Source organism: Winogradskyella sp., assembly GCF_045105575.1.
In the GTDB taxonomy this organism is placed as follows: Bacteria; Bacteroidota; Bacteroidia; order Flavobacteriales; family Flavobacteriaceae; genus Winogradskyella.
Genome location: NZ_JBGCDQ010000036.1, coordinates 57,672 through 115,342 on the forward strand (window position 1 = coordinate 57,672; position 57,671 = coordinate 115,342).

Sequence of the window (57,671 nt, forward strand, 5' to 3'; positions counted from 1 at the left end):
CGGTAAGGTCTATACATTTGGTGATAAAATAGAAACAAGTTATGGCGGATTTGTGCTTGTTCCTGAGGTTGGACTGCATGCTCCAAACATAGGAAGTAACTATAAACTAACTATAAGTCCTGTTACTAGTTTAGTTAATAGCTATACTTCAAAAGTCAAAATCTCAACTGAAAAAGGATCTAGTGTTATTAAACTAGAACTAGAGGAAAGTGTTGCTCAAAAAGCTGTAGACTATTTAGATCAACTCATTTTAGAATATAATAAGGATGTATTATTAGATAAGGAAGAGGTGATTAAAGTTACCTCAGATTTTATTAATAATAGACTTCAAAAAGTTTCTGAGGAACTAGAAAATGTTGATTACACTGCCGAGCAATTGCAAAAAAAGAATAACCTAACCGCTCTAAGCTCACAAGACAACATTAATTTACAAAGCGGACAACAATTACAGGCTCAAATTTCGGCGACAACAAATAATATTCAATTGGCAACTTTTATAGAAGACGAGTTGAATAGAAAAGATAGAACTAGTGATATGCTCCCTTCAGAAATCGGGATTGGAGATGGCAACACCACTCAAGTAATTAAAACTCATAACGATCTCGTTGCGCAACGCGATTATTTATTACGAAATTCTACAAAAAAAAATCCTATAGTTGTTCAACTAAATAATCAAATTGCCGAGGTTAAACAAAGTCTACAGAGTTCCATAAATAGTATCAAGGAAACCTCGCAACTTACACTCAACAATTTAAACAGAGAAAATGCTAGAATACGAGGACAACTCTATCAAGCGCCTACAAAAGCTAGACAGTTTACAGACATAAAAAGACAGCAAGGTATCAAAGAATCATTGTATTTATATTTACTACAAAAGAAAGAAGAATCAGCTATTAGCTTGGGAATGTATTCGCCTATAGCAAAGATTGTTGACAATGCACATTCATCATACAAACCTGTAGCACCCAACGTTGTAATAACATATATGGCAGCGTTAATTCTAGGATTAATGTTTCCTATAGGGTTTATATATGTTGTAGATTTACTTAATACTAAACTCTATAGAAAAGAGGACTTAGTTAATCTTTTAAACATTCCTTATTTAGGAGACATTCCAAAAGGTAACAAACGTCAAAAATTAGTCAAGAAAGTTGATTATTCTCCCAAAGCAGAAGCGTTTAGAATTGTAAAGTCCAATATTGATTTTATGTTGAGAAACGTTAAAGGACGCTCTAAAAAAATATTTATTACATCCACAATTCCACAAGAAGGAAAGTCACACACTAGTAGTAACTTAGCAACTTCAATTGCCTTTTCAGGTAAATCTGTTCTTTTAATTGAAACTGATATTCGAGTACCTAAACTGTTGGAGTATTTAAATTTAATAGACCAACCTAAACAAGGACTTTCAGACTATTTAGCAGACAAGTCTATTAAGCCTCAGGATGTGGTTATAAAGCACAAAGAGAATGAATTTTTAGACATTATTCATTCTGGTACTATTCCTCCAAATCCATCGGAGTTGTTAATGAGTGAACGTGTTCTAGACCTGTTTGATTATTTTGATTCTAAATACGATTATATTATTGCAGATACTTCTGCTGTTGGTATTGTTAGTGACACCTTACTTATTTCTCATCTAGCCGATATCTTTGTTTATGTAGTAAGTGTAGATAATATTGACAAGCGCTTACTGAAGCATGTTGCGGAACCTTTGTATAAACAAGAGAGATTACCTAAATTAACGATGCTACTTAACGGAATTAAATTAGGCAATAAAGGCTATGGTGGTTATGGCTACGGTTATGGTTACGGAAATAATCCCAACAAGAAAAAGAAATGGTATAGCTTTTTTTCAAAAAACAAGTAAACTTCAAAAAATATTATTTATGAAAACCTTAATGTTTCATAGTGTTGGATGTGAAAATGAAGATTGGTATAGAAGATGGCTTTCTATTTCAATAGAGCATTTTGAAAATTTCTGCAAACATTTAGTTAATAATAACTATCAAACTGTATTTCTAGATTCTTGGGTTGAAGATCCAAATGCTAAAAAGAATGTAGCACTTACTTTTGACGATGGGTACTTAGATAACTTAGTGTATGCTTATCCTATACTAAAAAAACATGGTCTTAAAGGCATTATCTTTATCAATCCAGAATTTGTTCAAGAAGGTACTGAAATTAGACCAAGCTTGGAAGATGTATGGAATAATAAAATTGATAAATCCAAACTAACTAAACTTGGGTTTTTGAATTGGGCAGAGCTTGATTTTTTACAAAAATCAGGTGTATTTGATATCCAATCTCATAGCATGAGTCATAACTTTTATTTCCACTCTAATAAAATTGTAGATATCTATACAGGTCAACCAAAATATAATTGGTTACCTTGGCTATCACAGCCTAAAAGAAAACCCTATTATATAAATGAAGATCAATCTAAGTTTGTTAAAACAGGCTTCCCTATTTTTGAATTTGATAGAGCTCTAAGAGTTCGTAGATACATTCCTAATGAAAAATTTATTGAATATTCAATTAATGAATATTCTAAAGTCGGAGATAAAATCAATAAAAAAGAGTTTATCAATAGGTTAAATAATAAACTCAATGAAATGCCAGGACAAATTGAGTCAGAAAAAGACATGCGCGATCGCTATATTTATGACTTGTCTGAAAGCAAAAGAATTATTGAAGAAAAGCTTAATAAGCCTGCAGATTTTATTTGTTGGCCAGGTGGAGGATTTAATCAAATTAGTGTTGATGTAGCTAAAGAGGGCGGTTATGTTGCAATGACTGCATCAGCAAATAAAGTAAAATCACTAAATATAAATGGTATTGGTATTATAAGTAGAAATGCAATGACGTCTTTTATACAAACGCCTTCTAGAGATCATTACATAAAAAATTCTCAATTCTTAGTTACTTTATTCAAGTTTCATGAAGGGGACACCATTAATAAATATAAATATCGATTCAGAAAATTACTTCTTTTAATTCGCGATAAAATTTCTTAGCCATAGATATAATTCATTTTTTAGAATATCTGCATTATTCATTTTTGTTACAATAGATGATACAGCTCTAAGTTGTCAATATCTCGACTAAATACCTAACAAAATAATGAGGAACTAAAAATCATAACTTACGTCGTTTGCGCTCTGACTTTATTAGTGTGAGTTCTCGGCTCGTCTGTCCGGAAACCGAAGTATTTTCCTCTGCCCTTCTAATTAAATAAGGCATCACATCTTTAACAGGACCGAATGGAATATATTTAGCTACATTATAACCTTGAGCAGCCAAATTAAAGCTAATATGGTCGCTCATGCCATATAATTGACCAAACCAGATATTGTTGTCGTCTTTAGAAATATCATGAGTTTCCATTAGCTCCATAGCTAAATAACAACTTTCCTCGTTATGCGTACCGATAAATAAAGACATTTTATCCAGGTGAGCCAACATGTAACTCAAAGCCTCATTAAAATTATCGTCAGTGACTTTTTTACTTTCACAAATTGGTGACTCGTAACCTTTGGCTAAAGCACGCTCGCGCTCCTTTTCCATGTAGGCACCTCTTACAATCTTCATTCCTATTTTAAAATTTCCTTCAATAGCACGTTGGTGCAAATTTTTTAAATAATCTACCCGATCCCAACGGTATAGCTGTAAGGTATTATAAACTATGGTAGCGTCTTTATTATAACGACGCATCATTTCCTCTACTAAATCATCAGCTGCATCTTGCATCCAACTTTCCTCGCCATCAATTAAGACTTCAACATCTTTTGCTTTAGCTAATTTACAAACCGCATCAAATCGTCCTACAATCCTCTCCCATTCTGCAGTTTCTTCATCGGTTAAATCGATACCTGCTGTCTTTTTTTGATAAAGTAAAAAACGTCCAAAACCAGTTGGTTTAAACACCACAATTGGCATCGCCTCTCTTTCATCGCAGAAGTCAATAATTTTTAAAATTTTCTCTAGAGCGTTATCAAATTGATTTTCTTCTGCTTTACCTTCAACCGAATAATCTAAAACAGAGCTCACGCGCTTAGTAAATAATTTATCAATAACTGGTAAACAATCATCTTCATTTACACCACCACAAAAATGATCGAAAACAGTAGAGCGTATCAATCCTTCTACAGGTAAGTTGGCTTTTAAAGCAAAATTTGTAGCCGCTGTGCCAATGCGAACCAAAGGCTGCGAAGAAATCATTTTAAATAAAAAATAGGCACGTTCTAGTTCTGAATCAGACTTTAATGTAAAAGCCGTACCTGTGTTCTCAAATAGTGAGCGATCAATCATTAGCTAAGTATATAAATGCAAAGATATTTATTAATAGGTTTACTTTTTTTCTAAAAAGGAAGTATTTTCACAACTCTAACTTAGGCAATTTCTTTTATGAATTCTATTTCAACGAAAAACGCAACGGTTTTCTTTAATAATGAGGTATATACCGCGTTAAACACGTATATAAAAACATCCAAACCGTCTACTATTTTTATTCTGGTAGATACCAATACTCACGATTATTGCTTACCAAAATTCTTAGAACGTTTAGAATCTGAAGATATCGTTATTGAAGTTATGGAAATGCCAAATGGAGAAGAACACAAAAGTATCGATATTTGCTCAGGTGTTTGGGAAGCCTTATCTGAATATAACGCAGACCGAAAAAGTCTCATGATTAATTTAGGTGGTGGTGTTGTTACAGATTTAGGAGGTTTTGTAGCAAGCACATACATGAGAGGTATAACTTATATCAACATTCCGACTTCCTTATTAGCCATGGTTGATGCTTCTGTTGGCGGAAAAACAGGAGTAGATTTGGGAACTTTAAAAAATCAGGTCGGAGTTATCAACGAAGGTAAAATGGTTGGTGTAGACACGTCTTTTTTAGATACTTTACCTCAAAATGAAATGGTTTCTGGCTTTGCAGAAATGCTAAAACACGGTTTAATATATGACAAAGACTATTGGCACACCTTAACCCATTTAGAAAAATTAGACCTCTCAGATTTAGATCAATTAATTTACGATTCTATAATTATAAAAAATACAGTAGTGACATCCGATCCTACAGAACAAGGCTTAAGAAAAATACTAAATTTCGGTCATACCTTAGGTCATGCTCTAGAAAGTTACTTCCTAGAGAATGCTGATAAAACCCCTTTACTTCATGGTGAAGCTATTGCCATAGGCATGATTTTAGAAAGCTATTTATCGACAAAAGTTTGTGGATTATCTCTTGAAGATTTAGAGGATATTACAACAGGTATCTTAAAAACGTTTTCTAAAGTTGACATCACCAAACAAGACCAAAATAGCATCATCGACTTGTTAAAGTATGATAAAAAGAACAGCCACGGAGTTGTGAAATTTGTATTGCTTGAAGCTATTGGTCAACCAAAAATAGATTGTGTGGTTAGTAATGATTTTATTTTAGAAGCTTTTGAGTATTATGCTGGTTAATAGAAATTGTAATACTTAATAAAATAAATAAGTAAGGTACTCTTATCTCTTTTCAGTCAAATCAATAAATTAAAGAATGCTAACATCATTATTAATAACATAGCACCAGTGATATAGTCCTTTAATTTAAATTCAGTTATTGCTTTTCTTAAAATAGTAAGTCCATAAAAAAGCAAAATAAACAAACCTAAAAATGAGATCATCCATATCAATTGCCTTACTGGTATTTGGTTATCAATTTTCAAGGGATAGACACAATAATGAACCAAAAAGTATATAAAAATGAAAACAGAAATAGTATATCCAAATATGATTCCTATTTTACTGTTCTTGATAAGCCCAATAGTTGCTATAATAGAATAAATTGAAATTAAAATAACACCTTTCCATCTCCAAACCACCTCTAATAAATTCATTTTTCCACCAGCCCAGCCGATACCAAAAACACTCGGTCTTACCAAATATATTGAACTAAGTAAAGCACTTATCCCAATTAAAATAAAAAATATAATTAAAATTAGCTTGACTATTCGGTTTTTGGATGTCATTTAAAATTTAATGTGTAAAAAGAGACAAATGCTAATTTCATAAATTAAAGATAACGCTCTTGTATCACCTCATTATGATGATTCTCATGACCCACAATGATATAACCTAATGCTCTTACAGAAAATGGTGAACCACTCGCCTCTCCTATTTCCAATAGCGTCTCCGCACCAAAACTACTAAACAAGGCTATTGTAGCTTGCCTTACTGCCTTATACTCTTCTAAAAGACTTTCTAAAGTTCGCGTAGATGCAAAACCGTATGGAACATAGTCGTCTTGCTCAAAACCAAGCATTGGTGTTTTATCTTTCCGTGCAATACGCAAAGCTCTGTAGGCAAAAATACGCTCAGTATCAATCATATGAAGCAAAATATCTTGTATCGTCCATTTTCCAGCAGCATAAGCGTAATGCTGTTTTTCTGTTGGAATTTCAGAATAGAATGCCATCACAATCTCTAAGTTCTGTTTTAAAGCTTCAACAATGTCTGATGTTGAAATGGCTTTATCGATATAAGCCTTATAATAAGGATGGTATTCGTTGGAATTTAATAGATCTGAATTCATGAAAATAGCGTTTATTAAAAAAGCCCTTCATCATTGTAACAAAGGGCTTTTGTGACTATAAATTGTGCAATTACAATTCGTTAAAAATGGTATGCATTAAACGTTTTTTGTCGTTAAGGCTTTCTTCTAACGAAATCATAGTTTCCGTTCTGTAAACCCCTTCAATATCATCTAAAAGAAAAATAATTTCCTTGGCATGCATGGTATCTTTTGCTCTAATTTTACAGAAAATATTAAACTTTCCGGTTGTAATATGTGCAACTGTTACGTAAGGAATATCATAAATACGCTCTAAAACAAATTTAGTTTGTGACGTATTTTGAAGATAAACACCGACATAAGCGATAAATGAATAATCTAATTTTTGATAGTCTAAGGTTAATGATGAACCCTTAATAATACCTGCTTCTTCCATCTTCTTAACACGCACATGAACAGTCCCAGCAGAAATCAATAACTTTTTTGCAATATCTGTAAATGGAATACGTGTGTTGTCGATAAGCATATCGAGTATTTGGTGATCAACTTCGTCTAGTTTAAACTTTGCCATAAATCGTGTTTTTATTAACGTAAATTCAAAAATAAAACATTTACACTAAGAATTATGCTTAAATATTGAATAATTTCAAGGTTTTAATGAGATTCTTTCATTATTTAGCAGTGCGAAAACGATTTCGCTATCTATAGTTAACATCAAATTTTCTACAGGTTCTAACAACATACCTTTAGCATCAATTTCTTTATGACCAAACTTAGAAATCTGTTTCGAAATTTCTTTAATCTTGGGTATAAAATCTAAATTTTCACCCTTTAATACTTCATTATATTGAACACCAATATCTACAAGCTCTAAATCAGATGGACTGCGTTTTACATTTCTAATAATAACATCATAAAAACACTTATCATTTTCAGGAATACCAAAGTAATCCTTATAATCTTCTAACTCAAAACCTTTAGCAATAACGCTGAGCCCTTTAAGAATAGCTGTAAACATAAAACGTCGCACCTCTTCCCTATCATAATCATTTGCATAATGACCAGCCTCATATAGTAAAGTCGGTACACCAAAACTCTGAAAAGTATCTCCAACACAATTCAAATTAAAACTATCATCGTATCGTCCTGTACTATCAGGCAGTTCGGTTTGTAATAAATCATTTACTTTGGCTATAATTGCCATAGCTGCCTTTCTATTTGATGTTTGGGAACGCTCTTTATCTTGCGAAGGAGATAAAAACGATAAGGTCGCAATATTATTTGTAAGTCCAGCACTAAAAATGGTGCGTTGTCCATGAAGGTTAAAACAATAGTCTGGTTGAAAGTCGTCATAAATCTGTCGCAGAATTTGGCTTTCTGGCTGACTCAAATCTTGTGCATCTCTATTTAAATCGACAAGATTGGCATTGAGACGTGTGTATTTTTGCGCACCATCAGGATTTAATATCGGAATCACGACTAAAGTACAGCGGTCTAAAATATAATTTGCTTCTTCATTTTTAGAATCAAACAAATTAAATATATCAAAAAGCGCTTTGGTCGATGTCGATTCGTTACCATGCATTTGCGACCAAAGTAATATTTTGATGGATCCATGTCCAAATTTCAAACTATAAATTGGTCGTTCTTCTACAGAATAACCAAGCACTGAAATATGAGATTTCGGTAATTTTTCTAAACACTTTTCAATATGACTATTGGTAATATAACGACCGTGTAATTCGGATGTTTTTACCGATAAAAAAACGCTATTCATAAACTCTAAATCCATATGCTTTTTTTAGTGGTTACAAATGTAATCATTTGATTTTTTACATTTGTAAACAGCAGAATTCATCACATTTGTTACAATGTTAAACATGGATACCCAGAAAAAATAGATTTTATGATATGGGATTTACAGATAATTCAATACGAATATAAAAATTTAAATAAAATACTTATTATCAATATTTTAAATTAAAAAATCAAACTATTAGTTTAATATATGTTTAAATAAAACAAAGCTCATAATAGATTCAACACAGAATTGTGCTACATTTGTAACACTAAAGCACCAAATTTTAAGTTTACAATGATAAACTCTGTTGATTTTACAAAGCGCCTTCAAAAAGTGATTGATTTTCACAATGAAACAGCCTCTAGTTTTGCAGAAAAAATTGGAGTACAACGCTCTAGTATTTCGCATATTTTAAGTGGCAGAAACAAGCCAAGTTTAGATTTTGTAATGAAGGTACTCCACTCCTATCCTGAGGTGGAATTGTATTGGCTTATGAATGGCAAAGGTCAATTTCCGAATGATGCAAAAATTTCCAAATCTCCAAATTCTAATATTGAAAAGAAAATTCAAAAATCTCAAATTCCGAAGCCGAGCGCCATATTGGATTCTGCTTTAGATACGATGTCTGATTCTGAAATCGAAAAAATCGTCATCTTTTACAAAAACGGTACTTTTAAAAGTTATAAGCCTTAATAATTATTAGGCTATGTATTATCTTTGCAAAAAAGATTGATATGAAGGTATGTCTTGCATTACTCGGCTTATTATTGCTCACAAGTTGCTACACGGTTGAGCGTAATTGTTCAGATTTTAAAACTGGAACTTTTGAATTTACCTATCAATTAGATGGTGTTGAGCAAACCTCACGTTTTAAACGCACTGAAAACTATAATATCGATTATAATGAAGGTAAGGCAGATTCTTCCTCACTGCGTTGGATCAATGATTGTGAGTTTGTACTGAAAAAATTACACCCTACGACCAATGGTGAAAAAGATGCCATTCATATCAAAATATTGTCAACCACAGAAGATTCTTATCTATTTGAATATAAATTAGCAGCAAAACGCCCTAACAAACCTACAAATACAGAAAAAGGGATTGCGGTAAGAGTGATGAAGCAGCAAATATAATCAGCAGTTCCATTATTGCATTTAAAATTACAACCTAGTTGCTCAGCAAAAGATACTTGTTGCTTTATAAAACAACTAAAAATTACGGGTTTAAAAACAAGTAACAGTTAGCTTCTAATAGGTTCAAAACAAAGTCACCTGACCCTTATCATCAATATCTAAACCATCCTCATCGCCCGAATTACTTTCGTCTTTAGACGGTATTGCATCGTCCGTTTTAGTCTTAGTTTCAGAATCTGAAATCTCAACAGCCTCTTCATCGACCACCTCTATTTCATCTGCATGCACTTCCTCAGGCGCTTCATAAGGCAAAGATTCTAATAAGCTAACTTGATTAATTTTATCCTTAGTCAACTGATTGCCTTGAGCTGTAATTCCTTTTATTGCAATAAACGCTTCAAGATCAACTTCCATATTAGGCTGACGATCTTTACCACGTTCTTTAGTGAATTCTACATCTGCCATTGGTCGCCAATCGGTAGATACAATCTCTAATTGCGAACCTGAATGATCTGATATAAATGTTTCCTCTTTACCTTCTTGCTCTATTAAAAAACGTTTTACGTAGTAGCGTTCTTTTTCTCCATCATAATAAATAGCAGAAATAGGTTTTTTAGGAATCCATTTTTCTAACACAATCATGTCATTATCAAAATGCGCGGTTAACTCTGGGATGATGGTTTTCACTATTCCAGATTGGGTGATCACCAACAAACGATCTTCACCTCTAAACTCTCCTATTAACTCACCTCTTTCGTCAACATTTAAGCGTTGAACGGTATCATCAAACCAAATTTTACGTGGTTTAAGCGTCGATACTCCTTTTTCTTTAAGCTCCACACGTTTAATCGCGTGTTTAGTGACACGATTTCCTTTAGATGTTCTACCTTTAATCAAAACATCGGCAAAGTCTAAATCCCACTTCATTTTCTTAATACTTCCTACTTGGCGTAATAAAATAGTTACCACTTCGGCTTCACCATTCGGATTTGCAGAGAAATACCAAAGCGCTGAGCCTTTACTGCCGTTGGTTAAATCGTATTCCCGATCTCTAGTCATACTCGTCACAGCGAATCGTTTCACGTAAGACGGACCACCTTTACCATCACGATAAATCAGATTATAAATGGTACGCTTATCTTTTTTCTTAAATACAGCGACGTGAATGATATTCTTACCTATAAAGGTTTTAGAATCCACTTTAGTGACCATCATTTTTCCATCATTTGTAAACACAATGATATCGTCAATATCACTACAATCGCAAACGTATTCATCACGCTTTAATGCGGTTCCTATAAATCCTTCTTCTCTATTCACATAGAGTTTTGTGTTACGGATAATCACTTTTGTAGCATCTACATCATCAAATATTCTGATTTCTGTTTTACGCTCCTTACCTTCTCCGTATTCTTTCTTTAATCTTTCGAAATACGCTATGGCATAATCGATTAGGTTAGCTAAGTGATGTTTTACTTCAGCGATTTGATCTTCTAAAGCATCAATTTTTTGTTGTGCTTTATCGATATCAAATTTAGAAATACGCTTAATTCTAATTTCAGTTAAACGCGTAATATCTTCAACCGTAATTGCACGTTTTAAATGTTTAATATGTGGCTGCAGTCCTTTGTCGATGGCATTAATAACACCATCCCAAGTTTCTTCTTCTTCAATATCGCGATAGATGCGCTTTTCAATAAAAATGCGTTCTAAAGAGGCAAAATGCCATTGTTCTTGAAACTCGCCTAAGCGGATCTCTAACTCGCTCTTTAAAAGCTGAACCGTATTATCTGTAGAACGACGTAACATTTCCGTAACACCAACAAAATAAGGCTTGTTGTCTTCAATAACACAACCTAGTGGCGAAATGGACGTTTCGCAATTTGTAAATGCATAAAGTGCATCGATGGTTTTATCTGGTGATAAGCCTGAAGGTAAATGAATTAAAATTTCAACATTTGCTGCTGTATTATCTTCAATTTTCTTAATCTTAATTTTCCCCTTATCATTCGCTTTAAGGATGGAATCTATAAGTGACGACGTTGTAGTACCAAACGGAATTTCAGTAATGACCAAGCTATTTTTATCACGTTGCGAAATCAAGGCTCTTACACGTACTTTTCCTCCTCGTAATCCATCATTATAATTGGTGAAATCTGCAATACCAGCCGTTGGGAAATCTGGTAAAATGGTAAATCGTTTGCCTTTAAGGTGCTTAATAGAAGCATCTATAAGTTCAATAAAATTATGTGGTAATATTTTAGTCGATAAACCTACTGCAATCCCTTCACCTCCTTGTGCTAACAATAAAGGAAACATCACAGGAAGGTTGATTGGTTCTTTTCTACGACCATCATAAGAGGCTTGCCATTCTGTGATTTTGGGATTATAGACCACATCAAGCGCAAACTTAGATAAACGTGCTTCAATATAACGCGAGGCTGCAGCACGATCTCCTGTAAGTATATTTCCCCAGTTTCCTTGGGTATCAATCAGCAAATCTTTCTGTCCGATTTGCACCATGGCATCTGCGATACTCGCATCACCATGTGGATGGTATTGCATGGTATGTCCAACAATATTAGCTACTTTATTGTAACGACCATCATCTAAATCTTTCATAGAGTGCATAATACGTCGCTGCACAGGTTTAAAACCATCTTCAATCGCAGGTACAGCACGCTCTAAGATTACATAAGATGCGTAATCTAAAAACCATTCTTTATACATACCAGTAACCTTAACAATCGTTTCTTGGTTACCGCTATCTTCATTTAACAACTCTTCATGTTCTTCTGACATCTATCCCTTCTTTAAGCTTTATGTTTTCTTTTAGAATCTTTCTTAGTGACTGCTTCACATACTTTAGTTTTTTTCGCCTTAAAAGTGTAATGTTGAAACGTTCTTTTCTTATCGATTTATTTTTACTTTGTACAGCAACCACCAACGTTCGGTAGATGTAATAATTATGAATTTTAAAACCTACCAACTGATCTTTGGAAATCTCTAATTGATCTTCCCTATAGTTAAGAAATTGCGTTAAAATTAATCCACTATTGGTAATCACCAATTTTGAACCATCACTATCGTATTCAAAATAGCGTGCTATAAAGTGCACAATTACAAAAGCGACGAGTAAACCAATGATAACAAACAATGAACTTCCTTCAAAAATATGAAATGAATTAAACACCGTTGCCAACATCACTGCTAAAACCACGAGTAAAAAATAAATAGAAATAATGGTATTTTTTACGTTTCTGTTATCTGTTCTCATAAAGCTTCTTCAACAACATCAAGTTCAACTTTAAGATTGTCAATAATAAATTCTTGACGTGTTGGTGTGTTTTTTCCCATGTAAAACGATAATAAATCTTCAATAGACATGTCCTTATCTAACATTACAGGATCTAAACGAATGTCTTCACCAATAAAATGCACAAACTCATCTGGCGAAATTTCACCCAAACCTTTAAATCGGGTAATTTCTGGTTTTGGCTTTAGTTTTTCCATCGCATTGCGTCGTTCTTCTTCGGAATAACAATAAATCGTTTCCTTTTTATTTCTTACTCTAAACAAAGGCGTCTGTAAAATATATAAATGGCCTTCTTTGATGACTTCTGGAAAGAATTGCAGAAAGAAGGTGATCAGTAACAACCGAATATGCATACCATCAACATCGGCATCCGTAGCAATCACCACATTATTATATCTTAAATCTTCGAGCGATTCTTCAATATTTAAAGCCGCTTGTAGTAAATTGAATTCTTCATTCTCATACACAATCTTCTTACTTAAACCATAACAGTTTAAAGGTTTTCCTTTCAAACTAAAAACCGCTTGTGTATTGACATCACGTGATTTTGTAATGCTTCCTGAAGCTGAATCTCCCTCTGTAATAAACAAAGTCGTTTCGAGATTCCGTTCGTTTTTAGTATCTCCAAAGTGCACACGACAATCGCGTAATTTTTTATTGTGAAGACTGGCTTTTTTTGCTCTGTCTTTCGCTAATTTTCTAATGCCTGACAATTCTTTTCGCTCGCGCTCAGCTTGCAAAATTTTACGTTGAATTTTCTCAGCGGTATCCGGATTCTTATGTAAAAAATTATCTAAATATTTCTTTACAAAATCATTAATATACGTTCTCACCGTTGGCAACTCGCCTCCCATATCTGTAGAACCTAATTTGGTTTTGGTCTGACTCTCAAAAACAGGCTCCATCACTTTTATAGCAATGGCAGTAACTACAGACTTTCTAATATCTGAAGCTTCGTAACTTTTGCCATAAAACTCTCTAACCGTTTTAACGATAGATTCTCTGTAAGCCGCTAAATGTGTTCCACCTTGGGTAGTGTTTTGTCCATTTACAAACGAATGGTATTCTTCGCTATATTGGGTTTTACTGTGTGTAATCGCAATTTCGATATCATCACCTTTAAGATGAATGATAGGATACAGCATATCGGATTCATTAATATTTTCCGATAATAAATCCTTTAAGCCGTTTTCACTAAAGTATTTTTCACCATTAAAAACAATGGTTAATCCTGGATTTAAATACACATAGTTTTTAAGCATCTTAACGATATACTCGTTTCTATACTTGTATTTTTTGAAGATGATTTCATCTGGAATAAAACTCACCTTGGTCCCTTTTCTACGAGACGTATCGTCTAATAAATCTTGATTGGTAAGGTTTCCTTGTTCAAATTCTGCCGAAGCCGATCTGCCATCCCTGGTCGATTCTACTCTAAAATAAGAGGATAATGCGTTTACTGCCTTGGTACCAACACCATTTAAACCAACGGATTTTTTAAAGGCTTTAGAATCGTACTTTCCACCAGTATTCATCTTAGACACCACGTCCACCACTTTTCCTAACGGAATACCACGACCGTAATCTCTAACTATAACACGTTCGCCTTGTATAGAAATCTCAATGGTTTTGCCAGCTCCCATCACATACTCATCGATAGAGTTGTCTAAAACTTCTTTGAGTAGAATGTAAATACCATCATCTGGCGACGAGCCATCACCTAATTTTCCGATATACATACCTGGTCGCATTCGGATGTGTTCTTTCCAATCGAGTGAGCGTATGTTATCTTCGGTATAATTAGACTGTTCAGCCATAAGACTTGTAAAAAATTTTAGATGAAAGGTAAATATAAGACTATAGCTTAAAATATGAAATATCGTTGGACTAAAGTAATTAACAAGTTATGAGAATGGTTGAAGTTGAATGCGAAGACGAAGTTGAAGATGAAGATGAAGACGAAGATGAAGTTGAAATCGAAGATGAAGTTGAATGCGACGATAAAGTTGAAATCGAAGTTGGATGGTTTGATGCTGATTTTACTGATTTTCTATAATGTGTAATTTCAATAAATCCAAAAGCTATTGCAAAAACTAAAAACTCTTTACCGTAAAACCAAAGGTTAAGAAGGTATCTTCTTCTTGTTGATTTTGAATGACGATACTCTCAAACGCATGGCGATAATTGATTTTAAAACTCAAATACTTCCAAATCGGAAATTCAACACCAACATCTGCCTGCCAACGGTAATTATTACTTTCAGCTAAAGACGGTTGAAAATAGGTTTCATGCGTTAAAACCATTTTTTTCTTGAAGAGATTGTACTTACCGTTCAACCAAATGGTACCTCTTAGAGTACTAATATGATCTTGCCCATTATAATCGGTTACATTAAATACACTCCGACCAAACTGGGTTTCTTCATATTCAAACGTTAATGATACTTTTAGCCAATGCGTTTTTTCATTCAAAACCTTATACGTCGCACCAGCACCAAATAAATAACGCACATCAATTTCTCTTCTAAAATTGGTGCTTACAAAACCTAAAACTTGTGGGTAAAAGCGTTTTTCTGGATTGAAATACAGAAAGTTAAGACTCAAAAAATCAGCATCAGCTTTAATGTTACCAAACTCTTGATAGATGTAGGAATTTGTATTTTTAAAAACCCATTTTTCAAAAGGCCTGACACTAAAGTCGGTACGTCCTCTTAAAATTAAGGTTTCCACATTGCCATCTTGCCAAAACCCAGTAAACGAAAGACTTCCTTTAACTTTAAGCGAATCACTTTCATTAATCTGAGCCGACATAAACATCGGAATAATTAAGAAGAAAACTACTATTTTTCTCATCTCTTTTTGATTTAAGATGAACAATTAATTCAAATAACCAAATGGAACAGAATACGTCTTGGCTCTAAGCTCTATTTGGTCTTTTAGTCTATTATTAAGCATTAAGTAAAAATAGGTTTCGACTGCGCTCAACCAGACAAACAGCTAAAGACCAAAGGCTAACAGCCAACAACCAACAGCCAACAACCAACAGCTAACAGTCAACAGTCAACAGTCAACAGTCAATCTAAACATTAAACAAGAAATGCATCACATCACCATCTTTAACCACGTAATTCTTTCCTTCTACACGCATTTTACCAGCTTCTTTTACTTTGGCTTCGCTACCATACTCTACATAATCATTGTAGGCAATCACTTCTGCTCTAATAAAGCCTTTTTCAAAATCAGTATGAATCACTCCTGCGGCTTGTGGTCCTGTGGCACCAATAGTCACCGTCCATGCTCTAACTTCTTTCACTCCTGCTGTGAAATACGTTTGTTGGTTTAATAACTTGTAGGCAGAACGAATTAATTTTGCAGAACCTGGCTCTTCTAAACCAATATCTGCTAAGAACATTTGGCGTTCTTCGTAGTCGTCTAACTCGTTAATATCTGCTTCTGTACCAACCGCTAAGACTAACACTTCTGCGTTTTCGTCTTTAACAGCTTCTTTTACTTGTTCTACGTAAGCGTTACCAGAGGTTGCCGCACCTTCATCTACATTACACACATACATTACAGGCTTATCCGTAATAAATTGTGATGGCTTTACGTAATCTTCGTAGTCTTCTTCAGAAAATTCTAAAGCTCTAACGGAAATACCAGCTTCTAAGTTTTCTTTTATTTTATTGAGTACTGCTTCTTCTTTCTGCGCTTCTTTATTGCCTGTTTTGGCAGCACGCTTTACTTTCTCTAGTTTCTTTTCAGCCGTTTCTAAATCCTTGAGCTGCAATTCCATATCAATGGTTTCTTTGTCTCTTATCGGATTGATATTACCATCAACGTGAATAATATTAGGATCATCAAAACAACGCAACACATGCAGAATCGCATCCGTTTCTCTAATGTTGGCTAAGAACTGATTGCCTAAACCTTCACCTTTAGAAGCTCCTTTTACCAAACCTGCAATATCAACGATTTCTACCGTTGCTGGCACTACTTTTTCAGGAACGACTAATGCTTCTAGTTTTGCTAATCTTGGATCTGGTACATTCACCACACCAATATTAGGTTCTATGGTACAAAACGGAAAGTTGGCACTTTGCGCTTTGGCATTAGATAAACAGTTAAATAAGGTTGATTTTCCTACGTTTGGTAATCCTACGATGCCTGCTTTCATTGCGTATATTTATTTGGTGGTTTCCGTAACAACAGAAATCTCTTTTTTGCGAGTGCAAATGTAGTTAATTCGTGGAATAGTTGAATTAAAAGTTTTGGGAATAATTAATATTGGGAAATTGAGTTCGCTTAATGATCTCTGATAAAAAATTGTTTTAATGTTTTTTATCAAGTGTTAAGCGAAGTTAACCGTTCTAAACCACAATCTCAATACGTAACTTTACGTATTTTAAGTAAAAAAGCCCAAGCCAAAGACTCAGGGTTTTAAATAAACAATTATCATTTAGTAATAGTTTTATGCTTGTATTACATTCTTAAACGTCGGGTGATTTTCTGTAATACTGCCCATTCCTTTTTTATTCACTTTAAAAGTAACATCTTTAGTTGTGGTAAATAATAGCACAGATAAAAAATGAGTTTTTAAATGCGATTTTATAATAGGTAAGGCTTCTTCTAAGGTGAGCTCCTCTTCTATATCTTCGGTTTCCCTGAGTCTAAAACTATATTTAAGCATTACCGTAAAGCCATCTTCGGCATAGATTGGTCTTAAAAATATATTTTTTAATTCGGGTTTACCTATGGTTTTTGCCATCGTTAGTTTTGCAAACGTGCCAGCAGCAATACTTGCTTTAACTTGCTCCCAGAACTCCATAAAAACATCTTGATAGGTCATACGCTTAAAATAAATAGGGCTAATATTACTAAATTTTGAGTTAAGCGCTTTACTAAAACTATTTTTTATGATGTTGTTAAAAAAATACGTCTCATGATTTAAACCAAGGTTTTTGTTTACTTATGTTGAATAAAAATATAATGCCTGTTTATAACCCTTACAGATTTATTGTTTTATGATTTTGTAAACCTTAAAGACATTAGTCCTCTCATCTACTAACCTTATAAAATAAAGTCCTTGTGGCAAGGTTGACACATTTATGACTTCTGTTTCTGTCGTTGGGTTGATGGTTTTACGAACCCTTCCTAAAATATCTACTATTTTAATCTGATTTAGATTTAAATTACCTTTAATTATTAATTCATTTATAACCGGATTTGGAAACACTTGAATTACAGCGGTATTAACATCATCGATACTCAACGCGACTGAAGGATCAAAGAAACCGAAATCGACAGAGTTGTTACCTGCAGGATCATAATTAAAATTACAATCAAAAGGGTCTCCGTCGTTTAAAGGTTCACCATCTGTAGTTAACGTTAGAATGCCAGACATAATATCTGTAAAGGGCTCTCCAAAACCATTATTATCACCATCAACATCGTTATTAGCGTTTGCAACAAAACCATTTGTTGATACAAAACCATGTAAAGGTTCGCCAAGTTCCCAATTATCGACACTCCAAACAAAAAGGAGATAATTACCAGGTGTTAAACCTGAAAACTGATAATAACCGTCGCTATCTGTAACTTCCACTCCGCTAAATACATCCGGATTTCCATCACCATCAGGATCACTCCATAATACAACGGACACACCTGCAATACCAGGTTCGTCAGGATCGTTAATGCCATCTCTATTGAGATCATTCCAAACACGGTTTCCAATAGACACCACTCCTGGAATAACTAAATTTTCTCCACAGTCTTGATAACAAAAAGCCATTTCATTAATAGATTTAATCATCTCATCTCCCATTGATTTTCCAATATTTAAGAAGGTGAGCGCATTATTATTAAAATGAAATATACCATCGTACGGAGACACTGAAGTATCGCGATAAAATGGTTTAGTATCTACAAAACCTACATGACCACCATAGGTGTCATCATCACAGCCCACACTTTCTTGGGCTACAGAAATTACATTTTGAATACCTTGCACCCAAGGATCATTACTAAGCGTATAACCTCCATGCCCAGAACTTGCAATAACAAATGGAAGTTCGGCAACTCCAAGATCATTTCTCACATCATTGACGAGGTGATTTAAATTACTTTCATATTCATTTAAAAATCCTGTATTATCACCATCATTCCAACCTTGAAACCATGCAAAACCAGATAATTCGAAATCTGTTATGCCAATAGCTGGAAACTCTGTACTTAAATTTTGAGTCACATCTTGCACAATTTGAATCATTTGATTGTAGAATGCTCCTGTTGTTCCACCAGCGGAAGGCGGACGAAAATCTTCTGCCAAAGTCGTGCCTCCCCAAGCTGTTTTAATAATTACGATAGGATCATCGTAAAATTTGTCGAGTTGGTGTGCAAACATTAATTCGGGACCAAAAGCATTAGAATTTGCGCCTTGACCAACCGTAACGCTTTCTTTAATGGTGCCTTCATCGCCTTCATAATATAAATAGACATTGTTTAAGGTATTCCAGTTGTCAGCTAATCCAACGTCCGACCAATCACCATTTACGTCATTTTGAATGACATCAATTAAATCTCCTGGATCATTTTCTGGATCAACAACCGCTCCTTGTCCTTGCATATTTGACTGTCCAGCTAAAATAAAAACCCTCACTTTAGGCGGTGTTTGCTGCTGTCGCGTTACAATTGGCACATACCCAATCTCTAAACCAGCAGGTGGATCAATAATGATTTTAGGGTCTAGAGTTGCTAAGTTTCCGACAGTTGGTGGCGCCAAATAGTCGTCTGTATGGCTCCAATTAGAATGAATTAACTCTACTCTAGCTTGCATAGCCGCACGCATAGGTTCAGGAAGATTAGCATGAATAACAGCAGGCTGATCTATAAACCGATACCAATAATAGGTTACTGCAGTGCCATCGCCTAAATCTGCTGTAAAAGGACCTGCCGTTGGACCAGGACTTTGCCACGGACCACTTGGGTCTTGAAATAGACAATCTGGTTCCATTGGTGTGAGGTACGGGATTTCACTTCTTGGAGTGGTTGGTACATTGGTGGTTAATAGATTGGTTGAAGTTGGCACTGCTGCTTCATCAATTGGACGCCATTTGTTGTCTGTATCTAACCTAAAATATTCTGGTAAAGTAAAAATGCCATTACTTTTTTCAACGATATTGAGATCAAACTCAAAGCCCATGACATCATTAGACTGTTGTACGTTTTCTATATAAGTTAAATCAATTTCATGATTTAAATCATCTGGTGCAACTTGCGAAATTTCACCAATCATTGCACCACCATTATCAACAAAATCGAGATTTAAGATACCTGTTGAATTAATTCCTGGTTGCACGGCTGCACCACCACTAAACCAAGCATTCATATCATTCCATAAAGCATTTTGAGAATATGCCGTTACTCGATTAATAACAAAAGAATTATTACTTCCGCTTTCAGGAAACTGTATTCTTTCAATTTTAGCGAAATGATTACCACTAGCATCTGTAGAAATTATTGCAGGAAAATCGGCTTGCTCAACACCCAAACCCACGTTTGGATCTGAAGGTCTGGTATCAAAATACAAGCCTTCTAGCGATGGATTTTGCAATACGGGTTTTGTCCAGAATGTCGGTAAGAAAAAATTTATTGGTCCTTTAAAATTAGTAGCGTTCATAAATAAGGTCCAACATTGATTGCCTGTTGCTATAGTTACTCCAGCGGTTTCAGTCATCGGATCGGTAATTGGTAAAGGAGTGTAGCCGTAACCTAATAATTCACCGCTTAATCCTTGTGCCATATTTAAACCATCTGGAGCCCACAATAATCGGTTTGATAATTGCGCCACACCATATTTTCCTCCTGGTGTGCTCCAATCGCGTTGTCCGTTGGGTAACATGTCACTTTGCCCTGCTCCTGTTCCGTTTGCCCAAGCAAAGAAATTATGAGAGACACCACCCATTATAAATTTTGGCGTTTCTGTAGCAAATCTAGTATCGCCCCACCAACCTAATCCACCTTCTATTGTAGTATAGAAATCTGATGGTTCTGTACCTGTTCGTTGTGTGGTTAGCCAAGAACTTCCAAGCCCTGTTTGAAAATTAGATGCGCCTGGATAGTTTTTAAATATTGGCCAAGCTGCACTGTACATTGTAAAACCTGATCCAAAACTCGTGTCTGTAACGTTTTCTGTATTTATCCATGCAAAGCCTGTTCGTCTTGCTTCAACGATTTGCGCATCTACCGTGTAAAATAAGGTTGCAAAAACTAGAGTAGACGCTCTGACACGTAACGTTAGACCTAAAAAGAAGTCTCCAATAAAATTATTACGAATAGGATTTTTAGATAAACTAGTGTGATTTTTGTAATTCATAATAATTGTATTTACAGCGATTACAGGTAAGTTTAAATTTAAAAATAAGATTAAAGTTTCTTTCCCTTTATATATACAACACTTATAAAGTAAAATACCCTCAAAATTAAAGAGGTTTTTTTAGATAATATGAAGCTTTACCTACTAAAGCACATTATTTAAGACGTTTACAGGTAGGATAACCACCAACAGATAGTACATTTAGCTCTCTATTTTACAACAGAAATTTTAAGTATTTTGTTAACTTTATAAGCAAAAGAGAACCTCTAAAATTATTTTTGCTAGCGAACCTATTTAAGGGAAGGTTAGGGAATAAAAATTACATAAAAAACACCATCGTTTATTCCAATATCAAATACAATAGTTATCATTAAAACTATTAAACTATTTTCGCTTAATATTCATTTACGAACGTTCTAAAAGCTTCTTAGATACTTTATAAGTGGCACCATAAACAAGGCCGTCTTGGCGTTTCTTAAAATCGAAAAATGCTTTGGTGTACCATTTGGCATCTGTCGCTTTCTTTTTGTAAGCCTCATGGCTAGCCACATCAAACGACTCACCTTCTGCGTAGGCATTCATAGTATATAAACCAATACCAAGGTGTTGTGTACGTTTTAAAACGGTTTCAAAATCTGTTTCAGAAAAACAATGTGTTATTTCGGTATCAAAGCCGTCATTTAAATTTTCTAAATTGTTGAATACATGTAGTTCTAAAAATTCAGCTTGTGTCATAGTTTGATCTAATTATTCTAAGTGTAAAAAAAAATCCTAAGCCAAAGACTAAGGATTTTTATTTATTAATTCTTAGTTATAAATTGTCTAGTGTCCTTCTGGATGCATAAAACGTTGTTTACCTAATAATTCTTCTTCCGTTTCTACCACATTATCATCTGGTACGCAGCAGTCTACAGGGCAAACTGCAGCACATTGTGGTTCTTCATGGAAGCCCATACATTCTGTACATTTGTCTGGAGAGATGTAGTAAACTTCGTCACTTATAGGTTCTTGTGTTTCGTCTGAATCAACTTCCTTTCCGTTTGGAAGTACCACTTTTCCTTTTAAGCTTGTACCATCAGAATAGCGCCAATCATCAGCACCTTCGTAAATAGCAGTATTTGGACATTCTGGCTCACAAGCTCCACAATTAATACATTCGTCTGTGATGATAATTGCCATAGTTATATATTCTTTTTCTTTTGTAATCTGTTTGTTTATAATTTTCTAAAGGTCAGATTGAATTTTCAAAATTTAATTCATTATAAACACAAACCTTTTGTTGCTCATTTCGTTTATGTAAATTTGCACGTGCAAAAATAAAGCCAAAACATCGCATAACCAAACTCTTTATGGATTTACAACAAAGAATTAACGCTTTCGAAAAATTAGGGCGATTCTTAGGTCAATTTCAACAAAATGGAATCGTTAAAAACGAGACGATTGAAGCAAATGATTTATTTTTTGATGGCTTTAAGCACCAACTGAAATTAGCCCAAGAATACAATGGCTGGTTTACAAATGAAAACGTAATTTTTAGTTTAGAGAATTGGTCTAAAGCACTGACTCATAAAAACATGACCCAATGGTTAGGCAAGTATCGCTTTAATACTAAAAATCCGCAAACGGTTGCTATTATTATGGCAGGAAATATTCCGTTGGTTGGCTTTCATGATTTTTTGTGCGTGCTTATGTCTGGACATAAGGTATTGGTAAAACAATCGTCTAACGATAAACACTTGTTACCCTTTTTAGCCAAATATTTGGAAGTTGTTGAACCTGATTTTAAAGGCAAAATTGCATTTACCGAGGAAAAGCTCGACCATTTTGATGCGGTTATTGCCACAGGAAGCGATAATACAGCGCGTTATTTTGAGTACTACTTTAAAAATAAACCGTCTATTATAAGAAAGAACCGGAATTCGGTTGCCATTTTAACTGGTAATGAAACCAAAGACCAACTCGAAGCCTTATCTGATGATATCTTTAGATATTACGGTTTAGGCTGCCGCAATGTGTCTAAATTCTTTGTGCCTAAAGCTTATAATTTCGATAATTTCTTTGGTGCCATGTACAAATGGCATCCTATTATCAATCAATCGAAATACGCTAATAACTACGATTATAACAAGGCGGTGTATTTAATGAGCGAATTTGATATGCTGGAAAATGGTTTTCTAATGATAAAAGAAGATGAAAGCTACGCCTCGCCTATTGCCACTTTGTTTTATGAGTCTTACGACAGTACTGAAAACTTGCAGAAAAAAATAGCGACTGATGCTCAGCGTATTCAATGTGTCGTGGCAGATGGATTTACAGCGCGTGAAATTCCATTCGGACAGACTCAAAATCCGAATCTTTGGGATTATGCAGACGACGTCGATACTATTGAGTTTTTGTTAGAAATTTGAAGAAAATTTTATGGAATTCACAATTAATTATACGTTATAAATTAGCACCTTTGTAATGCTTAAAAATTGACATAAATTTTCGATAAATCGTAAATAAAAATAATAATTCGGGATTAGTTTAAAAGATCCTGAACTAAATTCAGGATGAAATGAAAAAACATAATTTTAGTGCAGGCCCTTGTATCTTACCTAAATCAGTAATGGAACAAGCTGCTGCTGCAGTTTTAGACTTTGATGATGGCTTATCGCTTTTAGAAATTTCGCATCGTAGCAAACCTTTTGTGGATGTAATGGAAAACGCAAGATCTTTAGCATTAGAATTGTTAGGTCTTGAAGGTAAAGGTTACAAAGCTTTGTTTCTACAAGGTGGTGCAAGTACGCAGTTCTTAATGGTTGCTTTAAATTTACTAGAAAAAAGAGCAGGTTATTTAAACACAGGAACTTGGTCTGACAAAGCGATTAAAGAAGCTAGAATTTATGACGATGTTTACGAAGTAGGCTCTTCTAAAGCGGCAAACTTCAATTACATTCCTAAAGGTTATGATATTCCTGAGGATTACGATTATTTTCACTGCACTTCTAACAATACCATTTTTGGAACACAGATGAAAAGTTTTCCAAACTCACCAGTACCAATGGTCTGTGACATGAGTAGTGATATTTTTTCACGTCAGTTAGATTTTTCAAAATTCGATTTAATTTATGCTGGTGCTCAAAAAAATATGGGTCCTGCAGGCACAACATTGGTCGTTGTAAAAGAGGATATCTTAGGAAAAGTATCGCGTAAAATTCCGTCAATGATGGATTATAAAGTACATATCAGTAAAGGCAGTATGTTTAATACACCTCCTGTATTTCCTGTTTATGTGTGCATGTTAACCTTGCAGTGGTTAAAAGATTTAGGTGGTATTGCAGCCATTGAGAAGGAAAACCAAAAGAAAGCGGATTTTATTTATTCTGAAATTGATTTGAATCCTTTATTTAAAGGCTACTCAGTAAAAGAAGACCGTTCTACTATGAATGCGACCTTTACTTTAGAAAATGAAAACCTAAAGGAAACTTTTGAAGCCATGGTAAAAGAAGCTGGCATCAATGGTTTAAATGGCCATAGAAGTGTTGGTGGTTATAGAGCATCTATGTATAATGCCTTGTCCCTAGATAGCGTAAAAGCGTTAGTGGAAATAATGAGTGACTTAGAGAGTAAGGCTTAATATAGTAAGCAGTTTTCAGTCACAGTATACAGTTGCTCACTTAAAAGCAATGAATAAATATTAAAAAATAAGTTACTATTCGATGTTACTCAACTTTGAATTTTCAACTTTAAATTTTGAATCGAAATATGAAAGTATTAGCAAACGACGGAGTATCACAAAGCGGAATTAACGCCTTAGAAGCTGCTGGTTACGAAGTGATCACAACAACAGTTGCTCAAGAGCAATTAGAAAACTACATTAATAAAAACGAGATTGCAGTTTTATTGGTAAGAAGTGCAACAACCGTAAGAAAAAATTTAATTGACAACTGCCCTAGCCTAAAGATTATTGGTCGTGGTGGTGTTGGTATGGATAATATTGATGTGGTTTATGCACGCGAAAAAGGCTTACATGTCATTAATACTCCTGCGGCTTCATCACAATCTGTAGCAGAATTAGTGTTTGGTCATTTCTATGGCTTAGCGCGTTTTTTGCATAACTCAAATCGTGATATGCCTTTAGAAGGTGATTCTAAATTTAAAAATTTAAAGAAAGCCTACGCAAAAGGCATAGAACTCAAAGGTAAAACCTTAGGTGTCTTTGGTTTTGGACGTATTGGACAAGCGACAGCAAAAGTAGCGATTGGTGCAGGAATGAAAGTGGTTGCCTTCGACCCTTTTTTAGAAAAAGCAAATTTAGAACTCGATTTCTTTGATGGCCAAAACGTAAATTTTGAAATTACTACCATTTCAAAGGAAGAGGTTTTGAAGCAAGCCGATTTTTTAACATTACATGTCCCTGCTCAAAAAGAGTATGTTATTGATGAAAAAGAATTCGCACAAATGAAAGATGGAGTCATCATTGCCAATGTAGCACGTGGTGGTGTGGTAAATGAAATCGCTTTGGTAAAAGCTATTGAAAGCGGAAAAGTTGCAGGTGCAGCATTAGATGTTTTTGAGAAAGAACCACAACCCGAAATTCAATTACTTATGAATCCTGCCTTATCCTTAACACCGCATACTGGTGGAGCTACCAAGGAAGCACAAGACAGAATTGGTACGGAATTAGCCGAACAAATTATTAGCATTTTAGGGTAAAACCGAAAAATGTGACCAAATCAAATAAAGTGAGTCCTACTAACGTGGGACTTTTTTTTGTACCTTTCAATAAGATAATAACATATACATTATTATTGAGAATTTATTAACCATAATTACACATAACAAAATGGCAGGAATTTTAGATTTATTAAACAGTGACTTAGGAAAAAGCATCATTAGTGGTGTATCGGGTTCTACAGGAACAGATCAAGGAAAAACAAGTAGCGTACTAACAATGGCGTTACCTGTGCTTATGAAAGCAATGGAACGTAACGCATCTACTCCAGAAGGAGCACAAGGGCTGATGGGAGCTTTAAGTAGCAAGCATGACGGAAGTATTTTAGATAACCTTAGTGGTTTATTTGGTGGCGGAGTTGATGATAGTGTTAAAAATGAAGGATCAAAAATTCTTGGACATGTATTAGGTAGCAAACAACAAGGTGTAGAACAAGTTATTAGTCAAAAAGCAGGATTAGATGCTGGTTCTGTGGGTAATATTCTTAAAGTTGCTGCTCCAATTTTAATGGGTGTTTTAGGAAAACAAGCTAGCCAGAACAACGTAAGCTCACAAAGTGATATCAGTGGTCTTTTAGGAGGTTTACTTGGTGGTAACGAAACCGCAAACGAACAAAGTTTCTTGGAAAAAATATTAGATGCAGATGGTGACGGTAGCGTTATTGATGATGTTGCTGGTATGCTTTTAGGAGGTAGCAGTAATAAAAGTAGCGGAGGCCTTGGTGGTCTTTTAGGAGGTTTATTCGGGAAATAAAAATACGCTCGTTTCATATAACAAAAGCAGTTCTTTAATTAGAGCTGCTTTTTTCATTTTAACGCGTCCTCACTTTAAAAATAAACGCGTTTACCCGTCAATACATATACTTTACATATTTGTGCTTTTATACTTCGGCTTTCTCACGTTGCTTTGTATGATGAAAACAACATTAAAACCACAATTTTTAATACCTTTATGCCTTATGAAAAAGATGCTACCTTTTATTATTATCCTTATTTTAATTGCAAGTTGTAAATCTTACAATACCACACAAACCATAAATAATGAAAATGAATACAGCCTTGTAGAAAGTGATACAGTGTCTATAAGCAGTGACGAAACCGACTACGAAATCATTATTATAGAGCCTGGTTTTAATGCTTGGCTTTTGGGTACAGCAAGACCCGAAGGTTATTACTCTCAAGATTGGTTAGAATCTCGAAATGCCATTTTAGTACAAGAATGGAACATCCGAAATATGCAACCTATGCAGTTCAATCCTGATCTTTATCAATTGCGAATAGATTATGATACACGTACCGATTACGGCTATGAAGTTAATTACAAACTTTACAACTACTTTGTGTATTTTCAATTAACGTACAAGCAGCGACTGGGACCTTTTCTACCGAGAATTTAGTTTAAGAATACGCTTAAATTCATTACTTTCGCAGCACGGTAAATACGCTATGGAAAAATTTAAAAAACATTGGGAAATACAACACAATTGGCAGTTATTGTTTCCCTTTTTTGGTATGCTTATTTTAGGCTATTCAGCGTTTAAAATTTCCAATGCCGTGTTTAAAGACTACAGTAGCGTTCTCATTATTATCGTAACGCTAATTCTGTTTTTCGTCTTGTTAAAATTTATCTTATTCATATTTAAAAAATTAGAAAAAAAATGGATTCTCGATTATAAATGGGAAATGATCCGCGTATTTATGGTGTTTGCCATTACAGGTTCATCCTCTTTAGTCGTTGGCAGACCTGTGATAAAATTATTAGGAATTACTAAAGAAAACTTAAACCCACTACTCTACTGGATTTTATTTATTATCATTGGGCTCATTTTCTATCAGATCCTTTTAGTGAGCTTTGGATGGCTGTTTGGGCAGTTCAAATTTTTCTGGGAATTTGAAAAGAAAATGCTTAGACGATTTGGACTTAAACGCTTTTTAGATTGAACATTAAACCTTTGATAGCAACCTTGTTTAGAGCGCTGGCTTTTACGCTAGCCCTAACGGTGTTGTTACCATCTGTTCTAAAATTAAGTCACACGTTTAATCACCATGAACATGAGGTTTGTGACAGTGATAACCAGCATGACACCCATTTTCACGAATTAGATTTAGAGTGTGAGTTTTATAAATTCAAACTCACAAAAACGCATTTTTTTGAACTTGTTAAGTCTGAGACACTTACTCCCAAAACCCCTTCAAAATTAGCGTCATCGTATTATATTTCTTTCAATAATCATCAGCAATTAACACGTTTTCTTCGTGGCCCACCTCAGTTAATGTCATAGTCCGCCTATACCACACATTAACGAAACACTATTAATGAAACATTTACTAGTTGCTTTGGCGTTATCCATTTTTGGATGTAGCCATAGCCAAGACTGCGCATATACTTTTTTAGGTGAACTTACAGACTTTCATGATGGCACGCCTATTACGTCAGCGACGATATTTATAACAGAACAAAATAAATATTTGGTTTCTGATTTAGACGGAAAATTCAAAATTGAAAACCTCTGTAAAGGGATACTTACCTTAACCATTTCGCATGTGGGTTGTGAAACTAAAACCGTGCGTTTTGATCTTTTGGGTGATACATTTAAATCCATTCTAATAGAACATCATTTGGAAGAATTAAATGAAGTTGCGCTCTTAGGTAATGTTTCAAAAAACGAAACACAAACTAGCCAAGAAACGGTATTAAAAGCAAAGACTTTAAAAAAATACAGTGCCTTGAGTCTTGGAGATGCTCTAAAAGAAGTTGCTGGAGTGAGTTCTATTAATACAGGTAGTACGATTGTAAAACCCATGATTAATGGCCTACTAGGCAGCAGATTGTTGATTTTAACTAATAATGTAAGACTGCAAGACCAAGAATGGGGTATTGAGCATGCACCAAATATCGACATTAATTCTGCTGAAGAAATTTCAGTAATTAAAGGTTCTGGTGCCTTAGCTTTTGGTGGTGATGCCATTGGTGGTGTTATTGTGGTGAATCCGAGTAGAATTATTAGAGTAGATACACTTTACGGAAAAACGAGTATCGGCGGACAAACCAATGGCAGAGGCTACAATGTGTCTTCTGTGTTGAATAAAAACTACAGTTCAGGTTGGTTTGCACAACTGCAAGGCTCTTATAAACGCAATGGTGATTTTGAAGCACCAGATTACAATCTTACCAATACAGGTTTAGTATCTAATGCGTTATCTGCACGATTTGGTAAACGAAATTTTGAATCGGGTTTTGAAGTCTATTATAGTTACTTAAATAACGAAATTGGCATTTTAGGTGCGTCGCACATTGGCAGTATTTTTAACCTTAATGAGGCCATAAATTCTGGACAACCGTTGCTTATTAGAGATTTTAGCTATGATATCAATCCACCAAAGCAAGACGTTACACATCATTTGGCCAAGGCGAGTTATTACAAACGTTTCAAAAACTTTGGTAAGGTGAGCGTACAATACGATTATCAGAATAACCAACGCTTAGAGTTTGACAGAAGAATTGGCGATAGACGTAATATTCCTGCGGTGGATTTAACACTTCAAACACATTCGGTTTTAGCCGATGTTAATTTAGATACCAATCTCGATAGAAAGGTCAATTTTGGACTAATGAGCCGTTATCAAAATAATTTTGCAAGTCCTGATACTGGTGTGCGACGTTTAATACCTGATTATAATAAGTACGACTTTGGAACGTATATAACTTCGGAATGGAGGTTGAATGACAGATTATTGGTAGATGCAGGCATACGCTATGATTTTAACAGAATCGACGCGAAAAAGTTTTATTTAAATTCTCGTTGGGAAGAACGTGGTTATGATGCAGACTTTTCTGATATTATTCTTGAAGAATTAGGAACGCAATTATTAACAAACCCTGTATTTGATTATCACAACATTTCCGCTGCTGCTGGTTTAAAATACCAATTTAATAACCACAGTTCTATTCTTGGTAATTATTCATTATCTACCAGACCACCAAATGTTTCAGAATTGTTTAGTGATGGCCTACACCACTCTGCTGCTCGTTTTGAAATTGGAGATTTAAGGTTTAATCAAGAGGTGTCAAATAGAGTGTCTGCGACCTATGTTTATAGTACATCTCAACTCAGTTTTACAACGGAACTGTTCTATAATAACATTAGAGATTTCATTTACTTAAGACCTTTAGGTTTTATACTTACCAACAGAGGCCCTTTTCCAATATGGGAATACAAACAAACGGACGCTCAAATGTTTGGTATTGACCTTACCATGACTTATAATTTGAGTGATGCGTTTCAGTGGCAAAATAAAACCGCGTTTATTAAAGGTTATGATTTAAATACTGATTTACCACTCATTGATATCCCAGCATTTAATACCATAAACCAAATTGCGTATAAGAATGAAAAATGGAACGGTTTTATGGCAAGTTTGAAATCGGAATGGGTGTTTGAACAAAACGAATTTCCAGATTTTAATTTTGAAGTCGAAGACCAACTTACAGAAGAAAGGATTCCGATAGATATCAGTTCACCTCCACCAGCTTATCATCTATTGCACTTTTTTAGTGAAGCTACCTTTGCTTTAAGCGAAAACACAAGCTTAAATGTAGCCTTCGCTGTTAACAACATTTTTAATACTTTGTATAGAAATTATTTAAATCGTCTACGTTTTTTTGCTGATGACTTAGGACGAAATATAACCTTACAAGTACAACTCAATTATTAAAATTAAACACAAACAAAAATGAATACCAATAACTCAAATTTAAAAACAATGAAAATCAAATCTTTAAATTTTAATGCTATGAAAACAAGTAAATTTTTTATCAGTGCGCTTTTTTGCTTAACCCTTATGACATCTTGTGAGGATGATGATACTCCAATAATCATCAATGAAGAAGAGTTAATAACTGATGTCACCTTAACCTTCACTAATATAGCTGATGCTAGTGATACTATTGTTTTAGATAGTAATGCTCCAGATGGACAAGATGGCACATCTACAGAAGAGATTACAGGTTTCTTTACTGCTGGAGCAACCTATGCATTATCCTTAGAAATGCTTAACGGATCAGAAGATCCTGCAGAAGATATTTTAAACGACGATATTGTTGTTGAAGCAGATGAGCATTTCTTTACCTATGCTGTAAACGGTATCGACTTAGATATGACAAGAGATAGTGATGATGTTGAAGGGCCTAACGGTAGTAAATTAGGTCTTAACACAACTTGGGTAGCTGGTGCAGCTAGTAATGGAAATATTCAAATTGTATTAATCCATGAGCCTACATCTGTAGACGATTCTAACGGATTTGGTTCTGTAACTGGTGGGTCTCAAGATTTAAATCTTACGTTTACTGGTGTTGAAATTCAATAAGTAAATAACCATCTTAATTTCAAAAAAGGCTACTTTAACAGGTAGCCTTTTTTAATTACACCAATTAGAGTTCGTAAATTTGCACTATGACCGAAATTGATTTTGCCTTAAAACAAGAAAACGATACCGATAAAATTGAACTCGTTGGCACTGTACTTTGGAATAAAGCCAATGAAAAAGGGCATTTCACTAAACTATCTGAAGCCGAACAGACCTTCGTATTTATTGATATTTTTGAAAGTGAAATCAATAACAAAGGTTTGTTTGGTTTTTTTTATAATACCTCTGGAGCGTATGCACATGAAGCATTACAAGCTTTTCAAACGATAAAGGCTTTCCATACAGCAACCATTATAGACAAAGCCATTCGGGTTTTTAAAACATTACCAGTTGCCAAAGATATTTTAATGCGAAGGCAAGCTATAAAAGACGTACAAACAGAAGCACAAGATGTTTGGTCTGATCTCGAATTTCAACTTATTGCTTCCAAAGACCCAATTATTATGCTATTAATTGACTATATTGCAGCCCATAAAACAGATTTTGAATATTGATATATTTCTGCATAACTGATTCTGTTAAAGTTACATGTCTAAATTACCAAAAGCACACAAATTTATTGACCTTTCAGATTACGGCAGACCAGTTGCCAGAGTCATTTCAACCGCATTAAAAGACACAAAATATACTCCTGTAGATGTTACCATATGGTTTATTATCTCAGGACTCATTGCTGTGGCTTGCATTTTAAACGGTTATTATTGGTTCGCTGCCTTTTTTCTCATCTTTAAATCTATTTTAGATGCTGCTGATGGCGAATTAGCGCGTATTAAAGAAACACCTTCTTACACGGGTCGCTATTTAGATTCTGTTGCAGATATTATTCTTAATGCCATAATCTTTCTGTCCTTATGGTACATCACAGATGCTAATATTTGGTATACGATTCTGGCATTTTTAGGCATCCAATTACAAGGTACATTATACAACTATTACTACGTAATTTTAAGAAATCGATTTAATGGAGATACCACAAGTCGTGTATTTGAGGATAAAACTCCAATCGCTTTAAAAGGTGAAAAGCAAAAGAACGTCAATGTTTTATTTGGCATTTACAAAGTACTCTATGGAGGCTTTGATAAAACCATTTATTTCTTAGATCAAAGTGCTTCAAAAGGTAAAGTATTACCAAAATGGCTCATGACAGCTATTTCTACCTTTGGTTTAGGTTTTCAACTCTTAATCATTGCTATTATGCTAGTTGCAGGTTTAAAAGAGTTTATAATTCCGTTTTTTATAGGCTATTCTGTGATGATTTTTATTTTTATAGCGATTAGAAAATTACTTTAAGCGTTCAACCGCTTTTTCATTATTTTCACGTTTAAAAACATAAGTATAAAACCACATAAGAGTGAATGTTGGCAGCACATCTGCAAATGGTAAGGCTTCCTCAACGAAAGTAACGACAGCTGCAATTTTTCCTATTTTACCTTTATAAAGTTTAGTCATAAGCCACGCAGAAGCTGGTGCCCAGATAATATCTGAAAACTCACCTATGCCAGGTATTAAAAACGAGACATAACCTAAAGCATCAAACAAAATGCTGAGTCCTAATTTTTGGTATTTTTTCATGTTATTCTAATAAATTTTTCAGAAGCTTTAAAAAAAACTGAATGTAATATCAATTCAAACAAAGCAATAAGTATTCCAAAAGATAGGTACTGCCATATTCTCGGATTTAAAGAACGTCTACTGCATATATATTTAACGTTTAATTAAGAGCAGGACTTCCGTGAGCTATGTAGATTTGCACTGTGTAAAAATAGCACACCTAATTAACCGAATTAAAAACATAGCCTTTTCGATATCAAATACTTATGAACTTACGTTCTCTATTTCTTCTATTTACACTTCAGATACTTGTTACTCAAGTTTCGGCTCAAGCTAAGAAAAATCTTAATATCACAAGAGCTGAACGTGCACCTAAAATAGATGGAGTCTTAAACGAAGCGGTTTGGGCAGATGCAGAAATAGCCACAGATTTTGTGCAATTTAGACCTGAAATTGGAAATATTAGAGCAAAAAATCAACGTACCGAAGTTAAAATCACTTATGACGATAAGGCCATTTATATTGGTGCACATTTATATGATGATCCAGATTTAATTATGAAGCAACTAACTGCTCGTGATAATTTTGGACAAGCCGATTTTTTTGCCGTAGTATTGAATCCAAATAACGACTCTCAAAACGACACCAATTTTTTCGTATTTAGTTCAGGACAGCAAGCAGACGCCATTTCTAATCCGAGTATTGGAGAGGATTTTGGCTGGAATGCCGTTTGGCAAAGTTCAGTGAAAATTGTAGACGACGGCTGGGTTGTAGAAATAGAAATTCCTTATAGAACCTTGCGTTTTGAAGATCAAGAAAAACCAACTTGGGGTTTACAATTGCACAGACAATTTAGACGCGAACGCGCACAATACACATGGAATGCTATAGATCCTACGAAAGGGAATATTGGTCTTTATCATGGAGAACTCAAGGGTTTAGATGGTATTAAACCACCAATCCGATTAAATCTATATCCTTTTTCTACAGGGATATTAAATGATTTCAATGGAAATACCGATACCGATCTCACTTTTGGTATGGATGTTAAATACGGACTTACCGATAATTTTACACTCGATGCCACGTTGGTACCAGATTTTAGTCAGGCTGGCTTTGATAACGTGGTACTTAACCTTGGTCCTTTTGAACAGACCTTCAGAGAACAACGGCAATTTTTTACGGAAGGTGTTGATTTATTTTCTAAAGGAGGCTTATTCTTTTCGCGACGTATTGGAAATGCACCAAGTGGTTCCTTAAATTTAGATACGGACGAAGTAGGCAACGCACCAAGAGAGACAAAAGTACTAAACGCACTAAAAGTTTCTGGTAGAACTAAAGAAGGCCTTGGTATTGGATTTTTTAATGCCATTACCGAAAAAACAAGAGCAACCATAACAGATACAATAACTGGAGATCAAAGGACTACTGTTGTAGAACCATTAACAAACTACAATGTTTTAGTCGTCGATCAACAGTTTAATGGTAATTCTTCAGTTAGCTTAATAAATACCAATGTTACAAGAAATGGTGGGTTTAGAGATGGTAATGCGACTGCTGTAGTGGCCGATCTTATTAACAAACGTAATACGTACCGAATAAATACGGAATTACGAATGAGTAACGTCAACGACCAAAATTCAGAATTAGAAACTGGGTTTAGTAGTTTTCTCTTTGTTGGTAAAGTTCATGGTAATTTAAGATACAGTTTTGATCATCGCTTTGCAGATACTAAATATGATATTAACGATTTAGGTCTTAATCTTAGAAATAACCGAAATGATTTTGGATCTGACATTTCCTATGAAACCTTCGAGCCAAGCGGTAATTTTAATAGCTACAGAATTAATGGTTTTGTTAACTATCGTAGACTTGTTGATCCCAATGTGTTTTCGCAAATGAATTTTGGTGGAGGTTACAGAGCTTCTCTGCGATCACTCGATACATTCGGATTTAGATTAAATATTGAGCCTGGTAAACAATACGATTTTTTCGAATCGAGAGATGGCAGAGCCTTTATCTATGAAAATTTTGCAAGTACAGGTGGTTGGTTCTCATCTAACTACAATCGTGTGTTTGCCATAGATTTAAGAGCGAATGTCGGTGCACTTTTTGAAGATGGAAGAGATTTCTTTCGCTATGATTTTGAAATTGAACCACGCGTCAGAGTCAGTGATAAACTCTTATTAGTTTATGGCCTAAATTTCGATTTTAGAAATGGAGATCGTGGTTTTGCGACAAGAGAAAATGACGAACCCATTTTTGGTGAACGTAACAGACAACGAATCACCAACACGCTTTCTGGCAATTATAATTTTGATCCTTTCCATTCATTATCACTAAGTTTTAGACATTATTGGGATACGGTAGATTATGATACGGATCTGTTTACCTTATTAGATAATGGCCGTTTAACAACGGCTGCTGGCTACACTATTAATAATGTAAGCAATAATCCTAATATTAATTTTAGTACTTGGAATATTGATTTGAGTTATTCTTGGCAATTTGTACAAGGCAGTTTTTTAACTTTTTTGTATCGTAATCAGTTATTTAGTAATGATGAAAATGTACAAGATAACTTTAATGAGAGCTTAGATTTACTGTTTAACCAGCCAGTTCAAAATACCTTTTCACTGCGTTTACAATATTTTATAGATTTTAAAGGGATTCAGTCTGTATTTGGTAAAAACAAATCTGCCTCTTAGTATTGTAAAATCATACATTAAGTCTTATTTTCACAGCGTATGAATAAAACTGTTATTTCCGCAACACAGATTAAGAAAGCCTATAACGATCTTCAAGTTTTAAAAGGTGTTGATTTAAGCATTTTAGAGGGCGAAATTATTTCTATAGTTGGCGCTTCTGGTGCTGGTAAAACGACCTTACTTCAAATTTTAGGGACTTTAGATAAGCCAGATTATGAGTCAGACACCGCATTAGTCATCAACGATCAATCGATAAAAAGTCTTAATGACAAGGCCTTAGCGAAATTCAGAAATAAAAATATTGGTTTTATATTTCAGTTTCATCAGTTATTGCCAGAGTTTACAGCTTTAGAAAATGTCTGCATTCCTGCGTTTATAAATAACACACCAAAAGCAGAAGCCGAAAAACGCGCCATAGAATTGTTAGATTATTTAGGCTTAAAGGAACGGATTCACCACAAGCCCAACAGCATGTCTGGCGGAGAACAACAACGTGTTGCTGTAGCAAGAGCTCTAATCAATAGACCAAATATCATTTTTGCCGATGAACCTTCTGGTAATTTAGATAGCGAATCTGCCGAACAACTACATAATTTATTCTTCAAACTGAGAGATGAATTTAATCAGACCTTTGTGATTGTAACGCACAACCAAGAATTAGCCGCAATGGCAGACCGAAAACTGACTATGGTTGATGGTAAGATTATGATTTAAGCATTTTTTTTGAACATTGAAGCAACTAATAAACCATATCATTATAATTATGAGCATTTGGTCATTTTTTAAGGGAAATAGTCAGCATAATCACAAAAGTAATTATGATGAATTAACACCTGAATTAAAAATTGAAATCAAAAATCTACTTCAAAGCGATAAGGCAAAAGACTTTAACACTGAATATATTAGAACAACCAACCTAGAGAAAAAAATAATAACACAATACGGTTTCGAAGCGATTAAACTCATTTATGAACGCAGTAATAGTTCTAATTACTTTCAGCTTGGCGAGTTTCCAAAAGAATCCCCTTGGTTTTATTTAAATAATCACAATGTTGAAGGTTTTATAAAAACAAATTTTAAATCCATTTTAAAAAACATTCCAGACCTTATAGATGCAATGATAACGCGTTGTCAGTTTATATATGCAGAGAAAAAAGAAGACTGTTGGCAATTACATTATCTATTAGATATGAAACTCTATGATAATCGGGAATATTTTAAAATATATACAGGTAGAGCACCTATTCTAAATCCAAGTCCTAATACTAATTTAGCCAATTTTAAATGGAATATTCCAGAGGATTTAAAAACATTTTATACCATTCATGATGGATTTGGAGACATTTATGGTGCTAATTATATTATGTCAAATGCCGAAATAAAAATTATGGCAGAACTAATGAATCCTATTAGTAAAGAAAACAATACCAACCCAGAAGGTTATGAATTTAGTGACTTATTAGAATTCTTTCCCGATGGTTCTGGAAATGCGCAATGCTTTTACAAAAACAATAGCAACGCAACAGTCGATTGGGATCACGAAACATGGGAAATATCTGGAGAAACAAAATTTTTCCATTTTATAAACGAACGAATGGGAGAAATTGACGAAGAATAGTAACTAACTCTTCCGCAGCATCCTTAAAGTAAACCCACCCAAAAGTAAAATCACGACACCAATAATTCCCCAAAGCCAATAGCTATTTTCAAATAAAGGTGCTGCTTTTTTTAATTCAGACTTTATAATTACCTGCTCCTCGCCTATTTGCAATGCTTTTAGTTGTTCAGGTACTTTTGATTCAAATTTTACAATGTCATAATTAGGTATTCTATCTAAAGTTTTACCATAAACCAACATGTAATTTGCAGGTTCTGTAAACCGTCCAATAAGTTGAAATTGATATCCTTTTACAGCAACATCAGTAACAGATAAAGGTTGATTATCTCCATTATAAATAGTAATTTTTAAATGCTTTGCCACAGTACTCGTAAATTTAAACCGATTGGCTTCGAGCGAGTTTAAAGTGCCGCTTGTTATGGTTTTATATCGGTACTTCCATCCTTTTTCGGTTTGTACACTATCGCTTTTATATTCAATTTTTAAAGGTCTGTAATAATCAAATGTATTACTTACATCGATATCTAATTGACTTAATGGCAATGGCTCTTCTAATTCTAAATGAAGCGTTGTGGTTTTTAATTTTTTATCAGTTACGTTTTTTATGGTTTTAATCGGATGCGTTTGGTGATTCCCTTCGGTAAAATCGTGTTTAGAAAGTTGAGCCGTATTTAATTCTGGCTGTGCATCGTGCTTTACTAAAAGTCTGTAAAATCGGTATTTGGTTTCAGGAAAGTTGAGTTTGGTAAATTTAAAATTAGTCAATTCATTTTTAATAGAAAGTATTCTATATTCTTCAAGAATCGTGAACCATTCTTGTTGGTTTTGACTGCCTTGTAAATCAACTTTCCAATCAAAATTTTGGTCACTAAAATTCAAATTAATTTGATTGATACTTTCATTAGCATCTAGTTGAAAAGTGAAATAATAGCCATCAGCGCCTTTGGTTTTGTTGATAATAGCGAAAGGAATGGTTTTATGAACCACTTTTCCTAACAACTCATTCAGAAAATAAGGAGCTTGTATGGTATCTTTTTGAGGTGTAATACCAAATATTCTGATGTCAGAAAAATCGGTATTCAACTTTCCGAATACGGCATTTGGAATGGTGAGTTGATGCCACTCCTCATTAATATTACTTAAGGAACGCTTATAATTATACCTGTCTATTTGTGCCACACAAAACGTCGTAAAGCCAATAAAAAAGGCGATTAATAGTTTAGTCTTTAGCATCATCTGTGATCTGATTTTTGAATTTATTGTATAAAAATGAAATGATTAACAGCAACACACCAAGCGAAACAAAGACGATTGTTTTTGAAATGGTATTGAGGTGCGAAATGTCGTAAAGAAAGAGTTTTACTAAGGTAATACCGAAGAAAATAATGCCTCCAATGCGCAAATAGGCTTTGTCTTTCCAAATACCAAAGGCTATTAACAGGAATGCATAAACTCCCCAAAGTATGCTTAAACCAAGTTTGTAAGATTGATTGGAGTCAAACATATCCATCCAATGAATAAGTTCGCTGCTCAATACCCAAATAATGGAAACATGCAGTAAAATATCGCAAGCAATTTTGAAGCCTTTGGAAATGCCTTCACGCTTTATAAATCGATAACAGGTAAATAATGCCAAAGCTAAAAACACAAATGACACATAGCGTATGCCTAAATAAAAGCTATTCTGCGCAAAATATTCTGAAGGAGATAAATAACTTTCTCTTAATTCGCTAAGGACGTATAAACCTTGTACTAAAAATATAAAAATAGTAGCTACAGTAAGACCTATCGCAATCGTTTCTAGAATTTTATTTTTGATAAAAGACAGACTCACATAAGACAATAATGCCATAAACACTAATGAGTAATTAAGAACCCAAATGGTTTTAAGATCTTTTAAAGCGTAATTCTTAACCGTATTATTATAGTTGGTTTCACTAAGCGTTTCCACTGCTGTGGTATAGAATAATTGATCCCAATACATTTCAATTTCGAGTCTGAAAGCGTAGTAGGCACTAAACACAAATACAGCCGGAATGGCATAAGTGAAGAGTCGATTCCAAACAGAATCAGTCTTAAATGCAGATGGATAGGCTTCCTTTCTGCTCAACCAAACAATACTACCAAAAGCTGCCACAAATAAAAGTGAGGTGAGAAAATGAATATTGAAAATGGACGTCGTCGCATCTGCTATACCAACATCATAATAAGAACCGTAAGCGTTAGACCAATCTTCGAGAATACTCAGAAATGCTAATACCATTAATGGGTAAGACAATTTTTCGTAAACCGAAATCCCCTTAGTTCTACCCAACCAGAATAATAAAGCCGCCTCACTTACCCACAATAAAGTCACCCAGTTGCCATTTAATTGTACCGGAATCGTGATGGTGATAAATACCAATACCATCGCTGAGGCTAAGTAAAACAACTTTTTGTCGCCTAGTTTTAACTTGTAAAAAAGGACACTAACTATAAAATGAATAACGGCATTACCGAGTGTAAACAAGCCTAATAATTGCGAGCCTAAATCGTCACCAATTAAAATAGCATAGCCAAAGCCATAAAATATAAAGGAATTTAGCAGTAACAAAACCACATCACCAGAGTTAAAGGCTTCCTTCTTCAATAGTTTATAGGCAATAAATGTGATATAAAATATTAAGAAAAATACCGCTAAAAATGTGAGTCCTATCGTGTAATGTGCTTCTTGGTAATAATCGAAAAAGTACCAAAATGAAAAGATAAGCCATGTGAAAATAAAGGCGGAATAGTAAAGTGATTTCCAGTATTTTTTGAAGGATATAATTAAAATCCCAATATTAATAATGGCCATATAGCTGAACATGATTTCTACTTGACCAGAACCATCACTCAACAAAAATGGTACTGCGTAAGCACCTACCAAACCGATATGTGCAATAACTTGTCGGTTGTAACTTATGGCTGCAACGACGGTAAACGCAGTAAAAACAACCATGAGCACAAAGGTTAGTAATTGCGGAATAAGTTCGTAAAAGCTGTATGCAAAAAAGGTAATAAAATATAGGATAACGATGGCTCCACTGACTAAAACAGCACTGTACGATTCGTATTTCGGTTTGAGTTTAATACCAAAACTTAATAAGCCAATAGCTGTAAGATAGCCTAATATGATTCGAGTAAGTGGACTAATTAAATCATTTTCAATAGAATATTTAGCACCAATAGCGACACCAATAATGGTGATGACAATGCCTATTTTATTTAAGATATTTTCACCTATAAAAGCCTCTAAACTCGACTTTGTTTTAGGTGTTTTTGTAGCATAAACAGGTTCTGATTTGGGCTGAGCGTCATCTGGTTTCTGAGCTTCAAAAACAGGTTCTGGTTCTGGTTCTTTTACTTGTTCTTTTTCTTGTTCTTGTTCTAAAGACGCTTCAGTTTCAGGTAATATCTCAACAAGCGCTTCTTGTTCGATAGGTGACAACAGTTCTGGAGCATCTTCTTTAATCTCCTTAGAGGTTTCTAGACTTGTGCCAGATTGCAAACGGTACAATTCCTCCTTTAAACTAGTTATCTCGGAAGAAAATTCGGCTTGCTTCTTAAAAAGCAGCTCTAGTTTTTCAATCAACTTATTGATAATCTCTTGATTGTGTGCCATATGTTTTCAATTTGGTTGTCTTTTAATAACACAAAGACAAAGCTAAAATAGTTTTTAAAATTTTAATCGTCTCTTATCTCACATGAAGTTGTATTTTTATTTTGAAAACAGACGCAACCCTTTTACATTTTCTTCATCTTAGATTTATAAACTAAATCATTAATTTGAAAAATATATTCCTACTCGCAATTATTGCACTATGCTTCAATTCATGTGCTTCAATATTAAACGGCAGAAATACAGTCGTTAGAGTTCATGCACCAGAAAATACAACCGTTACCTATAATGATGAAACATTGGTTGTAGAACGAGACGAAACTAGAATTTTCCCAAAGCGATCAAAAGATTCACTACGGTTGACATTGCGTAACGATAGTATTACAACAGATTTTGCCTTTAAAAGAAAAGTTTCAGGCATGATATATGCAAATCTCTTTATGCCTTTCAATTACGGAGTAGGTACTTTAATAGATCTCACTAATCACAACCGATTTACATACCAACGTAATTTATATTTCAAAATAGATTCAACGACCCAAAGCTTTCAGACGATTACAGAAAAAATTGCACCATTTAAACAACATACTACCTTAGTTTACACCTCTCCTTTACTTGCCATAGATGTTTTTACACAGCCAATGGCATCTTTAGGAGTTGAGTACTTTCCGCTTGATAATTTTAGTGTTAGTGCTGAATATGCTAATGTTTATTCCGAACGACTTAGAGATAATATTGAAGACAAACTTGTTAAAAATAAAGGGCATGAATTTAGAACGGAGCTTAAATATTATAACATAGTAAGTGTCTTTAACGACCCTAGAGTTAATGAATATTTTGGATTAGAAGCACGTTTTATTAGAGAACAATTTAACGAAAATCTAGTTTACTCCATTGAAAACGATATGTTTGCTTTTACTGTACGTGAGCGCGTTGCCGTAAATAAAGCGGTCAATGTTTTTAATTTGAAATACGGCATCAATATTCCCATCGGAATTGGTTTGTTTTTAGATATCTATTCTGGCTTTGGATTTAGACAAATTGTATTTAAAAATTCTGATAATCAATTCAATCCAGCTACAGATATTATAAGACGCAGTAGTGATGATTTTTTTGGCATAGACGATCGTTATGTCGAAGACATTGACAATCGGGAATTATTCAATTTTTCCTTAGGGTTTAAGTTTGGTTATAAATTCTAACCCATTTGTTAAAATCTGTTGAAATAAAGTTGGTTTCACACTTCATAAAATAGTATTTTCGCTTAGAACTTGTGTTTCATTTTTTTGCTTTAACCCGAATCAAAATAACAAAAGCAATTATTATAACGAAGTTCTTGACCTAAATTTAAATGTTATGACAGTGACGGAGTTCGCACCGATAATAGAAGTTTTAGAAGAAGCTTACGAAATTCCACATCTTAATGCCACGCGAAAGATTTCGGCAGTATTACCACACGATTACTATACCACAGATAAACGCTATCCTGTACTCTATTTGCAAGATGGTCAGAATTTATTTAATCCGGCTGCACCTTATGGCGATTGGGCGATTGATAAATCCTTAGCAAAATTAGCAGAAGAAGGCAATGGAGATCTTATCATTATCGCCATAGATCATGGTAATGAGGAACGTATTAGTGAATATCTGCCCTATTACCATCCGCGTTTTGGTGAAGGTAAAGGCGATTTTTATATTCAGTTTATGATAGAAAAGTTGATTCCTTATATCAATTCGCATTATCGCACCTTAACTGATTTTGAACATACTGGTATTGGTGGCAGTTCCATGGGAGCTTTGATAAGTCTTCATGCAGGATTATCAAATCCAGGTGTTTTTGGCAAACTGATGATTTTTTCACCAAGTTTATGGATTTCTAACCGTATTTTCAAAAACACAAAATCGTTTAAACCCTTAGAAGAATCACGTATTTACTTATATTCTGGTGGACAAGAAAGTGCCGAACATTTACCTAATGCCAAACGTTTAGGCAGTATTATAAAAGAGAAAATGATTAGAGGTTATCATATCGATTTTCATTTCTCAATTAATGAACATGGCAGCCATGCCGAAATGCATTGGCGCGAAGAATTCCCAAAAGCCGTAAAATGGCTTTATTTTAATTCCTAATTTTTTTATGACGTACAAGCACATTAAAACCATAGACACTTCAAAAGATTTCATTCTACCTTGTAGAAAGGATCAATTAGAGCGTATCAAAGATTTTTTACCCATAGCCAAACCTGATTTTGATGGTAGTTTCTCTACTCATCAATTACTTTACGGTAAGGATGGTAACCGCATCTACCTTATTGGTTTAGGAAAAGAAAAACATAGTGCGCAGCTTGAAAAAACGTTTCAAAAATTAGCTTTTGAAACGCAGAAACATTGGGATAAAAACATGCAACTTTATGCTGAAGATTTAAACCAAGACGAACTTAAAAAAGCCATTATTGGATTAGAAATGGCACAGTATGAGATTGGCGAATTTAAATCTGAAAAAGAAAAAGGGATTAAAAGAACGGTTGCTGTCGCGTCTTCAAATGCCATTAAAAACATTTTAAACGAAGGCCATTACACAGGTGAAACTATTAATAGAATTAAAGCCTTAGTTGATGCACCACCAAATATTAAAACACCTGAATTTTTAGGAAAATGGGCAGAAAAATCAGCGAAAGATGCCGATTATAAATGTACCGTTTTAAAACACAAAGAACTGAAAAAACAAGGTTTTGAAGCCGTTTTATCCGTAGGAAAAGGCAGCGTCAACAAACCTGTGGTGATTATTAACGAATACACACCAAAAAAGAGTAAAAAAGTAGATATCTGCCTGGTTGGAAAAGGGATTACCTTCGATTCTGGTGGATTATCCATAAAACCATCTACCAACCTACATTACATGAAAAGTGATATGGGAGGTGCTGCTGTTGTTTTAGGCACAGTAGAATTGGTTGCAAAATTGAAACTCGATATTAATATTGTTGGTATCGTTTGCTCTGCAGAAAATGCAGTCGATTCAGAAAGTTACCGACCAGGAGACGTTATTGACTCCTACTCTGGTAAAACCATTGAAATTATTGATACAGATGCCGAAGGGCGTTTGGTTTTAGCTGATGGTTTAAGTTATGCTGTTAAACACATAAAACCGGAATACTTAATTGATTTAGCCACCTTAACAGGAAGTGTGGTAAGAACTTTAGGCTATGAAGCGGCTGGTATGTTTACACATAATAAAGTAATGGCAAGCACCATGTCTGATATTGGATATAAAGTTCACGAACGTGTTTGGCAATTACCAATGTTTGAAGAATATAAAAGCGATTTACATAGTGATATTGCAGATTTAAGAAATTTTAGTGGTAAGCCTTTGGCAGGAGCTACTAATGCTGCGCAATTCTTAGAATCTTTTATAGAAGATCATAAAAATTGGATGCACTTAGATATTGCAGGCGTTTCCTTTGGAAGTTCGCCTTATGCTAAGATGAAAAGTGCTTCTGGTTATGGTATTCAATTGATTACGGAATTTGTGAAGTCTAAAGCTGTTAAGTAGTTATTGGGTTATTGCGTTGTTAATTATTAGGGCTTTATTACTCATTAGCTCTTAGGTCTTAGCTCTTAGTTCTTAGGTCTTAGGTCTTAGGTCTTAAAATAGCACCAATAATTTGGTCGCTCAGATTCAATAACTGAATATTTTTAGTAACTTAATGATTTTTTTAAATAGTCAACTAACTAAGTCTTGATTCTTAGCTCTAGCAGCAAAGCGGTCTTAATTCTAAAAACATAACCATGTCCAACAAACCACTAAATTTCCTCTGTGTTTCCACTTACTTTAAAGGTGAAGATTTTTTAAAAAGCTGCAAAGCTGAAGGTCATAATGTCTATTTATTAACCAAAAAAAAGTACGATCAAGAACCTTGGCCTTGGGATTCTATTGATGATACCTTTTATATCGAAGAATGGAATCAAGACGATGTGGCAAAAGGCATTGCTTATAAATTCAGAACCATAAAATTCGATCGTTTTGTCGCACTCGATGATTTTGACGTGGAAAAAGTAGCACTACTCCGTGAACATTTTAGAATGCCTGGTATGGGACGCACCACAGCACATTACTTTAGAGATAAACTCGCTATGCGCATAAAAGCTGAAGCCGAAGGTGTTAATGTTCCAGAATTTACCGATTTATTCAATAACGATACAATTAATGACTATGCAGATCGTGTGAGTCCTCCTTGGTTAATAAAACCAAGAATGGAGGCTTCTGCGACTGGTATTAAAAAAATTCACTCAAAAGATGAATTATGGCAAGTCGTCAATGATTTAGGTGATGAACGCGATAATTATTTAGTTGAGAAATTTGCACCAGGTGATGTCTTTCATGTCGATGGTTTAAACGTGGATGGAAAAGTGGTTTTTGCCAGAGTCAGTAAGTATTTAGATACCCCTTTTGAAGTGGCTCATGGTGGAGGCATATTTAGATCCGCTTCTAGTAAAATTGGTTCTAAAATTGAAAAAGACCTTCAAAAAATGAACAAACAAGTGATGAAAGCCTTTGGAATGCAATTTGGAGCGTCGCACACCGAGTTTATACAATCTAAAGCCACAGGAGAACTCTTCTTTTTAGAAACATCATCGCGAGTTGGAGGTGCTAATTTAGCTGAAATGGTACAATATGCTTCAGGTATCAACCTTTGGGCAGAATGGGCAAAAGTAGAATCTGCCAACCTCAAAAAAACAGCTTACAAACTACCTAAAATAAATAATCAATATGCAGGTATCGTCGTCTCTTTAAGCCGATTCGAACATCCAGACACCTCGAGCTTTACAGATAAAGAAATTGCTTGGCGCATGGATAAAGCTTGGCATATTGGACTCATAGTTGTATCCGATTCTAGCGACCGTGTTTTGGAATTGTTAGATCAGTATACCGAACGTATTGGAAAGGAATTTCATGCAAGTTTGCCTGCGCCTGATAAATCGGAGTAAATAATTATCTTGTATAAATTTATAAGTTAGTATTTGGAATCAGACTTATTTCACTGTTCAATATCATTAAAATTCTTGTATTTCTTTTTTCGCCATTATTTCATCAATCTTTTCATTGACAATTAATAAAAGCTCGTCTATAGACGTATCGTTGGTATTAACGGGTTGACTCAATCCGTTATAAGGCCCATATTTGGTCATGTCTGTTACTGAAAACAAACCTAAGGTGGTGGCTTTGGAAGCACTTGACAAATGCATAATACCACTATCTGCTACTATTAATAATTTCATTTGGCCGGCTACTGCTGCGATTTCTCTAACATCATCACTGTAATACGATGTGGCTGCAAAATCGATTTGAGACACGTTTTCTTTTGGTAAAATTTCTATGATATTAAAACGGTCTTCGTACTGCGATTTTAGTTTGGTGTAACAGTCTTGCCACCATGATTTTGGGTAAAGTTTTGCACCTGTTGCAAAAGTAAAAATACCAATCGTTGGCTTTTCTGTATCCTCAAGTAAGGCATTTAAAACCTTTGCACCGTTAGCTTTTTCAATATCAGTAAGCTTTATATCTAAATTTGGCATTGTAGTTTCAGGTACGTCATGACCTATGAGTTTCATATACTGCCTAAAATTATAAACACTATTTTTAGCCATGTGCCTATAATCTTCAAAATGTAGATCGGGCTCAAGTGTACCGAATATTTTATACTTGGCGTTGGCCAAATAGGTTAAGATTTTACCAGATGACGATCCTTTATCACCATTGATAACCAAGTCATATTTTTTGGTTTTAACTGAAAAAAAGATTTTTAGATAGTTTCGTTTTTCTTTGAAGGGTTTTCTAGGTAATATTCTGATGTCATTTACATTTTGATATTCCTTAAAAACTATAGGTGCCAAACCTCCTTTAACAATCAGATCTATTTGGGCCTCTGGAAAGGTAGCTACCACGTCTTGTAGTAATGGAGTAAGTAACACTAAATTACCTAGTCTTTGATTAGGACGACAAATCAACACGTTTTTAATAACTGTTTTTTTAGTCCCTTTTACTTTTTTGTGATAATGAGATTTACCAATATTATCCGTGATTTTTGGCATGATGACTTTTCTATAATCATCTAGTTTTTTTAAAAGCATTGTTTTAAGGGTATATAAAAATGAAAGCTCAAAACGGATTTACCGCTATCTTACTATCGCCTAAATTAGCTAAATTTCTAAAGACAAAAAAATCGGAAATTGATACGAGTCGTATTACACTGACAATTAAGACAAATTTAGTTTTCTTTAAATCTCAAAAAAACCAGTGCTACCTCCTACCCAAGTTTTATCCTTATTGTACTTTACGCCTACCATTTCGCCTTTACTTAAACGCATCAAATTACTAACAATTTCAGTTTTATTAGTTTTTGAGTTATGCAAAAGCATCATTCTAATTTCGCATTTGGCTGGCACATCCATCGTTTCAATAACTGGTGCATAGGCTACTTTTTCTTGTAGTAAGTAGTTCGATTTATTAGAAATCTTATCAATCATGGCTTTAGTGACATGAATCTCTACTCCTGCTCCTGCAAATGAGTATAAAGGCTTTAAAACATAATTTTCTAAATCCGTTGGAATGTGCTCTAATTGATCTAAATAATAAGATTTTGGCACATAATCTCCTTTTAATAAAGGCATGGTATATTTACTAATTCGGTAAAACCAATTGGGATGACCAATCCATTGCGCATCTATTTCATCTTGAAAACTAAATTCTGTTTTAAGATCCGTACGCTGATGTAGTTCATCAAAAATAATACGATTGTATATTTTTAAAACGTCAATCTCATTGCCATTTTCATCTAAGTAAAAGAGTGTTTTTCCGCGCTTTTTCAAATTCGTAATACAAAGCACTTTTATACCAAGCTTGGCAGCTGTAGCATAAAAATCGATAGCTGTAGCTTGTAATTCGGGTTCTATTTCTAGTAAAATGACGTTTTTAGGATTCGTGTCTCCAACAATTTCCTGTTTGAGCAAGTCTAAATAATCAGTGGCAGTCATGCCATTTAAATGCTGCGAAAAATGCTCTGGAATCACATTACCAAAATGCTCACGGTACTTTCGTCCTAGTAATTCTTGAAAATAATACAAGGATGGAAAGCCTTGCAATTCAATTAACTTGGGAGTTAAATCTCCAGCTTCATCTTTACAAATTCCAAAATCTAACTGAATGAATTTTGAATGTTCATCTTCATTAGGAACAATCGTTGAAGCATCGAAAAAAGCACCATCCGTTAAAGCTTTAAAATTGGGTTTATTGATAACCGACATAATATCGTCACAAGCTTCAACCAATTTCTCTTTTAAGGCCTTTGGCAAAAACGCAGGTGTTTCTGCAATTTTAAACTTCACCTTATAATTAAATGACGTGTCAATATCTTTCAAAAAAGCGTCATACTTTTCATCTGAAAAATTACTATTGTACGCGTCTCTGATATGTTTTATCATCCTAACTTATGACATTAAAGGTTCCTTAATTTGAATAATAGCGTTCTCTATAAATTTTGGTAAAATGGTATTATAGGTACGCTCAATTTTTTCAGGATCATCGATACGATCCATCATTTCATTGTATTTTTCCTCACTAAAACTGTCGATCACTTTCTTCTTATTTTCCTCTTCACCAAAATAAGCCTCCATACTAACAGGCTCTGCTTCTGGATGAAACTGTGTGCCTACAAACTCATCAGAAAAACGAACGGCCATGATAGCACGCTCTAACTCTACGTGCGTTCTAATTTTTTCTTTACTTAATATGGTTGCACCATGACTTTTAAAAACTTTAAGATTGGGTTGAATTAACTGCCAATCGCGCGAATCAACCGCATAAAACGGATCGTCTAAACCATTTAAAATAAGATCATTATGTCCATCTTTTGTTTTATGAACTCTTAAAATTCCGAAAGATGTACTTCGTCTTGGTTTTAATTCTCCGAGTTTAAAATAATCGCAAATCACTTGAAATGAATAACAAATAAAGAAGACGGATTTCTTTTGATGATACGAAGTTTTGTTATAATCCCAAAGCTCTTGCATCAACTCGAGATACGGTTTGCGCCAAGCTCCTTCGTCTAATGGGCTTCCTGGTCCTCCGCTTGAAATATAAATATCAAATGAGGCATCCGGAATTTCTTGTTTTGCTCTAACATTGAAGATTTGAAAATCTACTTCGTTATGAAATAGGCTTACAATTTCTTTAATACAACGCAACCCTTGATTGGGTTCATCGTTATTCATGTCTAGAATAGCTAGTGTTAACTTCTCTTTCATTGTACTATATAAGTAGGTTTTTATAATCCTGAAATGGTTTGTTCTGTAATATAATCCACAACCTTAGTAAGGTCATTCGTTTGTTTAAAAATTTCTAATTGACGGTCTGCACCTGTGCCATTTTTAAGCATTTGGTGCATGTATTCTATTTCTTTACGCGAGCCTAAGTCATCTACGACATCATCAATAAAATCTAGTAATTCTAACATCAAAGATCTTGTTTCTACTTCACTTTCTTTGCCAAAATCAATCATTTTACCATCAATACCATAACGTCCTGCACGCCATTTATTTTCGTTAATTAACGCACGATGGTAATTCATAAAATTAAGATTATGCGTTCTTAAATCGTACAATTTAGCAACCAAAGCCTGGATAATCGCCGTGATACAAATGGTTTCATTTACGGTTAATGGCACATCACAAATCCGAACCTCTAAGGTTGGAAAAAAGGGATGCACTCTAATATCCCACCAAATTTTCTTTGGATTGTCTATGCAATTCGTCTTCACTAAAAGATTGACATAGTTTTCGTAGTGTGCATAATTTTCAAAAACACCTGGAATTCCTGTTCTTGGAAATTTATCAAACACCTTAGATCTAAAGGATTTAAAACCTGTATTTCTGCCTTCCCAAAATGGTGAATTTGTTGATAAAGCATATAAATGCGGTAAAAAATAACGCATGGCATTTACCAAATGTATCGCCATTTCTTTATCTGCCATCCCAACATGCACATGCAAGCCGAAAATTAAATTAGAACGTGCCGTGTCTTGTAATTCAGTTATAATTTCATCATAACGTGGGTTTGGTGTAATGCGCTGGTTTTCCCACTTTGAAAATGGATGTGTACCAGCTGCACCAATTTTAAAACCCAAATCGTTGGCAATTCCTGATATTGATTTTCGTAAATGCGAAATTTGTTCACGAGCATCTGTAATATCTTCGCAAATATTTGTGCCTACTTCTACAACCGCTTCATGCATTTCTGCTTTCACCTGATCATTAAGAAGTTTGGCTGCTTCGGTTACAATCCGTTGATCGTGAGAAATTAATTCTCTAGAAACAGGATCAATAATTTGATACTCTTCTTCAATACCTAAAGTAAACTTCATATATGAGAGGGAATTAGATTAAGCCTGACTATTAAAAAATAGTCAGGCTATTTTAGTCATCTATTTTTTAGCAGCTTTCTTAGTCACTGTAGCTTTTTTAGCTGGCGACTTTTTAGCAACGGTTTTTCCTTTGGTCTTTGCAGCTTTAGCGGAGACCGACTTCACTGGTGCTTTCTTTGCTGGAGTCTTTTTTACAACTGCTTTTGTTGCTGTTGCTTCTTTAGCCGCTACCATTTTAACAGGAGTCTTTTTTGCCGCTACTTTTTTAATTGCTGGCTTCTTAGCAACCGCTTTTGTTACTGGTGCTTTTCCTTTGGTCTTCTTAGCTTTAGAAACAGACTTGGTTTTAGCTTTTGGCGCAGCCATTTGGTCGGTTACAAAAGTTCCCCAAGTTAGGTTCATTTTGCCTTTTTTGTATTGTTTTGCTTTCGCAATAGCCATATCTGCTGCATTCTCAACAATCCAATCAAAATTATCTTGTCCTACAGAATGAATATCTGCATCTGGCGCAGGATTACAAAAATCAATCGCGTAAGGCACACCATCTCTAACAGCAAACTCAACCGTATTAAAATCGTAGCCCAAAGCTTTGTTTAATTTAATACAATAGCTTTCAACTAAATCTAAAATTTTCTTATCCACAGGAGGACCATCTAAAACATAACGCAAATGATGCGGATTTCTCGGCTCGTACTGCATAATATGTATTTGATCCGTACCTAAAGCGTAACATCTAAAATACTCCGTAAAGTTAATTTCTTCTTGAAGCATCATCACTAAATTCTCAGTTTCACCATGTTTTGCCCATAAATCTTCAGGACTTTCAACACGGTAAACACTTTTCCAACCTCCACCATCGTGTGGTTTCATGTAAGCAGGAAAACCGATAGTTTTAAACATTTTTTCCCAATCAAATGGAAACTTCATGTTTCTAAAAGAATTTTCATCCGTACCTTCTGGTCTATGCGATGATGGTAAAATGAAGGTTTTTGGCACAGGAACACCAATAGATTCTGCTAAAGCGTTATTAAAAAACTTTTCGTCAGCACTCCACCAAAATGGATTATTAATCACAGCGGTTCCTGTAATCGCTGCATTTTTTAAATAAGCTCTATAAAAAGGAACATCTTGAGAAATTCTATCAATAATAACAGCGTACTCATCAGATTTTGCTTGCTCAACCGTATCAATTGAAACGGCTTCTGCCATCATATTCTTGATACCTTGTGCTTTAATTTTTTCGTTAACTCTGTCAATAAATGCCCAAGGGAATGTATCTTCTTGACCGAATAATATACCTATTTTTCTCATGCTAAAGTAAATTAGTTAGTTGGTTTAATTAAGTGTTCGTTTATAATTTTGATAAGTAATGTGGAAACATTTTGTTCCATAGTGGCCAATCGTGCTCAGCCCATTTATGCTCATCATACCAGAAAGGTATGTTTTTTTCCGATAAAATACTAGCCATTTTTTTATTAGCGTCTAAACAAATATCCCATTCGCCTACTCCAAGGACAATCTTCATGTTCCATAAATCCGGATGATCTGCTCCTGGTAAAAAATCTACAGGATTATTAAAAAACACGTTATCGTCGTAATGGCCGTCTACAAACGATTTGATATCAAAAGAACCGCTCATACTGAACATATGGCTTACACGTTCTGGATGTCTAAACGCAAAATTTGCCGCTTGGTAGCCACCAAAACTTGGACCAGCAACGCAAACTTTTTGCAAGCCTTTTTCTGTGCTGATTTTATTGACGATTTCATTCATAATAAATTCATCATAAACGGCATGATTTTGTGCACGTTGCGCAGGATGAATATTTTTATTATACCAACTTAATTCGTTGATACTATCCGGACAATAAATCTGCACCAAACCTTGCTCTACAAACCATCTGGCTGATTCTACTAATCCCATATCTCTGCATTCGTTATGTTTTCCCATGGTGGTAGGAAATAAAACCACTGGATAACCAGCATGTCCAAAAACAAGCATTTCAATATCCTTACTTAATGTTGGCGAATACCATTTGAAGTGTTCTTCTTTCATGTATTTATAAACGATTGTTAAATTTAAGCTAGCAAAAGTACACTATTCGGAAGAATAAATGATGTTTTTGTTATTGACAACTAAGCGTTTACAAATTAAATAGGATCAAAAAATCAAACTCTAGTCATCACTTTTAATACTGATTATAAAAAGAAGCCTTAATGTTGATCGTATTTCTAAAGATTAAACATAAAAATGTGTAAAAATTTAGCATATCCGTAAAAATTATCAAAGCGCACTATTTGATAAATTCAGGCTAAAACTTATTAACTTTTTTGATAAAAACCTGTTCACATTAAACTCCTTTCAAGACTTTATTAAACCCACAAAACCTTTAATTTTGTAATAAGATAAATACTTTACACATGACTTACAGAACAGAAAAAGATACCATGGGCGAGGTTAATGTCCCTGCTGACAAACTTTGGGGAGCGCAAACAGAGCGTTCTCGTAATAATTTTAAAATTGGTGCTTCGGCATCCATGCCTTTAGAAATTGTTTATGGCTTTGCCTATCTTAAAAAAGCAGCTGCCTACACCAATTGCGAACTCGGTGTTTTAGCTAAAGAAAAGCGCGATTTAATTGCCCAAGTTTGTGATGAAATTTTAGAAGGCCAACACAACGACCAATTTCCGTTAGTCATTTGGCAAACGGGTTCTGGCACACAGAGTAATATGAATGTTAATGAAGTGGTGGCTAACAGAGCACATCAAATTGCAGGACAAGTCATTGGTGAAGGCGAAAAAACCATTCAACCTAACGATGATGTTAATAAATCGCAATCGTCCAACGATACCTTTCCAACAGGTATGCATATTGCTGCTTACAAAAAAGTAGTGGAAACGACGATTCCTGGAGTGATTCAATTACGAAACACCTTACATAAAAAATCAATTGAATTTAAAAATGTAGTTAAAATTGGTCGTACACATTTAATGGATGCGACTCCATTAACGTTGGGACAGGAATTTTCGGGTTATGTTTCGCAATTAGACCATGGTTTAAAAGCTTTAGAAGCAACACTTTCACATTTAAGTGAATTGGCTTTAGGCGGAACAGCTGTTGGCACAGGACTTAACACACCAGAAGGTTACGATGTTTTAGTGGCAAAATATATTGCAGAGTTTACAGACTTGCCTTTTATAACCGCAGAAAATAAATTTGAAGCTTTAGCTGCACACGATGCCATTGTGGAAACACATGGAGCTTTAAAATTATTAGCCGTCTCTTTAAATAAAATTGCTAATGATATTAGAATGATGGCTTCTGGTCCACGTTCGGGAATTGGTGAAATTATCATTCCAGCAAACGAGCCAGGAAGTTCTATTATGCCAGGTAAAGTCAACCCAACTCAATGTGAAGCCTTAACCATGGTTTGCGCACAAGTTATGGGTAACGATGTGGCAATTTCTGTAGGTGGCACACAAGGGCATTATGAACTTAATGTTTTTAAACCAATGATGGCTGCAAATATTTTACAATCTGCACAACTCATAGGTGATGCTTGCATAAGTTTTGATGAACATTGTGCTAGTGGTATTGAACCTAACCATCAAGTAATTAAAGAATTGTTAAACAACTCTTTAATGTTGGTTACCGCGTTAAACACAAAAATTGGCTATTATAAAGCGGCTGAAATTGCCAATACAGCCCACAAAAATGGTACGACTTTAAAAGAAGAAGCCGTGAATTTAGGTTATGTTTCCGCCGAAGATTATGACGAATGGGTAAAACCAGAAAATATGGTGGGTAGTTTAAAATAACGACAAAACGCTTAAAATATTCGACGAAATACGATTTAAAGAAGATTTTGCCTATATTTACACTAATTAATTCAAATTTAAAAGCATACCTATGAAACAAAAACTACTTTTCGCATTTACGCTATTGAGCTGTTTTGCATTTGCCCAGACCACATTTTTACCAAAAGTTGGTATTAATACAAGTACAGGAGATGCACCTTACACCATTGCAGCCGACTTAATTGATGGTGATGCTTTACCAGACCTACTAATTGGCACGTATTTAGGCAATACCATGGAATGGTACAAAAACAATGGTGATGGTACGTTTACAATTCAACCTTTAATTGCAAATACCTTAACTGGTATTGGTGGTTTAAAGTTAGTAGATTTAAATGCTGATGGTTTTTTAGACATCTTGGCTACCGCTTATGGTAGTGATCATTTAGCATGGTTTCCTAACGATGGGCTAGGAAATTTTACAACAGAGAATATCATATCAAGCACCATATTAGGAGCTTCAGGAGTTGCCTTAGGTGATATTAACAACGATACATTTATTGATATTGCTGTAACTGCTTACGACGGTAATGAAGTCGTTTGGTTTTCAAATGATGGTACAGGAACGTTTACTTTAGAAACTGTAAAGATTGATGATAGTTTAAGCGCACCAGGCGTTGTAAATTTAAGCGATATAGATGGTGATGGTGATTTAGATGCTTTAGTAGCAACAGCTGTTTATGGTGGTGATGTTCTTGAAATTTTTAGAAATAATTTAATTCAAGGTGGTACTGTAGCTTTTACAAAAGATCCAACATCTGTAGCAACCGGAAAAGTAGGTTTGTTTAATGCAAGCTTTGAAGATTTAGATGGAGATTCAAATTTAGATATTTTGGCAACCGAAGTCTCTTTTGGAGGCGGACCAACTGGAAATTTATATTGGTACGAAGATAATGGTGCAGGTTTTACTGAAACCGTATTTACAACATCTATAAACAACCCGTCTGTTGCGCAATTTAGAGATTTAGATAACGATGGTTTAAATGATATTGTTTTAAGTAGTGGGACTAGTGGATCTGGTAACGATTTAGTTTGGTTTAAAAATAATGGTGGTGGAGATTTTGATCCTGAAGTGGTTATTGACGCTACACAAAGCCAGACCTTTGTTTATGCCATTACTGACTTTGATGCAGATGGTGATTTAGATATTGCGAGTTGTGCTTACAATCAAGATGATTTGAATTATTTTGAAAACCAAAAGATTGTACTTAGCTTATCTGATAATGAATTAAGTCAAATTTCAATACATCCAAATCCTGCAAATAATCATATTTACTTTACAGGTTTTAACGATTCAATTGATATTGAAATCTATGATATTTTAGGAAAGCAAATGCTAACTAAATCTGTAAATGTTTCAGATCGTGTTGATATTTCTAACCTTGTCAGTGGCATTTACCTTCTAAAAATTAATGATTCAATCACTATGAAATTACTTAAAAATTAGAAGATTTCAATGAAAAATTACCTGTTAATCGGTCTTCTTTGGTTGAGTTTCATTGGTTTTAGTCAAAATGACACACCAATGCCTCTTGAGCAGTTTACACGTGTTAATTTAGGATTACACGGTTTAGAACTTACCAATGAGTTACCAATCTCTAATAGTTTTGTTTGGGAAAATAGTATAGGCATTGGTATGGGATCATATGTACTTAGTGGTGCTAATTATACACTAATTCTTGCCGAACCTGCTCCCTATTTTACGTCCGAATTAAAATTTTTATACAATCGTAACAAACGGTTTAAAAAAAACAGAAGTGCACTCAATAATTCTGGGAACTATGTAGGACTTCAAACCAAGTATAGCTTTGGTAGTGATAAAACATTCGAGTTAAACCATACCTTACTCACAGAACTGCATTGGGGAATTCAAAGACCTCTTGGCAAGCGGTTCATTTTCGATTTCCATTTAGGTTTTGGTTACTTATCTGATTTCGATTTTAACGAAGGTGCTGTATCGCCAACTCTAGGTTTACGATTTGGTTATAAATTGTTTTAAACCGTAAAAAAATACACCTAAAAATGCTTTCAAATTTTGAAAGCATTTTTTTTTATTCAAAAAATTAGTAATCTTTACAAAAACACCAACCACGATGTCTATACTCATAACCAATATTAAGCAGTTGCTTCAAGTACACGAAACCAATATTACCATTGTTAAAGGACGTGCTATGAAAACGCTACCTACATTAGAAAATGCTTATCTCTATATAGAAAATGATACCATTATAGAATATGGTAATATGGCAGATTGCGAAGGTTTTGATGCTGAAACAATTATTAATGCCGAAGGTAAAATTGTACTACCATCTTGGTGCGACTCGCACACGCATGTCGTTTATGCTGGAGATAGAACGTCCGAATTTGTTGATCGGATTAATGGTTTGAGCTATGCTGAAATCGCCAACAAAGGCGGTGGAATTCTAAACTCTGCTAAAGTACTTCAAAACACATCCGAAGAAGATTTATACCAACAGTCCTTAAAGCGTTTAAATGAATTGATTGCCATGGGAACTGGTGCTGTAGAAATAAAAACGGGCTATGGATTAACTGTTGAAGCCGAATTAAAAATGCTTCGTGTTATAAAACGTTTGAAGCAGGAAAGTTTGGCTAAAATTATTCCCACTTTATTGGCTGCTCATGCGATTCCCGAAGCATTCAGGTCTAAAAAGCAAGACTATATTACCTATATCACTGACGAATTAATTCCTAAGGCAGCAGCACTCAACATCACCAATTACATTGATGTGTTTTGTGAAGACGGCTATTTTAATATTGAAGATACAGAAGCCATTTTAAAAGCGGGTAAAACACACAACTTACAACCCAAAATTCATGTCAATCAATTTAATGTTCTTGGAGGCATTGCGCTTGGTGTAAAACATAACGCACTTTCTGTAGATCACTTAGAAGAATTAAACGATAGCGATGTTAACGCTTTAAAAGGAAGTGATACCATACCTGTGGCATTGCCTGGCTGTTCTTATTTTTTAAGTATTCCTTATACTCCTGCTAGACAACTTATTGATGCAGGTTTACCTTTAGCCATTGCTACGGATTACAATCCTGGTTCATCACCTAGTGGCAATATGAATTTTATAGTCAGTGCCGCTTGTGTAAAACTAAAAATGACTCCAGAAGAAGCCATCAATGCTGCTACCATCAACGGAGCCTATGCTATGGGAATAAGTAATATGTATGGGAGTATTACCAGAGGAAAAAAGGCAAATCTTATTATTACAAAGCCGATGAACCATTACAGCGAAATCCCTTATGCTTTTGCGCATCATCCTGTGGAGCAAGTGATTATTAATGGTCAGATTTTGGGATAAGTTATTGAAGTTGGAAGTTGGAAGTTGGAAGTTGGAAGTTGGAAGTTGGAAGTTGGAAGTTGGAAGTTGGAAGTTGGAAGTTTAAGAAAATTAAATTATCAAGTTATACTGTATTAAAAATGGTTAGAGTTAAGTAAATATCAACTAATAACAAAAAAAATCCAGAAGCGAACTTCTGGATTTTGGCTATCAATCAATTACATACTACCTGTTA

Annotated in this window: 51 protein-coding genes (2 of these 51 cut by a window edge); 27 read left to right on the forward strand and 24 right to left on the reverse strand. The window is 34.5% G+C overall.

What is annotated here, in order from left to right; genetic code table 11:
- A protein-coding gene (locus tag AB8B52_RS09050; protein ID WP_406027304.1) for a GumC family protein crosses the window boundary here: on the forward strand, positions 1 to 1,870 show its 3' portion. Its footprint begins 509 nt before the window's first position; 1,870 of the gene's 2,379 nt are visible here — the last part of the coding sequence; the start codon falls outside the window, past its left edge; it ends in the stop codon at positions 1,868 to 1,870.
- 19 nt (positions 1,871 to 1,889) lie between these two features.
- Positions 1,890 to 3,017 carry a polysaccharide deacetylase family protein gene (locus tag AB8B52_RS09055; protein ID WP_406027306.1) on the forward strand — a complete coding sequence of 376 codons (1,128 nt, stop codon included), beginning with the start codon at positions 1,890 to 1,892 and terminating at the stop codon, positions 3,015 to 3,017.
- A 121-nt stretch (positions 3,018 to 3,138) separates the two neighbouring features.
- Here AB8B52_RS09055 and AB8B52_RS09060 read toward each other — a convergent pair whose 3' ends face one another.
- Positions 3,139 to 4,311, reverse strand: coding sequence for a proline dehydrogenase family protein (locus AB8B52_RS09060; protein ID WP_406027307.1), 1,173 nt, complete (start codon positions 4,309 to 4,311; stop codon positions 3,139 to 3,141).
- Between the two features lie 96 nt (positions 4,312 to 4,407).
- On the opposite strand from AB8B52_RS09060, the gene aroB reads away from it, so the two are divergent.
- Positions 4,408 to 5,478 carry a 3-dehydroquinate synthase gene (gene aroB, locus AB8B52_RS09065; RefSeq protein WP_406027309.1) on the forward strand — a complete coding sequence of 357 codons (1,071 nt, stop codon included), beginning with the start codon at positions 4,408 to 4,410 and terminating at the stop codon, positions 5,476 to 5,478.
- Between the two features lie 56 nt (positions 5,479 to 5,534).
- On the opposite strand, the gene AB8B52_RS09070 is transcribed toward aroB, so the two are convergent.
- The 4 genes from AB8B52_RS09070 to AB8B52_RS09085 form a co-directional block, all read right to left on the reverse strand.
- Complete coding sequence (locus AB8B52_RS09070) at positions 5,535 to 5,939, reverse strand: hypothetical protein (protein WP_406027311.1); 405 nt, start codon at positions 5,937 to 5,939, stop codon at positions 5,535 to 5,537.
- Positions 5,940 to 6,070: 131 nt separating this feature from the next.
- The gene (locus AB8B52_RS09075; RefSeq protein WP_406027313.1) at positions 6,071 to 6,589 is read right to left on the reverse strand and encodes a DinB family protein; all 519 of its coding nucleotides are present in this window, start codon (positions 6,587 to 6,589) and stop codon (positions 6,071 to 6,073) included.
- Positions 6,590 to 6,659: 70 nt separating this feature from the next.
- Positions 6,660 to 7,139 (reverse strand): Lrp/AsnC family transcriptional regulator, encoded by a 480-nt coding sequence (locus AB8B52_RS09080; protein ID WP_406027315.1) that lies wholly within the window; start codon positions 7,137 to 7,139, stop codon positions 6,660 to 6,662.
- 75 nt (positions 7,140 to 7,214) lie between these two features.
- Positions 7,215 to 8,360, reverse strand: coding sequence for a M14 family zinc carboxypeptidase (locus AB8B52_RS09085; protein ID WP_406027317.1), 1,146 nt, complete (start codon positions 8,358 to 8,360; stop codon positions 7,215 to 7,217).
- 303 nt (positions 8,361 to 8,663) lie between these two features.
- Here AB8B52_RS09085 and AB8B52_RS09090 point away from each other — a divergent pair, with 303 nt between their 5' ends.
- Together AB8B52_RS09090 and AB8B52_RS09095 are read left to right on the forward strand one after the other, a co-directional pair.
- Positions 8,664 to 9,062, forward strand: a complete 399-nt coding sequence (locus AB8B52_RS09090; RefSeq protein ID WP_406027319.1) for a helix-turn-helix domain-containing protein — start codon at positions 8,664 to 8,666, stop codon at positions 9,060 to 9,062.
- A gap of 41 nt (positions 9,063 to 9,103) precedes the next feature.
- Positions 9,104 to 9,502 carry a hypothetical protein gene (locus AB8B52_RS09095; RefSeq protein ID WP_406027321.1) on the forward strand — a complete coding sequence of 133 codons (399 nt, stop codon included), beginning with the start codon at positions 9,104 to 9,106 and terminating at the stop codon, positions 9,500 to 9,502.
- Positions 9,503 to 9,625: 123 nt separating this feature from the next.
- Here AB8B52_RS09095 and AB8B52_RS09100 read toward each other — a convergent pair whose 3' ends face one another.
- The 3 genes from AB8B52_RS09100 to AB8B52_RS09110 are packed head-to-tail and all read right to left on the reverse strand — an operon-like array spanning position 9,626 to position 14,635.
- On the reverse strand, positions 9,626 to 12,304 hold the full coding sequence (locus AB8B52_RS09100) for a DNA gyrase/topoisomerase IV subunit A (protein ID WP_406027324.1): 2,679 nt from the start codon (positions 12,302 to 12,304) through the stop codon (positions 9,626 to 9,628).
- The gene (locus tag AB8B52_RS09105; protein ID WP_406027326.1) at positions 12,288 to 12,779 is read right to left on the reverse strand and encodes a hypothetical protein; all 492 of its coding nucleotides are present in this window, start codon (positions 12,777 to 12,779) and stop codon (positions 12,288 to 12,290) included. The genes AB8B52_RS09100 and AB8B52_RS09105 overlap by 17 nt, the downstream gene beginning before the upstream one ends.
- Entirely contained in the window at positions 12,776 to 14,635 is a 1,860-nt protein-coding gene (locus tag AB8B52_RS09110; protein ID WP_406027328.1) for a DNA topoisomerase IV subunit B, read from the reverse strand. Before AB8B52_RS09110 ends, AB8B52_RS09105 begins: the two co-directional genes overlap by 4 nt.
- A 95-nt stretch (positions 14,636 to 14,730) precedes the next feature.
- Between AB8B52_RS09110 and AB8B52_RS09115 the strand changes: the two genes are divergently transcribed.
- A complete protein-coding gene (locus AB8B52_RS09115; protein WP_406027330.1) occupies positions 14,731 to 14,874 on the forward strand; it encodes a hypothetical protein in 144 nt (47 codons plus the stop codon).
- Between the two features lie 37 nt (positions 14,875 to 14,911).
- Here AB8B52_RS09115 and AB8B52_RS09120 read toward each other — a convergent pair whose 3' ends face one another.
- The 6 genes from AB8B52_RS09120 to AB8B52_RS09145 form a co-directional block, all read right to left on the reverse strand.
- Complete coding sequence (locus AB8B52_RS09120; RefSeq protein ID WP_406027332.1) at positions 14,912 to 15,670, reverse strand: DUF481 domain-containing protein; 759 nt, start codon at positions 15,668 to 15,670, stop codon at positions 14,912 to 14,914.
- Between the two features lie 226 nt (positions 15,671 to 15,896).
- Complete coding sequence (ychF, locus tag AB8B52_RS09125; protein WP_406027334.1) at positions 15,897 to 16,991, reverse strand: redox-regulated ATPase YchF; 1,095 nt, start codon at positions 16,989 to 16,991, stop codon at positions 15,897 to 15,899.
- Between the two features lie 294 nt (positions 16,992 to 17,285).
- A complete protein-coding gene (locus tag AB8B52_RS09130) occupies positions 17,286 to 17,663 on the reverse strand; it encodes a hypothetical protein (protein ID WP_406027336.1) in 378 nt (125 codons plus the stop codon).
- A gap of 165 nt (positions 17,664 to 17,828) precedes the next feature.
- Complete coding sequence (locus AB8B52_RS09135; protein WP_406027338.1) at positions 17,829 to 21,191, reverse strand: sialate O-acetylesterase; 3,363 nt, start codon at positions 21,189 to 21,191, stop codon at positions 17,829 to 17,831.
- 405 nt (positions 21,192 to 21,596) lie between these two features.
- Positions 21,597 to 21,926, reverse strand: coding sequence for a hypothetical protein (locus AB8B52_RS09140; protein ID WP_406027340.1), 330 nt, complete (start codon positions 21,924 to 21,926; stop codon positions 21,597 to 21,599).
- Between the two features lie 87 nt (positions 21,927 to 22,013).
- Positions 22,014 to 22,370 (reverse strand): 4Fe-4S dicluster domain-containing protein, encoded by a 357-nt coding sequence (locus AB8B52_RS09145; protein ID WP_406027342.1) that lies wholly within the window; start codon positions 22,368 to 22,370, stop codon positions 22,014 to 22,016.
- A 170-nt stretch (positions 22,371 to 22,540) separates the two neighbouring features.
- Between AB8B52_RS09145 and AB8B52_RS09150 the strand changes: the two genes are divergently transcribed.
- From AB8B52_RS09150 to AB8B52_RS09195, 10 genes are all read left to right on the forward strand, one after another.
- Positions 22,541 to 23,599, forward strand: a complete 1,059-nt coding sequence (locus tag AB8B52_RS09150; protein ID WP_406027344.1) for an acyl-CoA reductase — start codon at positions 22,541 to 22,543, stop codon at positions 23,597 to 23,599.
- A 149-nt stretch (positions 23,600 to 23,748) separates the two neighbouring features.
- Positions 23,749 to 24,810: a 3-phosphoserine/phosphohydroxythreonine transaminase gene (gene serC, locus AB8B52_RS09155; RefSeq protein WP_406027346.1), complete on the forward strand. Its 1,062-nt coding sequence runs from the start codon at positions 23,749 to 23,751 to the stop codon at positions 24,808 to 24,810.
- A 128-nt stretch (positions 24,811 to 24,938) separates the two neighbouring features.
- Positions 24,939 to 25,889, forward strand: coding sequence for a D-2-hydroxyacid dehydrogenase (locus tag AB8B52_RS09160; RefSeq protein ID WP_406027348.1), 951 nt, complete (start codon positions 24,939 to 24,941; stop codon positions 25,887 to 25,889).
- Between the two features lie 130 nt (positions 25,890 to 26,019).
- Positions 26,020 to 26,661 (forward strand): DUF937 domain-containing protein, encoded by a 642-nt coding sequence (locus AB8B52_RS09165; RefSeq protein ID WP_406027350.1) that lies wholly within the window; start codon positions 26,020 to 26,022, stop codon positions 26,659 to 26,661.
- Between the two features lie 205 nt (positions 26,662 to 26,866).
- Entirely contained in the window at positions 26,867 to 27,304 is a 438-nt protein-coding gene (locus AB8B52_RS09170; protein WP_406027352.1) for a DUF6146 family protein, read from the forward strand.
- 49 nt (positions 27,305 to 27,353) lie between these two features.
- Positions 27,354 to 27,848, forward strand: a complete 495-nt coding sequence (locus AB8B52_RS09175) for a DUF6787 family protein (protein WP_406027354.1) — start codon at positions 27,354 to 27,356, stop codon at positions 27,846 to 27,848.
- A 375-nt stretch (positions 27,849 to 28,223) separates the two neighbouring features.
- Positions 28,224 to 30,623, forward strand: coding sequence for a TonB-dependent receptor (locus AB8B52_RS09180; protein WP_406027356.1), 2,400 nt, complete (start codon positions 28,224 to 28,226; stop codon positions 30,621 to 30,623).
- A gap of 78 nt (positions 30,624 to 30,701) precedes the next feature.
- Positions 30,702 to 31,274: a type 1 periplasmic binding fold superfamily protein gene (locus AB8B52_RS09185; protein WP_406027358.1), complete on the forward strand. Its 573-nt coding sequence runs from the start codon at positions 30,702 to 30,704 to the stop codon at positions 31,272 to 31,274.
- An 86-nt stretch (positions 31,275 to 31,360) separates the two neighbouring features.
- Positions 31,361 to 31,828, forward strand: coding sequence for a DUF4375 domain-containing protein (locus tag AB8B52_RS09190; RefSeq protein WP_406027360.1), 468 nt, complete (start codon positions 31,361 to 31,363; stop codon positions 31,826 to 31,828).
- 34 nt (positions 31,829 to 31,862) lie between these two features.
- Entirely contained in the window at positions 31,863 to 32,624 is a 762-nt protein-coding gene (locus tag AB8B52_RS09195; RefSeq protein ID WP_406027362.1) for a CDP-alcohol phosphatidyltransferase family protein, read from the forward strand.
- Here AB8B52_RS09195 and AB8B52_RS09200 read toward each other — a convergent pair.
- Positions 32,616 to 32,906: a hypothetical protein gene (locus tag AB8B52_RS09200; protein ID WP_406027364.1), complete on the reverse strand. Its 291-nt coding sequence runs from the start codon at positions 32,904 to 32,906 to the stop codon at positions 32,616 to 32,618. The two genes, AB8B52_RS09195 and AB8B52_RS09200, sit on opposite strands and share 9 nt — an antisense overlap.
- 245 nt (positions 32,907 to 33,151) lie before the next feature.
- On the opposite strand from AB8B52_RS09200, the gene AB8B52_RS09205 reads away from it, so the two are divergent.
- The 3 genes from AB8B52_RS09205 to AB8B52_RS09215 are packed head-to-tail and all read left to right on the forward strand — an operon-like array spanning position 33,152 to position 37,211.
- Positions 33,152 to 35,593: a DUF5916 domain-containing protein gene (locus AB8B52_RS09205; RefSeq protein ID WP_406027365.1), complete on the forward strand. Its 2,442-nt coding sequence runs from the start codon at positions 33,152 to 33,154 to the stop codon at positions 35,591 to 35,593.
- Between the two features lie 39 nt (positions 35,594 to 35,632).
- A complete protein-coding gene (locus AB8B52_RS09210; RefSeq protein WP_406027367.1) occupies positions 35,633 to 36,307 on the forward strand; it encodes an ABC transporter ATP-binding protein in 675 nt (224 codons plus the stop codon).
- A 49-nt stretch (positions 36,308 to 36,356) separates the two neighbouring features.
- Entirely contained in the window at positions 36,357 to 37,211 is an 855-nt protein-coding gene (locus AB8B52_RS09215; protein ID WP_406027369.1) for an SMI1/KNR4 family protein, read from the forward strand.
- Between the two features lie 3 nt (positions 37,212 to 37,214).
- Here AB8B52_RS09215 and AB8B52_RS09220 read toward each other — a convergent pair whose 3' ends face one another.
- Both AB8B52_RS09220 and AB8B52_RS09225 read right to left on the reverse strand, forming a co-directional pair.
- Positions 37,215 to 38,444, reverse strand: coding sequence for a DUF3999 family protein (locus tag AB8B52_RS09220; RefSeq protein WP_406027371.1), 1,230 nt, complete (start codon positions 38,442 to 38,444; stop codon positions 37,215 to 37,217).
- Positions 38,431 to 40,854 carry a DUF2339 domain-containing protein gene (locus AB8B52_RS09225; RefSeq protein WP_406027373.1) on the reverse strand — a complete coding sequence of 808 codons (2,424 nt, stop codon included), beginning with the start codon at positions 40,852 to 40,854 and terminating at the stop codon, positions 38,431 to 38,433. Before AB8B52_RS09225 ends, AB8B52_RS09220 begins: the two co-directional genes overlap by 14 nt.
- Positions 40,855 to 41,018: 164 nt before the next feature.
- Here AB8B52_RS09225 and AB8B52_RS09230 point away from each other — a divergent pair, with 164 nt between their 5' ends.
- The 4 genes from AB8B52_RS09230 (at position 41,019) to AB8B52_RS09245 (ending at position 45,837) form a co-directional block, all read left to right on the forward strand.
- On the forward strand, positions 41,019 to 42,053 hold the full coding sequence (locus AB8B52_RS09230; protein WP_406027374.1) for a hypothetical protein: 1,035 nt from the start codon (positions 41,019 to 41,021) through the stop codon (positions 42,051 to 42,053).
- Positions 42,054 to 42,207: 154 nt separating this feature from the next.
- Positions 42,208 to 42,981: an alpha/beta hydrolase gene (locus tag AB8B52_RS09235; RefSeq protein ID WP_406027376.1), complete on the forward strand. Its 774-nt coding sequence runs from the start codon at positions 42,208 to 42,210 to the stop codon at positions 42,979 to 42,981.
- A gap of 7 nt (positions 42,982 to 42,988) precedes the next feature.
- Positions 42,989 to 44,401, forward strand: coding sequence for a leucyl aminopeptidase family protein (locus tag AB8B52_RS09240; protein WP_406027378.1), 1,413 nt, complete (start codon positions 42,989 to 42,991; stop codon positions 44,399 to 44,401).
- Between the two features lie 236 nt (positions 44,402 to 44,637).
- Positions 44,638 to 45,837 carry an acetyl-CoA carboxylase biotin carboxylase subunit family protein gene (locus AB8B52_RS09245; protein ID WP_406027380.1) on the forward strand — a complete coding sequence of 400 codons (1,200 nt, stop codon included), beginning with the start codon at positions 44,638 to 44,640 and terminating at the stop codon, positions 45,835 to 45,837.
- A 66-nt stretch (positions 45,838 to 45,903) separates the two neighbouring features.
- On the opposite strand, the gene AB8B52_RS09250 is transcribed toward AB8B52_RS09245, so the two are convergent.
- From AB8B52_RS09250 to AB8B52_RS09275, 6 genes are all read right to left on the reverse strand, one after another.
- Positions 45,904 to 46,980: a glycosyltransferase family 9 protein gene (locus AB8B52_RS09250; protein ID WP_406027381.1), complete on the reverse strand. Its 1,077-nt coding sequence runs from the start codon at positions 46,978 to 46,980 to the stop codon at positions 45,904 to 45,906.
- Positions 46,981 to 47,127: 147 nt separating this feature from the next.
- Entirely contained in the window at positions 47,128 to 48,330 is a 1,203-nt protein-coding gene (locus AB8B52_RS09255; protein WP_406027383.1) for a hypothetical protein, read from the reverse strand.
- 6 nt (positions 48,331 to 48,336) lie between these two features.
- Entirely contained in the window at positions 48,337 to 49,152 is an 816-nt protein-coding gene (locus tag AB8B52_RS09260; RefSeq protein WP_406027385.1) for a type 1 glutamine amidotransferase, read from the reverse strand.
- Between the two features lie 20 nt (positions 49,153 to 49,172).
- On the reverse strand, positions 49,173 to 50,267 hold the full coding sequence (locus AB8B52_RS09265) for a carboxylate-amine ligase (RefSeq protein ID WP_406027387.1): 1,095 nt from the start codon (positions 50,265 to 50,267) through the stop codon (positions 49,173 to 49,175).
- Positions 50,268 to 50,327: 60 nt separating this feature from the next.
- Positions 50,328 to 51,578, reverse strand: a complete 1,251-nt coding sequence (locus tag AB8B52_RS09270) for a hypothetical protein (protein WP_406027389.1) — start codon at positions 51,576 to 51,578, stop codon at positions 50,328 to 50,330.
- A 40-nt stretch (positions 51,579 to 51,618) separates the two neighbouring features.
- Positions 51,619 to 52,323: an esterase family protein gene (locus tag AB8B52_RS09275; protein WP_406027391.1), complete on the reverse strand. Its 705-nt coding sequence runs from the start codon at positions 52,321 to 52,323 to the stop codon at positions 51,619 to 51,621.
- Between the two features lie 365 nt (positions 52,324 to 52,688).
- On the opposite strand from AB8B52_RS09275, the gene fumC reads away from it, so the two are divergent.
- The 4 genes from fumC (at position 52,689) to hutI (ending at position 57,457) form a co-directional block, all read left to right on the forward strand.
- Positions 52,689 to 54,086 carry a class II fumarate hydratase gene (gene fumC / locus AB8B52_RS09280; RefSeq protein WP_406027393.1) on the forward strand — a complete coding sequence of 466 codons (1,398 nt, stop codon included), beginning with the start codon at positions 52,689 to 52,691 and terminating at the stop codon, positions 54,084 to 54,086.
- A 91-nt stretch (positions 54,087 to 54,177) separates the two neighbouring features.
- Positions 54,178 to 55,572 carry a T9SS type A sorting domain-containing protein gene (locus AB8B52_RS09285; protein WP_406027395.1) on the forward strand — a complete coding sequence of 465 codons (1,395 nt, stop codon included), beginning with the start codon at positions 54,178 to 54,180 and terminating at the stop codon, positions 55,570 to 55,572.
- A gap of 9 nt (positions 55,573 to 55,581) precedes the next feature.
- Positions 55,582 to 56,124 carry a hypothetical protein gene (locus AB8B52_RS09290; protein ID WP_406027397.1) on the forward strand — a complete coding sequence of 181 codons (543 nt, stop codon included), beginning with the start codon at positions 55,582 to 55,584 and terminating at the stop codon, positions 56,122 to 56,124.
- Positions 56,125 to 56,218: 94 nt separating this feature from the next.
- Positions 56,219 to 57,457 carry an imidazolonepropionase gene (hutI, locus tag AB8B52_RS09295; RefSeq protein ID WP_406027399.1) on the forward strand — a complete coding sequence of 413 codons (1,239 nt, stop codon included), beginning with the start codon at positions 56,219 to 56,221 and terminating at the stop codon, positions 57,455 to 57,457.
- A 211-nt stretch (positions 57,458 to 57,668) separates the two neighbouring features.
- Here the strand turns inward: hutI and AB8B52_RS09300 are convergent, their stop codons facing one another.
- Positions 57,669 to 57,671, reverse strand: partial view of a chromosome partitioning protein ParA gene (locus AB8B52_RS09300; RefSeq protein WP_406027401.1) — the 3' end only. 885 nt of this gene lie beyond the right edge of the window; the window shows 3 of its 888 coding nt (coding positions 886-888); its start codon lies beyond the right edge, outside the window — the gene reads right to left on this strand; it ends in the stop codon at positions 57,669 to 57,671.

Excerpts from the sequence above, each read along its gene's own strand:
- AB8B52_RS09055 (WP_406027306.1), top strand. The coding sequence starts at position 1,890 with ATGAAAACCTTAATGTTTCATAGTGTTGGATGTGAAAATGAAGATTGG.
- AB8B52_RS09060 (WP_406027307.1), bottom strand. The coding sequence starts at position 4,311 with ATGATTGATCGCTCACTATTTGAGAACACAGGTACGGCTTTTACATTA.
- aroB (WP_406027309.1), top strand. The coding sequence starts at position 4,408 with ATGAATTCTATTTCAACGAAAAACGCAACGGTTTTCTTTAATAATGAG.
- AB8B52_RS09075 (WP_406027313.1), bottom strand. The coding sequence starts at position 6,589 with ATGAATTCAGATCTATTAAATTCCAACGAATACCATCCTTATTATAAG.
- AB8B52_RS09080 (WP_406027315.1), bottom strand. The coding sequence starts at position 7,139 with ATGGCAAAGTTTAAACTAGACGAAGTTGATCACCAAATACTCGATATG.
- AB8B52_RS09085 (WP_406027317.1), bottom strand. The coding sequence starts at position 8,360 with ATGGATTTAGAGTTTATGAATAGCGTTTTTTTATCGGTAAAAACATCC.
- AB8B52_RS09090 (WP_406027319.1), top strand. The coding sequence starts at position 8,664 with ATGATAAACTCTGTTGATTTTACAAAGCGCCTTCAAAAAGTGATTGAT.
- AB8B52_RS09095 (WP_406027321.1), top strand. The coding sequence starts at position 9,104 with ATGAAGGTATGTCTTGCATTACTCGGCTTATTATTGCTCACAAGTTGC.
- AB8B52_RS09100 (WP_406027324.1), bottom strand. The coding sequence starts at position 12,304 with ATGTCAGAAGAACATGAAGAGTTGTTAAATGAAGATAGCGGTAACCAA.
- AB8B52_RS09105 (WP_406027326.1), bottom strand. The coding sequence starts at position 12,779 with ATGAGAACAGATAACAGAAACGTAAAAAATACCATTATTTCTATTTAT.
- AB8B52_RS09110 (WP_406027328.1), bottom strand. The coding sequence starts at position 14,635 with ATGGCTGAACAGTCTAATTATACCGAAGATAACATACGCTCACTCGAT.
- AB8B52_RS09115 (WP_406027330.1), top strand. The coding sequence starts at position 14,731 with ATGGTTGAAGTTGAATGCGAAGACGAAGTTGAAGATGAAGATGAAGAC.
- AB8B52_RS09120 (WP_406027332.1), bottom strand. The coding sequence starts at position 15,670 with ATGAGAAAAATAGTAGTTTTCTTCTTAATTATTCCGATGTTTATGTCG.
- ychF (WP_406027334.1), bottom strand. The coding sequence starts at position 16,991 with ATGAAAGCAGGCATCGTAGGATTACCAAACGTAGGAAAATCAACCTTA.
- AB8B52_RS09130 (WP_406027336.1), bottom strand. The coding sequence starts at position 17,663 with ATGACCTATCAAGATGTTTTTATGGAGTTCTGGGAGCAAGTTAAAGCA.
- AB8B52_RS09135 (WP_406027338.1), bottom strand. The coding sequence starts at position 21,191 with ATGAATTACAAAAATCACACTAGTTTATCTAAAAATCCTATTCGTAAT.
- AB8B52_RS09140 (WP_406027340.1), bottom strand. The coding sequence starts at position 21,926 with ATGACACAAGCTGAATTTTTAGAACTACATGTATTCAACAATTTAGAA.
- AB8B52_RS09145 (WP_406027342.1), bottom strand. The coding sequence starts at position 22,370 with ATGGCAATTATCATCACAGACGAATGTATTAATTGTGGAGCTTGTGAG.
- AB8B52_RS09150 (WP_406027344.1), top strand. The coding sequence starts at position 22,541 with ATGGATTTACAACAAAGAATTAACGCTTTCGAAAAATTAGGGCGATTC.
- serC (WP_406027346.1), top strand. The coding sequence starts at position 23,749 with ATGAAAAAACATAATTTTAGTGCAGGCCCTTGTATCTTACCTAAATCA.
- AB8B52_RS09160 (WP_406027348.1), top strand. The coding sequence starts at position 24,939 with ATGAAAGTATTAGCAAACGACGGAGTATCACAAAGCGGAATTAACGCC.
- AB8B52_RS09165 (WP_406027350.1), top strand. The coding sequence starts at position 26,020 with ATGGCAGGAATTTTAGATTTATTAAACAGTGACTTAGGAAAAAGCATC.
- AB8B52_RS09170 (WP_406027352.1), top strand. The coding sequence starts at position 26,867 with ATGAAAAAGATGCTACCTTTTATTATTATCCTTATTTTAATTGCAAGT.
- AB8B52_RS09175 (WP_406027354.1), top strand. The coding sequence starts at position 27,354 with ATGGAAAAATTTAAAAAACATTGGGAAATACAACACAATTGGCAGTTA.
- AB8B52_RS09180 (WP_406027356.1), top strand. The coding sequence starts at position 28,224 with ATGAAACATTTACTAGTTGCTTTGGCGTTATCCATTTTTGGATGTAGC.
- AB8B52_RS09185 (WP_406027358.1), top strand. The coding sequence starts at position 30,702 with ATGAAAACAAGTAAATTTTTTATCAGTGCGCTTTTTTGCTTAACCCTT.
- AB8B52_RS09190 (WP_406027360.1), top strand. The coding sequence starts at position 31,361 with ATGACCGAAATTGATTTTGCCTTAAAACAAGAAAACGATACCGATAAA.
- AB8B52_RS09195 (WP_406027362.1), top strand. The coding sequence starts at position 31,863 with ATGTCTAAATTACCAAAAGCACACAAATTTATTGACCTTTCAGATTAC.
- AB8B52_RS09200 (WP_406027364.1), bottom strand. The coding sequence starts at position 32,906 with ATGAAAAAATACCAAAAATTAGGACTCAGCATTTTGTTTGATGCTTTA.
- AB8B52_RS09205 (WP_406027365.1), top strand. The coding sequence starts at position 33,152 with ATGAACTTACGTTCTCTATTTCTTCTATTTACACTTCAGATACTTGTT.
- AB8B52_RS09210 (WP_406027367.1), top strand. The coding sequence starts at position 35,633 with ATGAATAAAACTGTTATTTCCGCAACACAGATTAAGAAAGCCTATAAC.
- AB8B52_RS09215 (WP_406027369.1), top strand. The coding sequence starts at position 36,357 with ATGAGCATTTGGTCATTTTTTAAGGGAAATAGTCAGCATAATCACAAA.
- AB8B52_RS09220 (WP_406027371.1), bottom strand. The coding sequence starts at position 38,444 with ATGCTAAAGACTAAACTATTAATCGCCTTTTTTATTGGCTTTACGACG.
- AB8B52_RS09225 (WP_406027373.1), bottom strand. The coding sequence starts at position 40,854 with ATGGCACACAATCAAGAGATTATCAATAAGTTGATTGAAAAACTAGAG.
- AB8B52_RS09235 (WP_406027376.1), top strand. The coding sequence starts at position 42,208 with ATGACAGTGACGGAGTTCGCACCGATAATAGAAGTTTTAGAAGAAGCT.
- AB8B52_RS09240 (WP_406027378.1), top strand. The coding sequence starts at position 42,989 with ATGACGTACAAGCACATTAAAACCATAGACACTTCAAAAGATTTCATT.
- AB8B52_RS09245 (WP_406027380.1), top strand. The coding sequence starts at position 44,638 with ATGTCCAACAAACCACTAAATTTCCTCTGTGTTTCCACTTACTTTAAA.
- AB8B52_RS09250 (WP_406027381.1), bottom strand. The coding sequence starts at position 46,980 with ATGCTTTTAAAAAAACTAGATGATTATAGAAAAGTCATCATGCCAAAA.
- AB8B52_RS09255 (WP_406027383.1), bottom strand. The coding sequence starts at position 48,330 with ATGATAAAACATATCAGAGACGCGTACAATAGTAATTTTTCAGATGAA.
- AB8B52_RS09260 (WP_406027385.1), bottom strand. The coding sequence starts at position 49,152 with ATGAAAGAGAAGTTAACACTAGCTATTCTAGACATGAATAACGATGAA.
- AB8B52_RS09265 (WP_406027387.1), bottom strand. The coding sequence starts at position 50,267 with ATGAAGTTTACTTTAGGTATTGAAGAAGAGTATCAAATTATTGATCCT.
- AB8B52_RS09270 (WP_406027389.1), bottom strand. The coding sequence starts at position 51,578 with ATGAGAAAAATAGGTATATTATTCGGTCAAGAAGATACATTCCCTTGG.
- AB8B52_RS09275 (WP_406027391.1), bottom strand. The coding sequence starts at position 52,323 with ATGAAAGAAGAACACTTCAAATGGTATTCGCCAACATTAAGTAAGGAT.
- fumC (WP_406027393.1), top strand. The coding sequence starts at position 52,689 with ATGACTTACAGAACAGAAAAAGATACCATGGGCGAGGTTAATGTCCCT.
- AB8B52_RS09285 (WP_406027395.1), top strand. The coding sequence starts at position 54,178 with ATGAAACAAAAACTACTTTTCGCATTTACGCTATTGAGCTGTTTTGCA.
- AB8B52_RS09290 (WP_406027397.1), top strand. The coding sequence starts at position 55,582 with ATGAAAAATTACCTGTTAATCGGTCTTCTTTGGTTGAGTTTCATTGGT.
- hutI (WP_406027399.1), top strand. The coding sequence starts at position 56,219 with ATGTCTATACTCATAACCAATATTAAGCAGTTGCTTCAAGTACACGAA.